Here is a 41,425-nt window from a genome sequence, read left to right as displayed (position 1 = left end):
CTCGCCGGCCCGCGCCCGCCGCTCCGCCCGTCCCACGCCCGCGAGGCGCAGCGGCAGCTCGACGTTGCGTGACGCGGTCAGCCACGGCATCAGCGCGGCCTCCTGGAACATGACCGCGGGCCGCGAGGTGTTCAGCTCGATCTCGCCGGCCGTCGCGTCCTCGAGGCTGGCGACCAGGTTCAGCACGGTCGTCTTGCCGCACCCGGACGCGCCGAGCAGGCACACGAACTCGCCGGGCGCGACGTCGAGGTCCACCCCGTCGAGCGCGGCGACCGCGCGCCTGCCCTGCCCGAACGTCTTGCCAACACCGGAAAGGCGCACGGCATACTCGGTCCGCACCCCAACCTCGAGCGTCACGGTCATCTCGCGCCTCCCCTGGCTACTTCTTGTCCAGCCCACCGGCGTCGACGACCGGCTTGCCGGCTTCCTTGAGCACCGCGTTGAGCTGCGTCAGGTCCGCGAACCCGGCCACGTCCGGTGCGGTCTGGGCGATGCCCGCCGTGACCTGGTCCTTGGCCAGCTGCTTGAACTGACCGGCGACCGGGTCGAAGGTGAGCGTGATGTTCGACCACGCCCGCTTGATCACGTCGGGCTTGAGCGTCTTGCCGGTCAGCTTCTCCAGCTGCCTGTTGACCGCGGCCTGCGCGTCGGACTCGTCGTCGTCGGCGTAGTCGATCGACGCGACCAGGCCCTTCAGGAACGCCTTCACGGTCTGCGGGTGCTGCTCGAGGAACTCCGTGCGCACGATCAGGACCGTGGTCGGGAACTTGCCGTCCGACCACAGCTCCTTCTCGTCCACGAAGACCTTCGCGCCGGCCTCCAGCACGAGCCGCGACGACCACGGTTCCGGCAGCCAGGCCGCCTGGACCTGGCCGCCCTTGAAGGCGTCCAGCGTCTGGGCGTTCTCCATGTTGGTGACCTGGACCTTGCCCGTCAGCTTCTTGTCCGCCAACCACTTCTTGAGCGCCACGTCCTGGGTGTTGCCGAGCTGCGGGGTGACGACCGTCTTGCCGACCAGGTCCTCGGGCTTGGTGATGTCCGGGGTGGTCACGAACTGCGCGCCGGCCGAGGTGACGCCGGAGATCAGCCGCACCGCCGCGCCCTTCGACTTGGCGTAGGCGTTGATGGCCGGGCCGGACCCGATGAAGGCGACGTCCAGGGAGCCGCCGAGCAGCGCCGACACCTCGTCGGGGCCCGCGTTGAACTGCTGGAGGGTGAGCTTGGTGTCGCCCAGCTCCTTCTCGAACAGGCCCTTGTCGGTGCCGATCAGCGCGGGCGCGTGCGTGACGTTCGGGAAGTAGCCCAGCCGCAGCTCCGTGGCAGGGCTGGTGTTCTCCGCCGCCGTCGTGCCGGTGCTGGTCTCGCCTTCGTCGGCTCTCGAGCACGCCGTCGTGAGCAGGGATAACGCGGCGATCGTGGCGAGGATGGCGCGGGTACGCACAGGGGTCTCCTAGTCCTTGTCCAGCAACGGAAGCGGCGCCCCGACCAACCCTGCCGCCAGGGTCGTGCCGTCGGCCGGGTCGATCACCAGGAACGCGCCGGTCCGGCCGTGGCTCGTGTAGCGGTCGACGGGGAGTGGCTCCGCCATGCGCAGCGACACCTGCCCGATCTCGTTGAGTACCAGTGTTTCCGGGCTTTCGTGCGTGGACAGCTTCTGCTCGTCGAAGCGCGTGCGCAACTCGGTGACCACAGCCTGGACGGTCTTGGCCCCGGACTTGACAAGCACCCTCGCGTTGGCCCGCAACGGTTTGTCCGCGAGCCACGCGAGCGTCGCGGACAGCTCGTCGGTCAGCTCCGGCGGATGCGCGGCACTCGCGATCACGTCACCACGGGAGATGTCGATGTCGTCGGCCAGCAGCAGCGTGACCGAGCGACCCGCGACCGCCTCCGGCAGCTCACCGTCCGGCGTGTCGATCTTCGTGACCGTGGTCCGCGAGCCGCCCGGCAGCACGATTACCTCGTCCCCGGGCCGGATCGTGCCGGCGTTGACCTGGCCTGCGTAGCCGCGGTAGTCCGGGTGTGTCTCGGTGCGCGGGCGGATCACGTACTGCACGGGGAAACGGAACGGCGCCTCGTGCGGATCCGGTTCCACCGGCACGTTTTCCAGGTGTTCGAGCAGTGTCGGTCCCGCGTACCACGGTGTGTTGGCCGAGTGCTCCACCACGTTGTCGCCGACCAGTGCCGACACCGGGATCGCGATGACCACGCCGAGCGGGTAGCCGAGCGTGGTCGCGTGGTGGGCGAACTCCTTGGCGATCACCTCGAACGTGCCCTCGTCGTAGCTCACGAGGTCGATCTTGTTGACCGCCAGCACGAGGCGTGGCACCCCCAGCAGCGCGAGGACCGCCGCGTGCCGTTTCGTCTGCTCCAGCACGCCCTTGCGGGCGTCCACCAGCAGGATCGCCAGCTCCGCCGTTGACGCGCCGGTCACCGTGTTGCGGGTGTACTGCACGTGCCCGGGGGTGTCGGCGAGCACGAACGACCGCCTGCCGGTGGCGAAGTAGCGGTAGGCGACGTCGATGGTGATGCCCTGCTCGCGTTCCGACCGCAGCCCGTCGACGAGTAGTGAGAGGTCCGGTGTGGACAGTCCCTTGTCGACACTCGCGCGATGCACGGCGTCGAGCTGGTCGGCCAGCACGGACTTGGTGTCGTACAGCAGCCGGCCGACGAGCGTGGACTTGCCGTCGTCCACACTTCCCGCGGTCGCGAGCCTGAGGAGATCGCTCATGACGCTCCCTCGCCCCGCCCGCCCGACGATCTTCCCATGGCAACGAACGAACCGTCTTTCTTGCTCCCTGGGCCTCGCACGAAAGTCCCGTTCGTGCGGGAAATTCCGCAAGCTCCGCTCATCAGAAGTAGCCCTCCCGCTTGCGATCCTCCATGGCCGCCTCGGAGAGGCGGTCGTCGGCGCGGGTCGCGCCGCGCTCGGTGAGCCGGCTCGCGGCCACCTCGGCGATCACCTCGTCGAGGGTCGTCGCGGTCGACTCGACGGCGCCGGTGCACGAGCCGTCGCCGACGGTCCGGTAGCGGATCGTCCTGCGGGTCAACGTCTCCCCGTCACGCGGGCCGCCCCACGGACCCTCGGCGAGCCACATGCCGTCGCGCAGGTAGACCTCCCGCTCGTGCGCGTAGTAGATCGACGGCAGCTCGATGCCCTCGCGGCCGATGTAGCGCCACACGTCCAGCTCGGTCCAGTTGGACAGCGGGAACACCCGCACGTGCTCGCCCGGCCGGTGTCGCCCGTTGTACAGGTTCCACAGCTCCGGCCGCTGCCGGCGGGGCTCCCACTGGCCGAACGCGTTGCGCAGGCTGAAGATCCGCTCCTTGGCGCGGGCCCGCTCCTCGTCCCGGCGCCCACCGCCGAACACCGCGTCGAACCTGTTCTCCGTGATGGTGTCCAAAAGCGGCACGGTCTGCAGCGGGTTGCGGGTGCCGTCCGGACGCTCGGTCAGCCGGCCGTCGTCGATCCAGTCCTGCACCTTCGCGACCACCAGCCGCAGGCCGTGGCGCTCGACGACCCGGTCGCGGAACTCGATGACCTCGTCGAAGTTGTGCCCGGTGTCCACATGCAGCAACGGGAACGGCACCGGCGCCGGCCAGAACGCCTTGACCGCCAGGTGCAGCAGCAGGGTCGAGTCCTTGCCGCCGGAGAACAGGATCACCGGCCGGTCGAACTCGCCTGCCACCTCGCGCATGATGTGGACCGCCTCGGACTCGAGGCGCCCCAGGGAGTCGAGTGCCTCGACGGCCGCGGTCATCCGTGCAGCCCGCACTCGGTCTTGGCCGAGCCGGCCCAGCGGCCGCTGCGGGCGTCCTGGCCCGGCAACGGCTTCGCGGTGCACGGCGCGCAGCCGATCGACAGGTAACCCTCGCCGACGAGCGGGTTCTCGAGGATGCCGCCCGCGTCGATGTACTCGCGGAACTCCTCGTCCGTCCACGGCGCGATCGGGTTGACCTTCACGAGGCCGTTGCGCTCGTCCCACTGCACGATCGGGGTGCTCGCACGGGTCGGCGCGTCCACCCGGCGCACGCCGGTCACCCAGGCGTCGTAGTTCGCGAGTGCCCTGCGCAGCGGCACCACCTTGCGCAGGAAGCAGCACTGGGTCGGGTCGGTCCTGTTCAGCAGCCCGAACTCCGCCTCCTGGTCGGCGACGGACTGCGCGGCCTCGGTGTTGACGATCCGGATCGACGGGTAGGTCACCTCGACCGCGTCCCGGGTGCCGACGGTCTCCGCGAAGTGGTAGCCGGTCTCGAGGAACAGCACGTCCACGTCCGGCTTCGCCCGCACGGCAAGGTCGATCAGGACGGCGTCCTGCATGTTGGAGGCGACGATGAACCGGTCGCCGAACGTCCTCGCCGTCCACTCCAGAGCCTCCGCCGCGGTCGCGCCGGCCAACTCCTCCGCCGCCTCCTCCGCGAGACGCCTGAGGTCCTTCGTCGCGGTGGTCACTTGGTCACCTCTTCCAGTGCTGTCGACCCTGCGAGGTTCAAACCGACGAACTTGACGGTGAACACGCGCCGGCAGCCGGTACACAGCCACGCGGCATGCGGTTCCTCCTGCGGGCGAAGGTCCTCGTCGCCGCAGTACGGGCAGTAGAACGGAGCCGCGCGCTCGGTCACGACCGCGCCTCCCCTTCTCCTCGCAGGCTCCGAGAAGGCGGCCGCTGCTCGTGGCGCCCATGGTTCGCTCCGCAAGCTCCGCTCACTTCAGGTCGTCCTCCTGCGCGCGGGCCACCCACTGCGGGAACCGCTCGTCCGGCTCGCGGTCCGCGATGTAGTTGCGCACCACGCGTTCCACGTAGTCCGGCAGCTCCTCGGCGGTCACCTTGTGGCCACGCAGCTTCCGGCCGAACCCGGCGTCCAGGCCGAGCCCGCCGCCGAGGTGGACCTGGAAGCCCTCGACCTGGTTGCCGTCCGCATCGGTCACGATCTGGCCCTTCAGCCCGATGTCCGCGGTCTGGATGCGGGCACAGGAGTTGGGGCAGCCGTTGATGTGCACGCTGATCGGCGTCGTCACGTCCGCGGTGATGTCCTTGAGCCGGTCCTCCAGCGCCGACACCAGGTTCGCCGCGCGGGCCTTGGTCTCGACGATCGCGAGCTTGCAGAACTCGATGCCGGTGCAGGCCATCACCCCGCGCCGCCACGGCGACGGGTCGGTCTGCAGGCCCAGCCCGGCGAGCGCGGTCCGCAGACCGTCCACTTCGGACTTCGGCACGTCGAGCACGATCAGCTTCTGCAGCGGCGTGAACCGGACCCGGCGCGAGCCGGCGGCCTCCGCCGCGTCGGCCACCGCGACGAGCGTCGAGCCCGACACGCGCCCGGCGATGGGCGCGGCGCCGACGTAGACGTTGCCGTCCCGCTGCTCGTGCACGCCGACGTGGTCGCGTGGCTGCTCGGGCACCTTCGGCGCGGGGCCGTCGACGAGCCTGCGTTCGAGGTACTCGGTCTCCAGGACCTCGCGGAACTTCTCCGCGCCCCAGTCCTTGACGAGGAACTTCAGGCGGGCGCGGTGACGCAGTCGGCGGTAGCCGTAGTCGCGGAAGATGCTGATCACGCCGGCCCACACGTCCGGCACCTCGTCGAGCGGCACCCACGCGCCGAGCCGCACGCCGATCATCGGGTTGGTGGACAGGCCACCGCCGACCCACAGGTCGAAGCCGGGGCCGTGCTCGGGGTGCTCGACACCGACGAACGCGATGTCGTGGACCTCGTGGGCGACGTCCGGCAGACCGGAGATCGCGGTCTTGAACTTGCGGGGGAGGTTCGAGAACTCCTTGGCGCCGATGTACCGGTTCTTGATCTCCTCGATGGCGGGCCTGCCGTCGATGACCTCGTCGGTCGCGATGCCCGCGACGGGAGAGCCGAGGATCACGCGCGGGCTGTCGCCGCACGCCTCCATGGTGGTGAGCCCGACGCCCTCCAGCTTCTCCCACACGGCGGGCATGTCCTCGATCCGGATCCAGTGGTACTGGATGTTCTGCCGGTCGGTGATGTCGGCCGTGTCCCGTGCGTACTGTTCGGAGACCTCGCCGATGACCCGCAGCTGCTCCGTGGTGACGGCCCCGCCGTCGACGCGGACGCGGAGCATGAAGTACTTGTCGTCCAGCTCCTCGGGTTCGAGGGTGGCGGTGCGGCCGCCGTCGATCCCGGGCTTGCGCTGGGTGTACAGGCCGTACCAGCGGAAACGGCCACGCAGGTCGCCGGGGTCGATACCGTCGAAACCGGTGTGGGCGTAGATGTTCTCGATGCGGTCGCGGACGTTGAGCGGGTTGTCGTCCCTCTTGCTCCGCTCGTTCGGGTTGAGCGGCTCGCGGTACCCGAGCGCCCACTGGCCCTCACCGCGGCGACGCGCCGGCGCTCGCTTGGGCGTGGTGGGAGTTGACACCCGTCAGTCCTCCGGACATCCAGGGCGCTCGCGCACGCCGGAACCCTCGGGAACATGGGGGTCGAGCCGACGCACCCAGGCGCCGACTTGCAATACGGCGGCGACGGGTTACGTGACCCGACGGCACATCGCGCTGGAGACACGAACGAAATCCACGTGGCGACGGGCCACGAGCAGGATCTCGATCGCACTCAACACGCTTTTCAGCGTGCCACGTGCCCACGTTGTGGTCCAATGCGATCCGTATCGTGAGACACAGTGACCGGGTTCATACCCCGGTGTCGCCCAAGGTACGCCGGATGGCGGAGGCGCCCTGCTCCATGAGTAGCGCTACGTCGCCGGCCCGCTCGTCCGGCAACAGGTCGACGTGCCAGACGAACCGGCAGCCTTGCTTTTCCGGGATGACCTGTGCTGTGCCCTGATAGTGGGTGAAACCGTCCACGATCGCGTAGGTGAGGCGGCGGTGCGCGTCGTCGGCGCCGATGAGCAGCTCGCGCACGGTTACGCCATTGGCGAAGGTAATCACCCGTTCGTGGCCGTCTGACTCGCAGGCGGTCACGAGGCCCGTGACCAGCCGTTCGTGGAGGGCGCCGAAGTCCCGCAGGGCGTCCCAGGCGGCGTCGGGGTCGGTGTCCAGCTCGATGTCCTGTCGCAGCGTTGCCATGCCGGAAGCCTGCCGCCTGCGGGGTCCGCGGTCTTGAACTTCCTTGCGCTGTCGGTGCCCGCTTGTAGCGTCCGGCGCGTGGAGTTCATGGCACTCGCGACGCGGGCCGACCTGGGTGTGTGGTCGGCGCACTGCCCGGGCGGGCACGCTGGCTGGTCGGCGCAGGAGGCGCGGGATGACTACCGGCTGGTGCTGGTCCGGCGGGGCCGGTTCCGGCGGCGGGTGGCCGGTGCGGTGGTCGACCTGGACCCGACGGTCGCCTACCTCGGCACGCCGGGTGAGGAGGAGAGCTTCGAGCACCCGACGGGCGGGGACCTGTGCACGTCGGTGTCACTGTCGGCCACGCTGGGTGAACGGCTCGCCGGGCCCGCCCGGCCGCTGATCCACGTCGACGCGCGGGTGGACCTCGCACACCGGCGCCTGCTGACGTCGACGGCCGACGTCGAGTACGGGCTGGTCGAGGCGTTGCTCGGACTGCTGGCCTTCGTCCCGGCGCGATCGCACCCGGCCGACCGGATGTTGGCGGCCCGAGCGCGCGAGGCGCTGGTGAACGATGATCCGTCGGCGATCGGCCTGCAGTCGCTCGCCGCGGCGCTCGGAGTGTCGCCGTACCGGCTGAGCAGGGCGTTCACCCGCGAGGTCGGCGTGTCAGTGACCCGCTACCGCAACCGGTTGCGGGTCAGCAGGGCACTGGACCGGCTCGAGGCGGGCGAGCGTGGACTGGCCACGCTCGCCGCGGACCTCGGGTTCGCCGACCAGGCCCACCTGTGCCGGACCGTGCGTGCGCACGTCGGACACTCGCCGACCGCGCTGCGCCGGTTGCTCAGCGGTTGACGTCGCGGACGGCGCCCTGCGAAGCGTCCGTCGCCATGCGGGCGTAGGCACGCAGTGCCGCCGTGACCGGGCGTTGACGGTCCTTCGGCTGCCACGGCCGTTCCGCCGACTCCATCTTCGCCCGCCGGTCCGCCAGGACCTCGTCGGAGACCTGTAGTTCCAGCCGCCGTTCGTGGACGTCGATGAGGATCCGGTCGCCGTCCTCGACCAGGCCGATCAGGCCGCCGCCGGCCGCCTCCGGGGAGATGTGGCCGATCGACAGGCCGGACGTGCCGCCCGAGAAGCGGCCGTCGGTGATCAGCGCGCACTTCTTGCCCAGGCCGGCGCCCTTCAGGAACGCGGTCGGGTGCAGCATCTCCTGCATCCCCGGCCCGCCCGCCGGCCCCTCGTAGCGCACGACCAGCACGTCACCCGGCTGGATCTCCCGCTTCAGGATCACCGACACCGCTTCTTCCTGGCTCTCGACCACGCGGGCCGGGCCCTCGAAGTGGAACAGCTCCTCCTCGATGCCCGCCGCCTTGATCACCGCGCCGTGTTCGGCCAGGTTGCCGCGCAGCACGGCCAGGCCGCCCTCGACGGTGTACGCGTGCTCGACGTCGTGGATGCAGCCGTCCGCGGCGTCGGTGTCCAGTGTGGACCAGCGGTTCGACGTCGAGAACGCCTTCGTGGTCCGGACACCACCCGGGGCGGCGTGGAACAGTTCCACGGCCTCCTCGGACGGCGACGACGCCCGGATGTCCCATTCGGACAGCCACTCCGACAGCGACGGCGAGTGGATCGTGTGCACGCCCTCGTTGAGCTTCCCGCCGCGCCAGAGTTCACCCAGGATTGCCGGGATGCCACCCGCCCGGTGCACGTCCTCCATGTGGTAGCTGGAGTTCGGTGACACCTTTGCCAGGCACGGCACCCGGCGGGAGATGTCGTCGATGTCCGTAAGGGTGAAGTCGACCTCACCCTCCCGCGCGGCCGCGAGGATGTGCAGCACGGTGTTGGTGGACCCGCCCATCGCCATGTCCAGGGCCATCGCGTTGACGAACGCGTCCCGCGTGGCGATCGACCGCGGCAGCACGGACGAGTCGTCGTTGCCGTAGTAGCGGCGCGCCAGCTCCATGACCGTGGTCCCGGCACGGGAGAACAGGTCCCGGCGAGCGGCGTGCGTCGCGAGCGTCGAGCCGTTGCCCGGCAGCGCGAGGCCGAGCGCCTCGGTCAGGCAGTTCATGGAGTTGGCGGTGAACATCCCGGAGCACGACCCGCAGGTCGGGCAGGCGGACTGCTCGACGGCGGTGAGCCCGAGCTCGTCCACGTTGTCGTTGGCCGACGCGGAGATGGCGGTGATCAGGTCCGACGACGTGTGCGCGACCCCGTCCACGACCACGGCCTTGCCGGCCTCCATCGGCCCGCCCGACACGAACACGGTCGGGATGTTCAGGCGCATGGCCGCGTTGAGCATGCCCGGCGTGATCTTGTCGCAGTTGGAGATGCACACGAGCGCGTCGGCGGCGTGCGCGTTGACCATGTACTCGACGCTGTCCGCGATGATCTCCCGCGAGGGGAGCGAGTACAGCATCCCGCCGTGCCCCATGGCGATCCCGTCGTCGACGGCGATCGTGTGGAACTCCCGCGCGATGCCCCCGGCGGCGGCGACCGCCTCGGCCACGATGTCGCCGAGGTCGCGCAGGTGCACGTGTCCGGGCACGAACTGCGTGTAGGAGTTCGCGATGGCCACGATCGGCTTGCCGAAGTCACCGTCGGTCATGCCGGTGGCGCGCCACAGGGCACGCGCGCCGGCCGCGTTGCGGCCATGGGTGGTGATGCGGGAACGGAGCTCAGGCACGGCTCCTCCAGGTTCTACTCGGCGTCTTCTTCCCGGGGCTCCTCGGCGGGAGCGGACGGGACGGGGACCGGTTCTGCGTCTTCTACGTCCTCGGTCGGGTCCGCCAGCCGGCCGCCGCTGATCAGCGACAGGGCCGGGAGGTGGCGGGTGCGCACGTTCGGCAGGGGGAGTTCCTTCCCGTCCTCGACCACGGCGCGTACCCAGGACCGCTCGGACACCCGGAACGCACGCAGGTCCGACCACGGCACGACGTGCCGGCCGAACAGGGTCCGGGCCACCAGCCGCTCGCGGTCGGCGGTCGTCCGCACGCGCAGCACCCACGCGATGGCCGCGACCGGCACAACGTAGATGACGGCCAGGCCGGGTGCCGCCCACGCGAACGGCGTCGCCGTGATGGCGAACAGCAGTGCCCCCAACACGGCGGTCGCCGGGATGCGGAACACCAGGCGGGACACCTCCGGAACGGTCACGTCCCCTATCGTGCCACGGCGCGAGGCACGCGGAGCGACCGGCGGCTCTCTCATCAGGTGAGATCACAATCCCGCAGAGTTGACGCCCCAGGTCGCCAGCACTACCGTCTCCAACGTGCCCCAGCAGACCGGTCTCGTACTTCCCCAGCGCGTTCGACGCTGAGGAAGTCAGCTGCGTCGAACGCGCGACCCTCGTACGACCACAGCGGTCGGCGGGGGTTTTTTCGTGTTCGAGGACGTCTGAGAGCCTGGTAGAGAAACCCCGACAAGAGGCAGAAGCCGATGACCAGTGCGACACAGCGGCCGACCCCGGCCGCCGCAACGCCAGGGCCGCGCCCAGCGGCCCCTCGACCCAAACCGACTCCGCCGACCGGCACCCCGGTCCGGGTGACCGGCGCGCAGTCGCTCGTCCGATCCCTCGAGGCGGTAGGCGTCGAGGTGGTGTTCGGTATTCCGGGCGGCACGATCCTGCCTGCGTACGACCCCCTGCTGGACTCCACGAAGGTCCGGCACATCCTCGTCCGCCACGAGCAGGGCGCGGGCCACGCGGCCACCGGGTACGCCCAGGCCACCGGCAAGGTCGGGGTCTGCATGGCCACCTCGGGCCCCGGGGCGACGAACCTCGTCACGCCGCTCGCCGACGCCAACATGGACTCCGTGCCGATCGTCGCGATCACCGGCCAGCAGTCCAGGGCGCTGATCGGCACCGACGCGTTCCAGGAAGCCGACATCTGCGGCATCACGCTGCCCGTCACCAAGCACAACTTCCTCATCAAGGACCCCGCGGAGATCCCGAGGGCCATCGCCGAGGCGTTCCACATCGCGAGCACCGGCCGACCCGGCCCCGTGCTCGTCGACATCCCCAAGGACGTGCTGCAGGAGACCACCTCCTTCTCGTGGCCGCCCGAGATGCGGCTGCCCGGCTACAAGCCGACGACCCGGCCGCACGGCAAGCAGGTGCGCGAGGCCGCGAAGCTGATCGCGCACGCCAAGCGGCCGGTGTTCTACGTCGGCGGTGGAGTGCTCAAGGCACAGGCGTCCGCCGACCTGCGTGAGCTGGCCGAGCTGACCGGCATCCCCGTGGTCACCACGCTGATGGCCAAGGGCGCCTTCCCGGACTCGCACCGCCAGCACCTCGGCATGCCCGGCATGCACGGCTCGGTCGCCGCGGTGGCCGCGATGCAGCGGGCCGACCTGCTGATCGCGCTCGGCGCCCGGTTCGACGACCGCGTCACGGGCCAGCTCTCGACGTTCGCGCCGGACGCCCAGATCGTGCACGCGGACATCGATCCGGCGGAGATCTCCAAGAACCGCCGCGCGGACGTGCCGATCGTGGGTGACTGCAAGGAGATCATCGCCGAGCTGGTCATCGCGGTGCGTGCCGAGCTGGCGGACGGCAGGCAGGCCGACCTCACCAGGTGGTGGCAGCAGCTCGACGAGTGGCGGGAGAAGTTCCCGCTCGGCTACGACGAACCGACCGACGGCTCGCTCTCCCCGCAGTTCGTCATCGAGCGGATCGGCCAGATCGCGGGCCCGGACGCCGTCTACACCGCGGGTGTCGGCCAGCACCAGATGTGGGCCGCGCAGTTCATCAAGTACGAGAACCCGGCCACCTGGCTCAACTCCGGCGGGCTCGGCACCATGGGCTACGCGGTGCCCGCGGCCATGGGCGCGAAGTTCGGCCAGCCGGACAAGGTGGTCTGGGCCATCGACGGCGACGGCTGCTTCCAGATGACCAACCAGGAGCTCGCGACCTGCGCGATCGAGGGTGCCCCCATCAAGGTGGCCGTGATCAACAACGGCAACCTGGGCATGGTGCGGCAGTGGCAGAACCTCTTCTACTCGGAGCGGTACTCGCAGACCGACCTCGGCACGCACAAGCACCGCATCCCGGACTTCACCCTCCTGGCCGAGGCGCTGGGGTGCGCGGGGCTACGCTGTGAGTCCAAAGAGGACGTCGACCGGGTGATCCACCGCGCGATGGAGATCAACGACCGGCCCGTGGTGGTCGACTTCGTGGTCGGCAAGGACGCGCAGGTGTGGCCGATGGTCGCGGCGGGCACCGGCAACGACCAGATCATGGCGGCCCGGGGCATCCGGCCGCTGTTCGACGAGGACTGATGACGATGAGCGGAGCCTGCGGAGCGTTTCGGCGCCGCGCAGCGGGTGAGGAGACGGCATGACCACACACACCCTGTCGGTTCTCGTCGAGAACAAGCCAGGTGTACTCGCCCGCGTCGCGGGCCTGTTCTCCCGGCGTGGCTTCAACATCGAGTCGCTCGCGGTGGGCCCGACCGAGCACGCCGACGTCTCCCGCATGACGATCGTCGTCGCGGTGGACGAGCTGCCACTCGAACAGGTGACCAAGCAGCTCAACAAGCTCGTCAACGTCATCAAGATCGTGGAGCTGGACCCGGCCATCTCGGTCCAGCGTGAGCTCCTGCTCGTGAAGGTGCGGGCGGACGCGACCGTGCGCACCCAGGTGCTGGAGACCGTGCAGCTGTTCCGCGCCAAGGTCGTCGACGTGTCGCCGGAGGCGCTGACCGTCGAGGCGACCGGCACCGAGGACAAGCTCGAGGCGCTGCTGCGGATGCTGGAGCCCTACGGGGTGCGGGAGATGGTGCAGTCGGGGCGGGTCGCGATAGGCCGCGGCCCACGCTCCATCACGGCGACCGGCGTCCGCTAGCGTCAGCCGGGAGTTCTTTTCAGGAAGGAAGAAAATTGGCAGTCGAGATCTTCTACGACGACGACGCGGACCTCTCGGTCATCCAGGGCCGCAAGGTGGCGGTGGTCGGGTACGGCAGCCAGGGGCACGCACATGCGCTGTCGCTGCGTGACTCGGGCGTGGAGGTCCGGATCGGGCTGCCCGAGGGCTCCAAGTCGCGGGCCAAGGCCGAGGAGGAGGGCCTGACCGTCCAGTCGGTCGCCGAGGTCTCCGCGTGGGCCGACGTGATCATGATCCTGGCACCGGACACCAAGCAGCGGACCATCTACGCGGAGGAGATCGCGCCCAACCTCGCCGACGGCGACGCGCTGTTCTTCGGGCACGGCTTCAACATCCGCTACGGCCTGATCACCCCACCGGCCAACGTGGACGTCGCGATGGTCGCGCCGAAGGGGCCCGGTCACCTGGTGCGCCGGCAGTTCGTGGACGGCAAGGGTGTGCCGTGCCTCATCGCCGTGGAGCAGGACGCGTCGGGCTCGGCCCAGGCGCTCGCGCTCGCTTACGCGAAGGGCATCGGCGGGTCGCGTGCCGGCGTCATCAAGACCACCTTCAAGGAGGAGACCGAGACCGACCTGTTCGGTGAGCAGGTGGTGCTCTGTGGCGGCACGACCGCGTTGGTGCAGGCCGGTTTCGAGACGCTGGTGAACGCCGGGTACACGCCGGAGGTGGCGTACTTCGAGTGCCTGCACGAGCTGAAGCTGATCGTCGACCTCATGTACGAGGGCGGCATCGCGCGCATGCGGTACTCGATCTCCGACACCGCCGAGTACGGCGACGTGACCCGCGGCCCTCGGGTGATCACCGACTCGGTGCGCGAGGAGATGCGCAAGATCCTGGGCGAGATCCAGGACGGCACCTTCGCGAACGAGTGGGTCGGCGAGGACGAGGCCGGCCGCCCGAACTTCCAGAAGCTGGTCGAGCAGGGCGAGCAGCACCCGATCGAAGAGGTCGGCAAGAAGCTCCGCGGCCTCATGTCCTGGGTCGATCGCCCAATTACCGAAACCGCCTGATTTTACTTCTTTCGGTGGCCCGGTGTCCCTCTTTAGGGGTACCGGGCCATCGGTTACTTTCACTGCTATGAGCAACGAACCGACCACCCGCGCGTCGGCCCCGATCTTCGACGACAAGGCGCACGTCCGGGGCAAGCTCGACCTGACCAACGCGGAGTGGCAGCGCGCGGCGGAGCCGGACGCCGACCCGGACGGCGAGTACGTGGAGATTGCGTTCGTCCCCCACACGGATGACAAGACCTATATCGCCATGCGCAACTCCAAGCACACGGGCCCGGACGACACGGTCCTGGTGTTCACCGAGTCCGAGTGGGATGCCTTCGTGGCCGGCGCCAAGGCCGGCGAGTTCGACGAACCGTGGTAAGAAACGCGTAAATTTCGTGGCGGATCAGGATCCCGTGTTCCGACAATTGGGTCATGGCCCGTCACGAGCAACTCCCGCCGCCACGCCGCGAACGGGTGGGGTTCGAGTTCTGGGTCGTGATCCTCTGGACCGTCTGGTGGGCGGGCCTGACGCTTGTGTTCCTGTTGATGGCCGTGTCCCAGTGGACCGGCCTCGACCCCGCGCGGGACTACGAGGCGGCCCTCGGTGGCGTCATGATCGCCGCCTTCACCGGATGTCTGACGACGGGGGGCGTCATCTGGGTTCGCGGCTCCCGCGCGAGCACCAAGCGGGCGGCGCCGTCCCCGACGTTCCGGCCGCCCGATCTGGCGTCCTTCCCACCCACGCGGATCCGAGTGGAGAAGCGCCACCGGCTGCCTCGGCCGGGGTCGGCCGTGCGTCAACCCATGCGACAGCTGGCCATGGCCGAGTCCGCCCTCGCGGAACTACTGCGACAGCTGACGGCCTCGGCGGTGCTGGTGGGCCTGGTCGACGACGCGTGGCGAACCGCCGCGGACACCGCGGCCCGCCTCCGTGCCGCCGCGGCCAGGATCGAGGCGGTCGAGGTCGCCGCGGAGCAGCTGCGGACCGGCGAGCGAGCGTCCCTGGAGGACGGTGTCCGCGACCTGCTCGCCCGCGTCCAGCAGGGGCTCGACGCCTACCGCGGGCTCGCCGCCGCCGCCGGCCGCACGCTGCTGGCCAGCACCCCGACCCTGACGGGCCGCGAACTGGTCGAGGAGACCGACCGCCTCGCCGGCCTCGCTGAGGCGCTGCGAGACCTGTCGCCCTCCTGACCGTTCCGACCACCGGCCCTCCCCGAGGAGTCGACCGTCGCTCGTCCGGGTCTCTGCTACCCGCGTGAACGGCTGGTGAACTGGAAACCGGCGCACGAACCGGACAGCGGCCCTCGTATTCGGGTGGACACCACTAGCAACGGGCTGTCGCCTCGCTCACCAGGGGAGGAAACGATTCAGCAAACCTCATAGACTGCCCTCGGTTGGTTACAGCGCCGTAACCGTGCCCTCAACAGCCGCGCAATCTTGGAGCTCGCGTGACCCAGCAGTCTCGCCCCGTAGTCCTCATCGCTGAGAAGCTGGCGCCCTCGGTGCTCGACGTGTTCGGAGACGAGGTGGAGGTCCGGCATGTCGACGGCACGGACCGGCCCGCCCTCCTCGAAGCGGTCGCGCACGCGGACGCCCTGCTCGTCCGCTCCGCCACCAAGGTCGACGCCGAGGTACTGGGCGCGACGACCAGGCTGAAGGTCGTCGCCCGTGCCGGTGTCGGGCTCGACAACGTCGAGGTGCCGGCCGCCACGTCCCGTGGTGTGCTCGTCGTCAACGCGCCGACCTCGAACATCGTCTCCGCCGCCGAGCACGCGGTCGCCCTGCTGCTCGCCACGGCGCGCCAGGTCCCGGCCGCGCACTCGACCCTGCAGAACCACGAGTGGAAGCGCAGCAAGTTCTCCGGCGTCGAGATCAACGGCAAGACCGTCGGCGTCGTCGGCCTCGGCAAGATCGGCCAGCTGTTCGCGGCCCGACTCGCCGCGTTCGGCACCGAGCTGATCGCCTACGACCCGTACGCCTCCGCCGCTCGCGCCGCGCAGCTGGGCGTCGAGCTGGTGACGCTGGACGAGCTGCTCGCCCGCGCCGACATCATCTCCGTGCACCTGCCCAAGACCCCCGAGACCAAGGGCCTGATCGGCGCCGACCAGCTCGCGAAGGTCAAGCCCGGCGTGATCATCGTCAACGCCGCCCGCGGTGGCCTGATCGACGAGCAGGCACTGGCCGACGCGGCGAAGGAAGGCCGCATCGGCGGCGCCGGCATCGACGTGTTCTCCTCCGAGCCGACCACCGACAGCCCGCTGTTCGGCATCCCGAACGTGGTCGTCACGCCGCACCTCGGCGCCTCCACGTCCGAGGCGCAGGACCGCGCCGGCACGGACGTGGCCCGTTCGGTGCTTCTGGCGCTGCGTGGCGAGTTCGTGCCCGACGCCGTGAACGTCGCGTCCGGCGGCGTGGTCGGCGAGGAGGTGCGGCCGTACCTGCCGCTCACCCAGAAGCTGGGCCTCGTCCTGTCGGCGCTCTCGGCCAGCACGCCGACGTCGGTGGCGATCGAGGTGCGTGGCGAGCTGTCCAACGAGGACACCTCGGTGCTGGCGCTCGCGGCGCTGCGTGGCGTGTTCTCCGGCGTGGTGGAGGACCAGGTCACGTTCGTCAACGCGACGCAGATCGCCGAGGCGCGCGGGGTCACCGTCTCGCAGTCCAAGGAGGCGGAGAGCCCCAACCATCGCAGCCTGGTGACGTTGCGTGGGGTCTATCCGAACGGCGACGTGCTGACGGTCAGCGGCACCGTCACCGGCATCGCGGAGGTCGAGAAGGTCGTCGAGGTGCACGGCCGGTCGTTCGACCTGCGGGCCGAGGGCGTCAACCTGCTGCTGGAGTACGAGGACCGGCCCGGTGTCATGGGTGTGGTCGGCACGCTGCTCGGCAAGGTGGGCATCAACATCGAGGCCGCGCAGATCAGCCAGATGAGTGAAGGCGAAGACGCGGTGATGATCCTACGTGTCGACCGCCCCGTCGACCCCTCTGTGCTGGAGTCCATCGGTGCGTCGGTGCGCGCCACGATCATCCGGACGGTGGACTTCGGTTAGGCCGACACCACCTAGTCGGGTGGCCAGCGCGGGAGATCCGACGTCTTCCCGGTAGCCTTCACGAGCTACTAGAACAGCCCGAGACTCCGGGAGGTGTGCATGCGGCTCGCGGTGATCCCAGGAGATGGGATCGGGCCGGAAGTGATCGCCGAGGCACTCAAGGTGCTGAACGAGGTGGTGCCGGGTGTCGAGGTCACGAAGTATGACCTTGGCGCGACCCGGTGGCACGCGACCGGCGAGCTGCTGCCGGAGTCGGTGCTCGGCGAGCTCAGGCAGCACGACGCGATCCTGCTCGGCGCGGTCGGTGACCCGTCCGTACCGAGCGGCATCCTCGAGCGCGGTCTGTTGCTGCGCCTGAGGTTCGAGCTGGACCACCACGTCAACCTGCGCCCCGCGCGGCTGTACCCGGGGGTGGCGAGCCCGCTGGCCAACCCGGGTGAGGTCGACATGGTCGTGATCCGGGAGGGGACCGAGGGCCTGTACGCCGGCAACGGCGGCCTGCTCCGCAAGGACACCCCGCACGAGATCGCGACCGAGGTCAGCGTCAACACGGCGTACGGCGTCGAGCGGGTCGTGCGCGACGCGTTCGCGCGTGCGGTGGCCCGCCCGCGCAAGCACCTGACGCTGGTGCACAAGACGAACGTGCTCACGCACGCCGGTTCGCTGTGGTCACGGGTGGTGGAGGAGGTCTCGCTCCAGCACCCGGACGTGACCGTGGCCTACCAGCACGTCGACGCGGCCACCATCCACATGGTCACCGATCCCGGCCGCTTCGACGTGATCGTCACGGACAACCTGTTCGGCGACATCCTCACCGACCTGGTGGCCGCGGTGACCGGCGGCATCGGTCTCGCGGCGTCCGGCAACATCGACATCACGAGGCGGAACCCGTCGATGTTCGAGCCGGTGCACGGCAGCGCGCCGGACATCGCGGGCCAGGGTGTCGCCGACCCGACGGCGGCGGTCCTGTCGGTCGCGTTGCTGCTGGACCACCTCGGCGAGCACGAGGCGGCCCGCCGCATCGAGGCGTCGGTGGCCTTCGACCTGGCCACCCGGGACCACCCGTCCCCGGGCAACACCTACGCGATCGGCGACCGGCTCGCCGCTCTGGTGTCGTCCAACAACCCGACGACCAACGCCGAGCTGTAGTTTTCCGTCGATGGGCGCCGCGGGCCTCGGCCCGCGGCGCCCATCGCGTTTCTCAGGCGCTCACGAACTTGAACTGCTGGTTCGTCTGCGTGCTGCCGAGGCAGTCCCACAGCTGGAGCGGGGCGCCTTCCGCGGGGACGTCGTTCTTGACGTCTAGGCACCTGGTCAGGCTGTGTGCCGCGCGCGCCTGGTAGTACGGCCCGGTCACGAACTGCAGCGCGAACTTCTGGTTGTTCTGGCCGTTGCACGTGAACAGGCCGACCGGTGTGCCGTTCGCGGTGCCCGCCCCCGCCACGTCGAGACACAGGCCCGAGATCGACCTGATGTTGCTGAGGCCCTGTGTGGACTCGGTCACCTGCCACAGCTGGCCGTCCGCGGCCGGGTCGGCGCACGCGCGCAACGTGACGGCGCCGGGTTGGGAGTTGTCGAGGCATTTGGTCGGGCTGTACCGCGGGCGAAGCTGGAAAAGGAGCGTCTGGACGCCCGGGACCGCATCGCTCGCCACGTCGTTCTCGGCCGCCGACGCGACCCCCGTGAACATGGTGCCGACCAGGGTAAACGCCGTGAACAACGTCAACAGGCCAGCCATGGAGAATCTACGAGTACGTTTCATTTGAACCGATCTTTCCCCTGCGTGAATGGACCGGATAACCCCTTGTTTCCGGTGCCATGAATGCCACCATGTCTCACTCCGCGGCGACATACGTACTTCTGCGTACTCGTGTCCGTGACGAACCGTCGCGCGGGCGTTCCACCGCCGGTGTCCCAACAGGTGGAACCGGGGGCCCAGAAGTTGGTAGCCGGCCGGGTGGGTGTGGCAGTATGCCGGCGTGACCAACTGTGGCGTGATCATTATCGCCGAGCGCGTCGGGTAGCTGAGCTACATCACCCGGCGCGCTGACCTCTCGCATCCTGCGGGAGGTTTTTTTTGTTGCCTCACAACGGAATTTGGATCGGTCCGCAAGGTCCGCCAGCAGAAAGGCACCGTCGTGACCCGCACGACCCCGGCCGGCACACCGCTCGGCGACTCGTTCCACGTGTTCGATACGACGCTGCGGGACGGCGCCCAGCGTGAGGGCATCACCTACTCGGTCGCCGACAAGCTCGCCGTGGCGCGGCTGCTCGACGAGGTCGGTGTCGGGTTCGTCGAGGGCGGCTGGCCGGGCGCGCTGCCCAAGGACACGGAGTTCTTCGCGAAGGCACGCGAGCTGGACTTCAGGCACGCGGTGCTCGTCGCGTTCGGCTCGACCCGCCGGGCCGGCACGACGGCCGATCAGGACCCGCAGGTCCGCGCCCTTCTCGACTCCGAGGCGCCGGTCGTCACGCTCGTCGCCAAGTCCGACCGCCGGCACATCGAGCGCGCACTGCGCACCGACGTCGCCGAGGCGGCGCTCATGGTCCGCGACACCGTTTCCTTCCTGCACAGGGAAGGCCGCCGCGTCTTCCTCGACGCCGAGCACTTCTTCGACGGCTACGCCCACGACCCCGACACCGCGCTGAAGGTACTGACGGCCGCGGTCGAGGCGGGTGCCGACATCGCCGTCCTCTGTGACACGAACGGGGGACAGCTGCCGCTCCAACTCGCCGACACCGTCGGCGAGGTCATCGCCCGCACCGGGTTCCGCGTCGGCATCCACTGCCAGGACGACACCGGTTGCGCGGTCGCCAACAGCGTCGCCGCCGTCCAGGCCGGCGCCACACACGTCCAGTGCACCGCCAACGGTTACGGCGAGCGCGCCGGCAACGCGGACCTCTTCGCGGTCGTCGGCAACCTCGTCACGAAGCTCGGCATGCCGGTGATCCCGGCGGACGCCGTGCCGGAGTTGTCGCGGGTCTCGCACGCCCTTGCCGAGATCGCCAACATCGCACCCGACACCCACCAGGCCTACGTCGGGTCGTCGGCCTTCGCTCACAAGGCGGGGCTGCACGCGAGCGCGATCAAGGTGGATCCGTTGTTGTACAACCACATCGATCCCACCGTCGTCGGCAATGACATGCGGGTGCTGGTCACCGAGATGGCCGGCCGGGCCAGCCTCGAGCTCAAAGGACGCGAGCTCGGGGTCGACCTGGCCGGCCAGCCGGAGGTCGTGACCTCCGCGGTGCGCAAGGTGAAGGAGCTGGAGTCGCGCGGCTGGTCCTTCGAGGCGGCGGACGCGTCACTGGAGCTGCTGCTGCGGCACGAGCTGTCCGAAATGGACGAGCCACCGTTCCGGCTGGAGTCCTACCGGGTGATCATCGACCACAGCGTCGACGGCGCGGTGGTGGCCGAGGCGACGGTCAAGCTGCACGTCGGCGGCGAGCGCGTGCTCGCCACCGCGGAGGGCAACGGCCCGGTCCATGCCCTGGATGCCGCGCTGCGCAAGGCTTTGCTGCCGCACCTGCCGTGGCTCTCGGCGGTACAGCTGACCGACTACAAGGTCCGCATCCTCGTCGACCACCCCGGCACCGACGCCGTGACCAGGGTCCTGGTCGAGTCGAGCGACGGCGAACGCGAGTGGACCACGGTCGGCGTGCACGGCAACATCGTGGAGGCGAGCTGGCTGGCGCTGTGCGACGCGCTGGTGCACAAGGCCATGCGTGCTCGCGTGGCCGTCTGACTCGCCGGAAGGAGCAGGCCGGGCCGGCAAGCAGGCGTAAGTCCTGGTCCGGCTAGGCTGCGGTACGTGCGTATTGCTCGAATAGCCCACCCCGGCGGCGTCGCGTTCGTGACGGTCGAGGGCGAGGGTGCGGACCTGGTCGCCCGCGAGGTGGCCGACCACCCGTTCGGCACCCCCACGTTCACCGGCAACACATGGCCGATGGCCGACGTGCGGGTGCTGGCGCCGATCCTGCCGTCGAAAGTCATCTGTATCGGCAAGAACTACGCGGACCACGCCCGGGAGATGGGCGGCGAGCCGCCGGCCGACCCCGTGATGTTCCTGAAGCCGTCGACGTCGGTGATCGGCCAGAACGCCGCGATCAAGCTGCCGAGGGACTCGGAAAGGGTGGACTTCGAGGGCGAGCTGGTGGCGGTGATCGGCCGTCCGTGCCGCGACGTGTCCGCGGCGCAGGCGGCGAGCGTCATCCTCGGCTACACGATCGCCAACGACGTGACGGCGCGAGACCAGCAGAAGGCGGACGGCCAGTGGACCCGGGGCAAGGGCCACGACACGTTCTGCCCGCTGGGCCCATGGATCGAGACGGCGGTGGACCCGTCCGACCTGGCCATCACCACCACCCTGGACGGCGAGAAGAAGCAGGACTCGCGAACGTCACTGCTGCTCCACGACGTGCCAGCGCTGATCGAATGGGTCTCGAAGGTGATGACCCTGCTCCCCGGCGACGTCATCCTGACCGGCACGCCCGCCGGCGTGGGCCCGATCACCGCGGGCCAGAAGGTGGAGATCACCATCGAGGGCATAGGCACCCTGAGCAACCCGGTGGAACTGCGCTGAGCCTCTCCGGCTCGGACCCGACCAACTGATCATTCCGGGTGGCTGTCGCTCGCGTTCTTCAGGTCGGCTATCGACTGGTCGACCAGGGCGCGCATGGCGGCCTCGGCGGCCAGCGGGTCGCGAGCGGTCACCGCGTCCAGGACCGCCCGGTGGCTCGGCACCGGGTCGGACGGGTTCGCGTGGTGGACGAACTTGTCCCGCTCCTCCAGGCCGATCGCGATGATCTGGGCGATCTGCCCCAGGAAGTCGTTGTGTGTCGCCGCCAGCAGGGCTCGGTGGAACATCACGTCCGCGGTCACCGCCGCGTCCACGCCCGCCGCGGTCGCCATCGACTCCAGGGCCGACGTCAGTGCCTCCAGGTCCGACGGCGTCGCACGTTCCGCCGCCAGTCGGGCGGCCGCCGGCTCGACCACCGCCCGGACCTCTGTCAGCTGGTCGAACAGCCCTGGGTCCGAGGACACCGCCGTGTGCCAGCGCATCACGTCCGCGTCCAGCATGTTCCATGACGACCTCCGCTGCACGAACGTGCCGCGCTTCTGCCGGGCGTCGATCATCCCCTTGGCGCTCAGCACCTTCAGTGCCTCGCGCAGCGCGGTCAGGCTGACGTCCAGCTCGGCGCGCAGGGTCGGCAGGTCGAGGGTCGCCCCCTCGGGGTACTCGTTCGACAGGATGCGGCTGGCCAGGATCTCAACGGTCTGGCCATGGATCCCGCGCGGCCGGTGCTGGGGCAACGCCTCTCCTTAAGTCATAAATTACTAATACATCTTGACAGTCGACCCACTCGGGCCGCAACCTTGTCCGCATGTCCCGACGGAGTGATATGAGCAGGCGGCGGTTCCTCCGGAACGCCGGTCTGGCCGGCCTGAGCGCCGGCCCATTCCTCAGCGCGTGCGCGACCTCGGCCTCCTCCGGCCCGGTCACGCAGACGGGCGGCGCGGTCACCGTGCAGTCCAACCTCTCCGCCCCGGCGGCCAAGGCGGCGATCGAGGCGCTGGTCAAGGGTTTCAACGACCGCGGCGGCGCCACGGCGTCGGTCAACACCGTGGCCTCCGAGACGTTCCGGACCCAACTGCCAAGCTATCTCACCTCGGCGAACCCGCCCGACACGTTCACCTGGTACCCCGGCTCGCTGCTCTCCGGCTATGCGGAGAAGGGCCTGCTCCTCGACGTCGGCGACGTCTGGCGGACCATGGGCGACTACAGCGACGCCTTCCGCACCCTCTCCAGCGACGGCAAGGGCAGGCAGATCTTCGTGCCGACCACCTACTACTGGTGGGGCATTTTCTACCGTAAGTCCAAATTCGCCGAGTGGGGTGTCACCCCGCCGAAGGACTGGAGCTCGTTCCTGTCACTCTGCGAAACCCTCAAGGGCAAGGGTGTCACGCCGATCGGGCTCGGGGCGGGTGGCAACACGCCGTGGATCGCGTCCGGCTGGTTCGACTACCTGAACGTCCGCGTCAACGGCGCGACCTTCCACCGTGACCTGCTCGCCGGCAAGAAGCGGTTCGACGACCCGAAGGTCAGGTCGGTCTTCGCGAAGTGGAAGGAGGCGTTGCCGTACTTCGACCCCAGCGGCACGGCGGTCGCCTTCCAGGACGCCACGACGTCCCTGGTCCAGGGCCGCACCGGCATGCTGCTGATCGGCGCGTTCCTCGCCGACTCCGCGCCCAAGGACGTGCTCGACGACCTCGACTTCTTCCAGTTCCCGATCATCGACCCGGCCGTGCCCGTCGCGGAGGAGGGGCCGACGGACGGCTTCTTCGCCAGCTCACGCACGGCGCACCGCGCCGAGGTGGTCGAGTTCTTCAAGTACGTCGCGACGGCGAACGCGCAGGACCTCTACATCAGGAACTCGACGGGCACGGTGCTGCCGACGAACCCGAACGCACACGACTCGGGCACCGCGCTGGTCAAGAAGGGCCGGAAACTGTTGCAGGACGCGAAGGAGCTGACCCAGTTCTTCAACCGCGACTCGAGCGACGCCCTCCAGCCGACCGCCGACGCGGCACTCGTCCGCTTCATCCAGAAGCCGAACGAGCTCGACTCGATCCTGACGGACTGGCAGTCGGCGGCGGAGAAGATCTGGAACGCCTGACGCGGACAGCATCTTTTCTTGAGCAACGCCAACACAGATGGTTGCGTAGGCAGCCTCCGATCCTCAGAACCGATGTTCAACGGGCGCGCGAAGGCCCGGCTCGGGGTTCTCCCCGGTCCGCCCTGGCGGGTTGGCAACTCGGGAAGTCACGGAACTTCACGACTTGCGCAAAGAACCCGCGGGCTGGCCGCGGGGTTTGCAGGCAAGCCGAAGAGCTGCCTTGAACGTGACGTCGCGCGGGCAGCCCCCACCCTGTCCCGGGGGCACCCCGCCACGCCAGTCTACCGGGTGGTGCTGACGAAAGCCCTGGTCAGCGGTGCCTGTGGACAACTTTCACCCGATGAGTCCGAGCGAAAGGGACTTTCGTTGGAGGCGTCATGGCGATACTGACCGCCAGCCGTACGACCGCGCCGCCGCGGCCGGTCGCGCGGCGCAGGCCGCGGCGACGGGTGCCGCCCGTTCTACTCGCCTTTCTCCTCGTGCCGCTGGCCGTCGAGGGGTTCTGGGTGTTCTGGCCGGCCCTGCAGGGGTTCTGGCTCTCGCTCACCAACTGGGACGGCGTCTCCGCCCCCGCCTTCGTCGGCCTCGGGAACTTCGGGGAGCTGGCCGGTGACCCGATCTTCCGGGGCGCCGCGCTCAACACCCTCATCTGGCTCGTCCTCTTCGGCGGGCTCTCCGCGGTCGGCGGGCTCGGCCTCGCCCTTCTGCTGCAACAGGAACGCCGCGGCGTCGGGTTCTACCGCGCGGCGCTGTTCACCCCGGTCGTCTTCTCGCTCGTCGCCACCTCCCTCATCTGGCAGGCGCTCTACCAACCCGACGGCCTGCTCAACCAGATCCTCCCGGTCAGCTGGCGGCACGCCTGGCTCGCCGATCCCGACACCGCGCTCTACGCCGTGCTCGTCCCGGCGCTCTGGCGGCAGGTCGGCTACGTGATGGTGCTCTACCTCGCCGGTCTCAAGGGCATCGACCCGACCCTCTTCGAGGCCGCGAAGATCGACGGCGCCGGTCGCTGGCAGCAGTTCCGGTTCGTCACCTGGCCACAGCTCCGCAGCGTCAACTCCGTCGTCCTGTCGGTGATCATCATCGACTCGCTGCGGTCGTTCGACGTCGTATGGGCCATGACCAAGGGTGGGCCCTACCACAGCTCCGAGCTGCTCAGCACCTACATGTACGCCACCGCTTTCCAGTCGCTGCGGCTCGGGTACGCGTCCGCGCTCGCCGTGGTGATCTTCGTGCTCGCGTTCGGGGTCATCGTCGCCTACCTCGTGCGTGCCTTCAGGGAGGACGACCAGTGAGGCACAAGGCTTTCCACCTCGTCGCCGGGACGCTCTCGGTGCTGTGGCTGCTGCCGATCGCCCTCGTGCTGCTCACCAGCATCCGCACGTTCGATGACATCGCCGGCAACGGGCTGGGCGCACTACCGCACTCGTTCAGCCTCGGCGCCTTCGACGAGGCCTGGAACGCGGGCGGCCAGGCGCAGGCCATGCTCAACAGCCTGCTCGTGACCGTGCCGACCGTGCTCCTCTCGCTGGCGCTGGCCGCCGCGTCCGCGTTCGCGTTGAGCCGCTTCCACATTCCAGGGCGGCGGGCGATCATCCTGCTGATGCTGGCCGGGAACCTGCTCCCTCCACAGATCCTGCTCGTGCCGGTCTCGAAACTCTGTGAGCTGCTCGGCATCTACGACACGCTGCCCGCACTCGTCGTCGTGCAGGTCGGGTTCGGCCTCGGCTTCTACACGTTCGTGCTGCAGGGCTTCATGCGCGCGATCCCCGGCGAGATCCAGCAGGCGGCCACGATCGACGGCGCCGGCGTGGTGACGATCTTCTGGCGGATCATCCTGCCGATGACCCGCCCCGCGCTCGCCGCACTGGCCGCGCTCTGCTTCACCTGGGTGTTCAACGACCTGCTGTGGGCGATCACCGTGCTGCGGACGGGAACCGTGATGCCCGTGACGCCGGCCCTGCTCGGCCTGCAGGGACAGTACGTGTCGACATGGAACGTCGTCGCGGCCGGGTCGGTGATCGCGGCCATCCCGACCGTGGCGGTGTTCCTGCGGTTCCAGCGGCACTTCATCTCGGGCCTGGCGATCGGGGCGGTCAAGTGAGCCGCTGGACGCTGCGGATGGCCACCACCACCTACACGGTCGCGCTCGGTCCACAGTGGCCGGAGCTCGTCGCCTGGGGTCCGACCGGGGTCGAGGAAGGTCCGTCGCCGCTGGCCAACCACGGTCGCGTGCACTTCGTCACCGAGGCCGACGCCGCGCCGGTCGAGTACGCGCCGCGCGGTCAACGACCGTTCGCCGGCGCGGATCTGGTGATGGACCAGGGCTCCTGGTGGCGGTTCGACGGCGGCACCCCCGAGACCGGACTGAACTATGTGGACGATCTGCTCGGCCTGCGGACCGTGCTCCACTACCAGGCCGTACCCGGCACGGACGTGTTGCTCCGGTGGGTGGAGGTGACGAACGACGGCACCACTCCGCTGCGGCTCGAACGCATCGGCTCCGCCGGCTTCTGTGTGCCGACGAGAGGGGCACGCCTGACGTTCCTCTCCGGACAGTGGGCACGGGAGTTCCAGCGGCAGACCATCACGCTGCCGGCGGGACGGTTCGCCATCGGCGGCAACTACGGCGTGCCCGGCCACGACTACGCGCCCTGGCTGGCGATCCAGGACACCGAAGGGGAGCAGGCGTGGGGTGTGTCGCTGGCCTGGCCGGGTTCCTGGGAGATCGACGCGCAGGTCGACCCGACAGGTCTGACCCGGGTCAGGGCCGGGCGTCTGGGTCCGGTCGGCCTGCGGCCGGGCGAGACGGTCACCACCCCACAGGCGGCGCTCGCCTACAGCGCGGCGGGACTCGACGGTCTGGCGCGGGTGTGGCACGCCAACGAACGGCGGCTCAGTCGCCCGCGCACCCGGCCCGTCCTCTACAACTCCTGGGAGGCCACGGGGTTCGCCGTCGACGCGGACCGGCAGCTCGAACTGGCACGGATCGCCGCGGACGTGGGGGCCGAGCTGTTCGTGGTCGACGACGGCTGGTTCGTCGGCCGCGACGACGACACCGGCGGGCTCGGCGACTGGACTCCCGACGAGCACGCCTTTCCCAACGGCTTCACGGCGTTCGTCGACGAGGTCCGCGCGCTGGGACTCGACTTCGGCCTGTGGGTGGAACCCGAGGCGGTCAGCCCGAAGTCGCGGCTGTACACCGAACATCCCGACTGGGTGTACCGCGTGGACGGACGGCCCCTGACTCTCATCCGCAACCAGCTACTGCTGGACCTCGGTCGCGAGGAGGTCCGCGAGTTCGTCTGGGCGACGCTCGACAGGCTCCTGACCGAGTACCCGATCAGCTACCTCAAGTGGGACATGAACCGGCCGGCCACCCCACGCGGGCCCGAGCTGGATGGCGGTCACGTACGGAGCTACCTGGAGATCCTCGACCGGCTGCGGGAAGTCCACCCGCAGGTGTCGGTCGAGGCGTGTGCGGGTGGCGGCGGCCGGACCGACCTCGCGACCATCGCACGCTCGGACGTCCTGTGGCCGAGTGACAACACCGCCGCGCTCGACCGGCTGTCCATCCAGGACGGATTCCTGCTCGCGCACGCACCGCACCTGATGAGCTCCTGGGTGACCGACGCGCCGGGCGTGTTCGACCCGCGGCCACGATCGCTGCGGTTCCGGTTCGTCATGGCCATGGCCGGTGTGCTCGGCATCGGCGCCGACATCGCGAGGTGGACCGGCGGACAGCGGGCGGAGGCTCGTGAGCTCGTGGCCCTGTACAAGGAGATCCGTGAGATCGTGCACACCGGTGAGGTGTATCGCCTGATGGACGGCGTGCAGTACGTGACGCCAGGAACGACCGTCGTGCTGGCATGGAACACGGGTGCGCTGAACGGCGCGCCCGAGGTGCCGGGCCGGCCGGCGCGCCTGCCGCTCGCGGCGCTACGGCCAGGATCCTATGTGGACAGAGGGTCGGGTGTGCGGTACTCGGCGGCGCACCTGACCCACGTCGGCCTACCCACGTCGTGGACGCGCTCCCACGACGCGGACGTCGTGGTACTCGACCATGTCGCTACCTGAACAGCACGTAGGTGGGCGTGCCGGTCGCGTACCGCACCTGCTCGCCACCGCCGCGCGGGAACGCCACGATCGCGTCGTCCCATTCCGCCGCGACGTAGACCGTGTCGTCCTCGATGGCGAAATGCCGGGGGAAGCGCCCGCAGGGATGATCGGCAAGGGCAACCGGCTCGTCGCCCGAGATGTCGAACTCCGTCACGCAGTCAGGGTTCCGGTTCGACACGTACAACCGGTCGCCGAGCAGTTCCAGGTGCGCCACCCAGTTCGGCCCCTTCGGCCCCTCGACGTACGGGGTCTTCGTCGGGGAGACGGTCTTCACCACGGTGAACGTGCCCACCGGGTCTTCGCGGACCACCAGCAGCGTGCCGCCGACCTCGCCCACGACGTACGCGAGGTCGGTGCCGGGCCGGCGGACCAGCTGGCGCGGACCGGTGCCCGGCGGCATCGCGGACACCGCGAGCGGCGTGAGCTTTCCGTTGTCCGCCAGGGTGTAGCTGCGGATCTCGTCGGTGCCGAGGTCCACCGCGCTCACGGTCCGGCCACGGACGACCGCCATGTGCACGTGTGCGGCCTCCTGGCGTTGCGTGTGCGGGCCGGTGCCCTCGTGCCGCACGAGGTCGGTCTGCCCGGTGATGGTCCCGTCCCCGGCGACGCCGAACACCGACAGGGTGCCGCTTCCGTAGTTGCTGCACAACAGGAACCGCGCGTCCTCGGTGAGGGCGAGGTGACACGGGCTCGCGCCGCCGGACGGGACCGTGCCCAGCACCTCCAGCTCCGCGGACACGGTGGTGATCGCGCCGTCGGCCGACTCGTTGGTCGCGTACACGACCGGCGCGGTCGGGTGCGCGGTGAGCCACGACGGCGAGGCCAGCTCCAGCGAGCGGTCCGGTGTCAACCCGCCTTCCGGAGTACGACGAAACGTGCTGATCCCGACCCCGTTGCCACCGGTGGCGGACGAGTAGCTACCGACCCAGACATCCATACCGATCACCATAACCCACCGACGAAAGGCAGCCGGAATGTCAAGACCACTGTTGACCGCGGCGGTAGTCGCGTTGTCGCTGGTAGTCGCGCCCGTCACGGCGTCAGCTGAGCAAATTGGTCTGGACCAAGGCGCGCCGGCCTACTACGACAGCGGCGTCGCGCCCACGCCCTACATGGGCTGGAACACCTACTTCGGCGTCGGCGCGGCGTCCGAGGAGAACGTCACCTCGGTCGCGAACTTCCTGGTCAGTAGCGGTCTTGCCAAGGCAGGCTACGACATCGTGTGGATCGACGGCGGCTGGAACGCGAGCCCACCGCGCGACGGTGCCGGCAGGCTCGTGCCCGACCCGGCCCGCTTTCCCTCGGGTTTCACAAAACTTGTGAATGATCTGCATCGCAAAGGTTTGCGCGCCGGTATCTACACGGACGCGGGCGCCTGGGACGGGGTGAACTGCGCGGCCGGCAGCGGCGGCGGCTACTACGAGGCCGACGCCAGGCGGTTCGCCGCCTGGAAGTTCGACGCCATCAAGATCGACTTCCTGTGCGGCATCGCGCAGAACCTGGATCCGGCTGTCGCGTTCGGACAGTTCAGCGCCGCGGTCGCGAAGGCCGGGCGGCCGATGATCCTCAACCTCTGCAACCCGGTCACCGACGAATGGGGCGTCCCACACGGGCCGAACCAGGTCGCCGGCATCGCCTACACCTACGGCCCGCGGATCGGCGACTCCTGGCGCACCAGCACCGACGTCGCCTTCGGCACGCCGTACGAGGGCATCTGGGTCGACATGCTGCGCAACATGGACCGCAACGCCGCGCACCCCGAGGCGCAGGGACCGGGCCACTACAACGATCCCGACTACCTCATCCCCATGCGGAAGACCGAGCAGGGCACCTACGAGCTGACCGAGGAGGAGTCGACCACCCAGCTCGTCATGTGGGCGGAGATGGCCTCGCCGCTGATCATCGGCTCCGACCCGCGCACGCTGCCACGGTCGATGATCGACACCCTGCGGAACCCGGAGATCGTCGCGGTCGACCAGGATCCCCTTGCCGTTCAGGGGGTGCGGGTCGCGGGCACCGGCGACACCGACGTGTACAGCAAGGTCCTGTCCCGCGACGGCGAGCGTGCCGTGGTGCTGCTCAACCGGGGCTCGGCCCCTGCCGCGATGACCGTGAGCTTCGCCGATGCCGGTCTCCAGGGGGCCGTCGGCGTCCGCGACCTCCGCGCCCGTCAGGACCGCGGCACGGCCACCGGCTCGTACACGACCACGGTTCCCGCGCACGGCACCGCGTTCCTCAGGCTGCGTGGCCGGACACTCGTGCCCGGCACGGACCTCGGTGGCGACACGTCGGCAAGCCCGGCGCTCGTCCGGTTCGACGACGGCAACGCGGCGGTGTTCGCCAGGGGAGCCGACGGCAGACTACGCCAGAAGTCCGAGGTGGACGGACGGTGGCATGGCTGGACCACGCTCGGCGGTCCGACCCACGGCAGGATCCTCGGCCAGCCGGTCGCCTTCGCGAGCACGGGACGGATCGACCTGTTCGTCCGCGGCACCGACAACGCCGCCTATCACCGAACCTTCGTCGACCACCGGTGGGGCGACTGGCAACGGCTCGGCGGCACGCTGACGGACTCGCCGTCCGTGGCGTTCACCGGGCCGACCGACTGGACCCTCTTCGCCCGCGGCGCCGACGGTCGCGTGTGGACCCGTGACCGCGCCAGCGGCTGGACCTCGATCGGCGCCCCCAACGACACACCGACCTACGGCAGGCCCGGCGCGGCGACCGTCAGCGCCGGCACGGTCGTCGCGGTGCGCATGCCCGACGACAGCGTCTGGTACCGCCGGAAGTCCGGCGGCGCCTGGTCGGACTGGGTCAGCCTCGGCGGCGTGGTCAGCGGCAGTCCCACGCTCGTGGCGAGCGCGGACCGGGTCTACCTGTTCGCCCGCGCCAGCGACTACACCTTGTGGCAGCTCAACTTCGTCGACGGCGCCTGGGGCGGCTGGTTCAAGCGGAACGAGTACCCCAGCAACAGCCTCGTCGGCGCGGTCGGGGCGGCCGCGGGCGCGAACGGCTCTGCCTGGATCGCGGTGCGTGGTCCCGACGACGCCGTCCACCAGGCGGTCCTGTGACGTGCGCGGTGGTGACGGGCGCGGCGGCCGGAATCGGCGCCGCGACCGTCCACCGGCTCGTCGCCGGTGGCTGTGAGGTGGTCGCGGTCGACCTCGCGCCCATCCGCGCGGCCGACCACGTCCACCCGGTGACCGGTGACGTGTCCGACGAGGACACCTGGCGGTCCGTTGTGGACGTGGCGCCCGCGCCCGTCACCGCGCTCGTCAGCAATGCGTTCGCGCGGACGGTCGCACCACTGCACGAGCAGGACCGCGCCACGTGGGACCGGCAGCTGGCGGTGAACCTCACGGCCGCCTACCTCGGCGTCCGGGCCTGCCTGCCGTCACTCGCCGCTGTCGTGCTCGTGTCGTCGGTGCACGCGAGGTTCGGCCTGCCCGGGCATGCCGCGTACGCGGCGACCAAGGGTGCGCTCGTCTCGCTGGGCCGGCAGCTCGCCGTGGAGTACGCGCCCGCGGTACGCGTCAACACGGTGCTGCCCGGCCCGGTGCTGACCGCCGCGTGGGACGGGATCGGTGAGGCCGACCGGGAACGCAGTGCCCACGCCACCCCCGCCGGCCGGCTCGGGGACCCCGCCGAGGTGGCCGAGGTCATCGCGTTCCTGCTGTCCCCGGCGGCGTCGTTCGTCACCGGCGCGGAACTGCTCGTCGACGGCGGCTGGTCGGCGGCGAAGGAATCCTCATGAAGATCACCGAGATCGAGACGTTTCTCGTGCCGCCCCGGTGGCTGTTCCTCAAGGTCTCGACCGACGAGGGCGTCACCGGATGGGGCGAGCCGGTCGTCGAGGGCCGGGCGGCGACCGTGCGTGCGGCCGTGCACGAGCTGGCGGACCTCGTGACGGGCAAGGACCCGCTGCGCATCGAGGACCACTGGCAGGTGTTGCGACGCGCCGGGTTCTACCGCGGCGGGCCGGTGCTCTCCAGTGCGCTGTCCGGGTTCGACCACGCGCTGTGGGACATCGCGGGGAAGGTGCGGCGGGCGCCGGTGCACGAGCTGCTCGGCGGCCCGGTGCGTGACCGGGTGCGGATGTACTCGTGGGTGGGCGGTGACCGCCCGGCCGGCGTGTACGAGGCGGTGGCGGCACAGGTCGAGGCAGGCTTCACCGCGGTCAAGATGAACGTCTCCGGTCCCATGCAGGCGATCGCGTCCCCCGCGGAGGCGAGCGCCGCCCTCGACCGGGCCAGGGAGGCCCGCTTGGCGCTCGGGCCGGACCGGGACCTGGCGATCGACTTCCACGGCCGCGTGTCGCCGGCGATGGCACGCAGGCTGGTGCGGATGCTCGAGGAGGTGCAGCCGATGTTCGTCGAGGAGCCGATCCCGCCGGAGCTGAAGGGCCCCGCGCTGGAGTCGGTGGTGTCGGCGTCGACACTGCCGATCGCGTTGGGGGAGCGGCTGTACTCGCGGTGGGACTTCAAGCCGGTGCTGGACGCGGGGGTCGCTGTGGTGCAACCGGATCCCGCGCACGCCGGCGGGATCTCGGAGCTGCGCCGGATCGCGGCGCTCGCGGAGGTCTACGGCGCGTCGCTGGCGCCGCACTGTCCACTGGGGCCGATCGCGCTGGCGGCGAGCCTGCAGGTCGCCTTCGCGACGCCGAACTTCCTCATCCAGGAACGGAGTGTGGGCATGCACTACCACGGGGGCGTCGAGATGGGCCGGTATCTCCTCGACACCAGGCCGTTCACGTGTGTCGAGGGGTACGTCGCGCGCCCGACCGGGTTCGGACTCGGCATCGAGGTCGACGAGGCGGCCGTGCGTGCCGCGGCCGAGGAGGGGCACACGTGGCGGCCGCCGGTGTGGCGGCACGAGGACGGCGGCCTGGCGGAGTGGTGAGCGCGCTCTGGCTGGACAACGGCCTGGTGCGACTGGGTTTCGTGCCGGCGGCCGGCGGCCGGCTGCTGTCGTTCCGGTTCGCCGGCACGGAGCTGCTGTGGCGTGACACGACGCTCGTCTCCGATGATCTCGATGGTGTGTTCGTCCCCAACGACGGCAGGATGGGCGACTGGGTCAACTACGGCGGCGACAAGACGTGGCCTGCGCCGCAGGGTTGGCACGGGCCCGGGCAGTGGGCCGGCCCGCCGGATCCGGTGCTGGACTCCGGACCGTACACAGTGGACTCGACGGCCGGGTCGGTGACCATGACGTCCGCGCCCGATCCCCGTACCGGACTGCGCCTGGCGCGGCGGTTCACGTTGACGGGCAGCGGATACACGCTCGACCTGACCGCCACCAACGTGAGTGGGCGCCCGGTGCGGTGGGCGCTGTGGAACGTCACGCAGTTCCCCGGCGGTGGCGAGGTGTTCGTGGCGCTGCGGGACCACCCGACGCCGGTCGTGGCACTGATCGCGGGCACCGGCTACCCGCGGTACGAGCTGGTCGACGGCGGCGCGCGGGTGCCGGCCCAGGACGTGGTCGGCAAGCTGGGCTTTCCCGGCGCGGCCGGGTCGCTGTCGTACGAGCGTGCCGGGCACCGGGTCACGTACACGTTTCCGGTGGTCGACGCCGAGTACCCCGACCGAGGCTCACCCGTCGAGGTGTGGCTGGAGCACCCGCTGCCCGCGCCGCTGGCCGCGCTCGACGATCTCGACCCGCCGGCACACATCGTCGAGTGCGAGGTGCTCGGTCCCCTGACCGACCTCGCCCCGGGCGACCGCACCTCGCTGACGGTCGGGGTCGCGGCCGGGCATGCCGAACTCGGCGGCACGGGCGCACGGCTTCGCCGGCGAGCGGGCCGACCTGGTTCCCGCGGAGTCCGTCGCGGGAACCGTGACCCACCTGCGGTTGCGGGGTCGCCTAGAACGGGATGTTCGCCGTCAGGCAGAACGGGTGGCCCGCCGGGTCGAAGAAGATGCGCCACTCCTCCGGCCGAGGCTGGTGGTCGGCCTTGCGCGCGCCGAGCCGCAGCGCCTCGGCCTCCGCCTCGTCCAGGTCCCGGACGGCCAGGTCGAAGTGCATGTGTTTCGGCGTCACGCCGCCCGGCCAGGTGGGCGGCGTGTAGTCCGGCACGCGGATCGTGCCGATCCAGACCGCGCCGGTCTGGACGACCGTGACGTCGTCGGTGACGGCGATGGTCGTGCCATCGAGCAGGTCGGCCCAGAACCGGGCGAGCGCCGCCGGGTCGGCGCAGTCCAGGGACATCATCGCGAGGCGTGCGACAGCCATGTCACGCCGTCCTTCTGGGCAGCGGCAGCGGGAGCGCCGGCAGGCCGTCGATGCTGGTGCCGTTGTGGGGCTTGTGGGCGCAGTACTCCGCGAACTCCTCCTCGGACTTGCGGCCGAAGTGCTGCGCGTGCTGTGTCCGTTCCTCCCGGTAGTCCATGAACGGCACGGCGAACCCGCAGCTGTCGCTGACCATCAGCGCCTCGACCAGGATGATCGCCCGCGCGCCGGGACCGTCCGCGGCGCCGAAGTGGCCGATCAATGCCGGCCAGCGCGGGTCGTCGCGGAAGACCGGCATGCCGCGGCCGTGCACCCGCAGCACCTTGGGCGGGCCGGTGAACGCGCACCACATCAGCGTGATGCGGCCGTTCTCCCGCAGGTGCGCCATGGTCTCGGCGTGGCTGCCGCCGAAGTCCAGGTACGCCAACGTGTGTTCGCCGAAGACGACGAGCGTGCCCTCCCGGCCCTTCGGCGACAGGTTGACGTGCCCGTCCTCGGCCAGCGGCGCGGACGCGACGAAGAACACCTTCTGCTCCTCGATGAACGCCCGCAGCCGCGGCGTGATCCCCTCGTAGACCTTCCCCATGCGGCTGAATCTACCTGGTCAACTCCCCGGACAGCGTCCACAGCCGAGCCGACGGCCCGCTCGTCCGCCTGGTCACTTCGGACGGTAGCCGGCCCGCCGCAGCGCGTCGGCCATCGCGCCGCCGCCACCGGACTCCTGCCGCTGGCCGCCGCGCCGCTGCTGGCCACCACGCTGGTTGCCGCCGCCGCGTTGACCGCCCCCGCCGCCCCCGCCACCACCCCGGCCGCCGCGGTCCCGCTGCTGGCCGCCGCCGCCCGGCTTCGTCTCCTCGTCCAGCCGCAGCGTCAGGGAGATCCGCTTGCGCGGGATGTCGACCTCGAGCACCTTCGCGCGCACGATGTCGCCGGACTTGACGACCTCGCGCGGGTCCTTCACGAAGTTGTGCGACAGCTGGGACACGTGCGCGAGCCCGTCGCAGTGCACGCCGATGTCGATGAACGCGCCGAACGCGGCCACGTTCGTCACCACGCCCTCGAGCACCATGCCGACCTTGAGGTCGTTCAGCGTGTGCACGGCGTCGTTGAACGTCGCGGTCTTGAACTCCGGACGCGGGTCGCGGCCCGGCTTCTCCAGCTCGGACAGGATGTCGGTGACCGTCGGCACGCCGAACGTGTCGTCGACGAAGTCGTTGGGCCGCAACGACTTCAGCGTCTTGGTGTTGCCGATCAGCGACGCAAGCTCCAGGCCGGTCGCCGTGACGATCCGCCGCACCACCGGGTACGCCTCGGGGTGCACGGACGACGAGTCGAGCGGGTCGTCGCCGTTCGGGATGCGCAGGAAGCCCGCACACTGCTCGAACGCCTTCGGGCCCAGCTTCGGCACGTTCTTCAGCGCGGTGCGGGACCGGAAGGGCCCGTTGGCGTCCCGGTGCGAGACGATGCTGGCCGCCAGCGACGAGCCGATGCCGGACACCCGCGTCAGCAGCGGCACCGAGGCCGTGTTGAGGTCGACGCCGACGCCGTTCACACAGTCCTCGACCACCGCGTCCAGCGAGCGCGACAGCTTTGTCTCGGAGATGTCGTGCTGGTACTGCCCTACGCCGATGGACTTCGGGTCGATCTTGACCAGCTCGGCCAGCGGGTCCTGCAGGCGCCGCGCGATCGACACGGCGCCACGCAACGAGACGTCGAGTGACGGCAGCTCCTGCGACGCGTACGCCGACGCCGAGTACACCGAGGCGCCGGCCTCGGACACCATCACCTTGGTGAGCTTGAGCTCCGGGCTCTTCGCCAGCAGCTCGGCGGCGAGCTTGTCGGTCTCGCGGGAGGCGGTGCCGTTGCCGATCGCGATCAGGTCCACGTTGTGCGCCTTGGCCAGCGCGTGCAGCTTGACCAGCGACTCGTCCCAGCGCTTCGCCGGCGCGTGCGGGTAGATCGTGTCGGTGGCGACGACCTTGCCGGTGGCGTCGACGATCGCGACCTTCACACCCGTGCGCAGGCCGGGGTCGAGGCCCATGGTGGCGCGGGTGCCGGCGGGCGCGGCGAGCAGCAGGTCACGCAGGTTGGCGGCGAACACCCGCACGGCCTCGTCCTCGGCCGCCTGCCGCAGCCGGGACCGCAGGTCCACGCCGAGGTGCACGAGGATCCGCGTCCGCCACGCCCACCGCACGGTGTCGGCGAGGAACTTGTCGGCCGGGCGACCCCTGTCGTCGATGCCGAAGTTCGCGGCGATGCGGACCTCGTAGTCCGACGGGCCGGGCGGCTGCTCCTCATCCGGGTGCGGGTCCAGCACCAGCTCCAGCATCTCCTCCTTCTCGCCGCGGAACATCGCGAGGATGCGGTGGGAGGGGAGCTTGGTGAACGGCTCGGAGAAGTCGAAGTAGTCGGCGAACTTGGCGCCGGCCTCCTCCTTGCCGGACCGGACCTTGGCGACGAGGCGGCCGTGGTCCCACATGCGCTCGCGCAGCGTGCCGATGAGGTCGGCGTCCTCACCGAACCGCTCGACGAGTATGTCCCGCGCGCCGGTGAGCGCGGCCTGCACGTCGGCGACGCCCTTCTCGGCGTCGACGAACACCGCGGCGGCGGCCTGCGGGTCGGTCTCGGGGTTGGCGAGCAGGCCGTCGGCCAGTGGTTCGAGACCGGCCTCGCGGGCGATCTGGGCCTTGGTGCGGCGCTTGGGCTTGTAGGGCAGGTAGATGTCCTCGAGGCGCGCCTTGGAGTCGGCCCCCATGATCTGCTTGCTGAGCTCGTCGGTCAGCTTGCCCTGGCTGTTGATCGACTCCAGGACCGCGGCCCGGCGCTCCTCCAGCTCGCGCAGGTAGCGCAGGCGCTCGTCGAGCGTGCGGAGCTGGGCGTCGTCCAGCGACCCGGTGACCTCCTTGCGGTACCGGGCGATGAACGGGACGGTCGAGCCGCCGTCGAGCAGCTCCACCGCCGAGCGGACCTGCCGCTCGGCGACAGAGAGCTCCTCGGCGATGCGCAGGAAGACTGACGGGGGAGTGGCCGTGACTGTCACGGGTAGGCATTCTGCCCGCTTCCCCCGACAGGCGGTCGGGGCGGTTTGGGTTTTCGTCCGCTACCGCCGGGTAACCGTGACCTCTTCGGCAGAGGAGGGCGATCAGGATGAGCCGGTCGGTCCAGGTCAGCGAGCAGCAGGCACGCCAGGTCGCCGAGGAGGCCCGCGAGAGCGGGTGGGTGAAGCCCTCCTTCTGCAAGGAGCTGTTCCTCGGCCGGTTCCGGCTCGACCTCATTCACCCGCATCCGGCGCCGGAACCCGTGGCGGAGGCGAAGGCCGAGCGGTTCCTCGCCTCGTTGCGGGAGTACTGCGCGACCCTCGACGGCGCGGTGGTCGAGCGGGAGGACCGCATCCCGGACGACTGGGTCAAGGGCTTCGCCGAGCTCGGCTGTTTCGGCATCAAGATCGACGAGGAGTACGGCGGGCTCGGGCTCTCCCAGACCGCCTACGGCAAGGCCCTGATGCTGGTCGGTTCGGTGCACCCCAGCATCGGCGCGCTACTGTCCGCCCATCAGTCCATCGGGGTGCCGGAGCCGCTCAAGCTCGCCGGCACCGACGAGCAGAAGCGGCGTTTCCTGCCCCGCTGCGCGAAGGGCGCCGTCACCGCCTTCCTCCTCACCGAGCCCGACGTCGGTTCCGACCCGGCGCGGCTCGCGTCCACGGCGGTCCCGGACGGTGACGACTACGTGCTGGACGGGGTGAAACTCTGGACCACGAACGGTGTCGTCGCCGAGCTGGTCGTGGTGATGGCCCGAGTACCGAGGTCCGAGGGCCACCGGGGCGGGATCTCCGCCTTCGTCGTCGAGACGGACTCGCCGGGGATCACGGTGGAGCGGCGCAACTCCTTCATGGGACTGCGTGGTCTCGAGAACGGCGTGACCCGGTTCCACCAGGTGCGGGTGCCGAAGACCAACCTGGTCGGTCGTGAGGGCGACGGGCTGCGGATCGCGCTCACGACACTGAACGCCGGCCGGCTCGCGATCCCGGCCACGTGTGCCGCGGGCGCCAAGTGGGCGGTCAAGATCGCCCGCGAATGGTCGGCCGAACGGGTGCAGTGGGGTCGCCCGGTCGGGCAGCACGACGCGGTCGCCGGCAAGCTCGCGTTCATGGCGGCCACCACCTACGCCCTGGAGGCCGTGCTCGACCTGTCCGCGCGGATGAGCGACGAGGGCGTCAAGGACATCCGCATCGAGGCCGCGCTGGCGAAGCTGTGGGCGAGCGAGATGGCGTGCGTGATCGCCGACGAGCTGGTCCAGATCCGGGGCGGCCGCGGCTACGAGACGGCCGCCTCGCTGGCCGCGCGGGGCGAGCGGGCGGTCGGCGTCGAGCAGCTCGTCCGCGACCTGCGGATCAACCGGATCTTCGAGGGCTCCAGCGAGATCATGCGGCTGCTGGTGGCACGGGAGGCCGTGGACACGCACCTGTCGGTGGCCGGCGACCTCGCCGACCCCGAGGCGAAGCTGCCGGGCAAGGCCAGGGCGGCGGCGAAGGCCAGCGGCTTCTACGCGGGCTGGCTGCCGAAGCTGGTCGCCGGGAAGGGACAGCTACCCAAGGCGTACAACGACTTCGGCCGGCTCGCGACGCACCTGCGGTTCGTCGAGCGGTCGGCACGCAAGCTGGCACGCGAGACGTTCTACGGCATGGCCCGGTGGCAGGCGGGGTTGGAGAAGCGGCAGCGGTTCCTGGGACGGATCGTCGACCTCGGCGCGGAGCTGTTCGCGATGTCGGCGGTCTGCGTGCGGGCCCACCGCGACGGCGACGCGGCGCTGGACCTCGCGGACGCGTTCTGCCGGCAGGCCCGGCTGCGGATCGAGGCGCTGTTCGGGTCACTGTGGACCAACACCGACTCGGTCGACCACAAGGTCGCCGCCGACGTGCTGGAGGGCAGGCACATCTGGGTCGAGGAGGGCGTGCTGGACCAGAGCGACGGCACCGGGCCCTGGATCGCGGAGTGGGCGCCGGGTGCGTCGGCGGAGGAGTCGGTCGCCCGTCGCTACCAGTAGCGACGTTACGTGGTGATTACGCCGAAAGGGTAATGAGACCCAGGACACAGTCACTTGCAGTTAGTTGCGTCGGTGCGATGATTGTACCGTGCAACTAACCCCCGTCTCCTCCGTGGAGTCCGTCACCGACAAGGTGATGGACTTTCTGTCGCGGCTGAAGAAGAGCGGGGAAGCGCACATATTGGGTGTCGCCCGGGGACTCGACCTGTCATTCTCCCAGATGCGTGCCCTGTTCGTCCTCGCGGACAGCCAGCGGGAACTGGCCGTTCACGAGCTGGCCACACTGCTCGGGCTGTCGATGGCGACCGCCGGGCGAGCGGTGCAGGGCCTGGCGAGGGCGGACATGGTGACGCGCAGGGAGGATCACCAGGATCGCAGGGTGAAGCGGGTTCGCCTGTCCGAGCACGGTCGGCAGTTCGTCGACGGGCTCCTGCAGGCGCACCGCGACGCCGTACGCGACTGTCTCGAGTCGCTGAGCGACCACGAGCGGGACCAGCTCGCACTGGCACTGGCGCCGATTCTCGCTCGGGGGGACCTGCCGCCCACCACCGCAACCGGCTGTTGAAGAACGAGGGGAAAGTCGTGACTGAAGTGCTTCCGCCGACGGCGGGCGGCTCGGGTTCGGGCAAACTCGACCGCAGAATCCTCGCCATCGGCTCCGTGGTCGTGCTCGGCGCGATCATGGCGATGCTCGACATCACCGTGGTCAACGTCGCCATCAACCACCTGATCGGCGAGTTCAACACCAATCTCGAAACCATCCAGTGGGTGGCCACCGGCTACACGCTGGCGCTGGCGATCGTCATCCCGCTGTCCGGCTGGGCGGCCGACCGGTTCGGCACCAAGCGGATCTACCTGACCGCGGTGTTCCTGTTCATGCTCGGCTCCGCGGCCGCGGGTTCGGCCTGGTCGGTGGAGTCGCTGATCACCTTCCGCGTGCTGCAGGGTCTCGGTGGCGGCATGCTGATGCCGATCGGCATGACGATCCTGACCAAGGCCGCCGGACCCGAGCGGGTCGGCCGGGTCATGTCCGTGATCGGCGTGCCGATGCTGCTCGGCCCGATCGTCGGCCCGATCCTGGGCGGCTGGCTCGTCGACGACGTCTCGTGGCGCTGGATCTTCTTCCTGAACGTCCCGATCGGCCTCGTGACGCTGTACCTCGGCTCCCGGATCCTCGACCGGGACGAGCCGAAGCCGACCGAGAAGCTGGACGTCGTGGGGCTGCTCCTGCTCTCGCCGGGCCTCGCCGCGCTGATCTACGGTCTCGCCAAGATGGCGTCGCCGTCCGAGGGCGTCGACAGCCCGCAGGCCTACCTTCCAGCGGGTGCCGGGGCGGTGCTGGTGGTGCTGTTCATCTGGCACGCGCTGCGCACCCCGAACGCGCTGATCGACCTGAAACTGTTCAAGGACAGGGGCTTCTCGGTCGCGGCGGTGACCATGGTGCTGTTCGTGGTCGCGTTCTTCGGCTCGATGCTGCTGTTCCCGCTGTACTTCCAGCAGGTGCGCGGCGAGGGTGCGCTGGCGGCGGGTCTGTTGCTGGCCCCGCAGGGCATCGGCGCGATGCTCATGATGCCGGTCGCGGGCCTGGTCGTGGACCGGATCGGCGCCGCGCGCATCGCGCAGACCGGCATCGTCGTGATCGTCGCTTGCATGGTCCTGTTCACCCAGCTCGAGTACGACACGTCGTACTTCCTGATTGGCGCGGACCTGTTCGTGATGGGTCTCGGCATGGGCATGACGATGATGCCGATCATGTCCGCGGCGCTGAAGACGCTGCGGCAGGAGCAGGTGGCTCGCGCGTCGACGTCGCTGAACATCATCCAGCAGGTGGCGGCGTCCATCGGTACCGCGCTGCTCTCGGTGGTCCTGTACAACGCGACCACCGACAAACTGGCGCCGCTGGTCGCACAGGCGACGGCGCAGGGTGGCAAGGCCCCGGCGATGGACTCCGTCAAGGACCTGCCGGAGCCGATCCGCACACAGGTGTCGACGCTGCTGTCGGACGCGTTCTCGTCGACGTTCGTCTGGTCGCTGATCCTGCTGGCCATCGCGTTCCTGCCGGCGCTGCTCCTGCCGCGCGGCAAGGTCACCGCGACGATGGTCGAGGGCGGTGCCGCTCCGACGGCCTCGTCCGGCACGGCCGGCCAGTCCGACACCGACCTGGCCGACGCCGACCTGGCCGACTCGGCCGAGGAGGCGCCTGAGCCGGCCGCCGACCGCCGCTAGCCGCACCGCCACGAAAGGCGCGTACCAGACGCTCAGCGTCCGGAACGCGCCTTTCGTGCCAGCTCAGCCCAGGCGCAGGGTGGCGACCCCGCCCTTCTCGCCGGCAGCCCAGCACGCGCCGTCGCGAGCACAGTCGACCGTGTCGAGGCTGCCGTCGTAGAACTGGCGCCAGTGGCGGCC

38 protein-coding genes and 1 pseudogene are annotated in these 41,425 nt (G+C 70.0%); 21 read left to right on the top strand and 18 right to left on the bottom strand.

Annotated elements, in window-relative coordinates; all coding sequences use genetic code 11:
• The 9 genes from VET29_RS18365 to VET29_RS18330 form a co-directional block, all read right to left on the bottom strand.
• Window positions 1-363, bottom strand: a 363-nt coding sequence (locus tag VET29_RS18365; protein WP_324921821.1) for an ATP-binding cassette domain-containing protein, incomplete at its 3' end; no start/stop codon positions are given.
• Window positions 364-379: 16 nt separating this feature from the next.
• The gene (locus VET29_RS18360; RefSeq protein ID WP_324921819.1) at window positions 380-1,441 is read right to left on the bottom strand and encodes an ABC transporter substrate-binding protein; all 1,062 of its coding nucleotides are present in this window, start codon (window positions 1,439-1,441) and stop codon (window positions 380-382) included.
• Window positions 1,442-1,450: 9 nt separating this feature from the next.
• Window positions 1,451-2,728, bottom strand: a complete 1,278-nt coding sequence (locus VET29_RS18355) for a sulfate adenylyltransferase subunit 1 (protein ID WP_324921817.1) — start codon at window positions 2,726-2,728, stop codon at window positions 1,451-1,453.
• Between the two features lie 121 nt (window positions 2,729-2,849).
• The gene (gene cysD, locus VET29_RS18350; protein ID WP_324921815.1) at window positions 2,850-3,758 is read right to left on the bottom strand and encodes a sulfate adenylyltransferase subunit CysD; all 909 of its coding nucleotides are present in this window, start codon (window positions 3,756-3,758) and stop codon (window positions 2,850-2,852) included.
• Window positions 3,755-4,450, bottom strand: coding sequence for a phosphoadenylyl-sulfate reductase (locus VET29_RS18345; RefSeq protein WP_324921813.1), 696 nt, complete (start codon window positions 4,448-4,450; stop codon window positions 3,755-3,757). The genes cysD and VET29_RS18345 overlap by 4 nt, the downstream gene beginning before the upstream one ends.
• Complete coding sequence (locus VET29_RS18340; RefSeq protein WP_324921812.1) at window positions 4,447-4,620, bottom strand: Insertion element protein; 174 nt, start codon at window positions 4,618-4,620, stop codon at window positions 4,447-4,449. The genes VET29_RS18345 and VET29_RS18340 overlap by 4 nt, the downstream gene beginning before the upstream one ends.
• Before the next feature lie 82 nt (window positions 4,621-4,702).
• Window positions 4,703-6,385 carry a nitrite/sulfite reductase gene (locus VET29_RS18335; protein WP_324921810.1) on the bottom strand — a complete coding sequence of 561 codons (1,683 nt, stop codon included), beginning with the start codon at window positions 6,383-6,385 and terminating at the stop codon, window positions 4,703-4,705.
• A gap of 108 nt (window positions 6,386-6,493) precedes the next feature.
• Window positions 6,494-6,583 (bottom strand): putative leader peptide, encoded by a 90-nt coding sequence (locus VET29_RS44085; RefSeq protein ID WP_407777819.1) that lies wholly within the window; start codon window positions 6,581-6,583, stop codon window positions 6,494-6,496.
• A 70-nt stretch (window positions 6,584-6,653) separates the two neighbouring features.
• Window positions 6,654-7,049, bottom strand: coding sequence for an SRPBCC family protein (locus tag VET29_RS18330; RefSeq protein WP_324921807.1), 396 nt, complete (start codon window positions 7,047-7,049; stop codon window positions 6,654-6,656).
• An 87-nt stretch (window positions 7,050-7,136) separates the two neighbouring features.
• Here VET29_RS18330 and VET29_RS18325 point away from each other — a divergent pair, with 87 nt between their 5' ends.
• Window positions 7,137-7,883: an AraC family transcriptional regulator gene (locus VET29_RS18325; RefSeq protein WP_324921823.1), complete on the top strand. Its 747-nt coding sequence runs from the start codon at window positions 7,137-7,139 to the stop codon at window positions 7,881-7,883.
• Here the strand turns inward: VET29_RS18325 and ilvD are convergent.
• Together ilvD and VET29_RS18315 are read right to left on the bottom strand one after the other, a co-directional pair.
• On the bottom strand, window positions 7,873-9,717 hold the full coding sequence (gene ilvD / locus VET29_RS18320) for a dihydroxy-acid dehydratase (RefSeq protein ID WP_324921805.1): 1,845 nt from the start codon (window positions 9,715-9,717) through the stop codon (window positions 7,873-7,875). The genes VET29_RS18325 and ilvD overlap by 11 nt on opposite strands.
• A 14-nt stretch (window positions 9,718-9,731) precedes the next feature.
• Window positions 9,732-10,187, bottom strand: coding sequence for a PH domain-containing protein (locus VET29_RS18315; RefSeq protein WP_324921803.1), 456 nt, complete (start codon window positions 10,185-10,187; stop codon window positions 9,732-9,734).
• A gap of 282 nt (window positions 10,188-10,469) precedes the next feature.
• Between VET29_RS18315 and VET29_RS18310 the strand changes: the two genes are divergently transcribed.
• The 7 genes from VET29_RS18310 to VET29_RS18280 all read left to right on the top strand — a co-directional run bounded on the left by VET29_RS18310 (window position 10,470) and on the right by VET29_RS18280 (window position 18,103).
• Window positions 10,470-12,308 carry an acetolactate synthase large subunit gene (locus VET29_RS18310; RefSeq protein ID WP_324921801.1) on the top strand — a complete coding sequence of 613 codons (1,839 nt, stop codon included), beginning with the start codon at window positions 10,470-10,472 and terminating at the stop codon, window positions 12,306-12,308.
• 58 nt (window positions 12,309-12,366) lie between these two features.
• Window positions 12,367-12,873, top strand: a complete 507-nt coding sequence (gene ilvN, locus VET29_RS18305; RefSeq protein WP_324921799.1) for an acetolactate synthase small subunit — start codon at window positions 12,367-12,369, stop codon at window positions 12,871-12,873.
• Window positions 12,874-12,908: 35 nt separating this feature from the next.
• Window positions 12,909-13,922: a ketol-acid reductoisomerase gene (gene ilvC / locus VET29_RS18300; RefSeq protein ID WP_324921796.1), complete on the top strand. Its 1,014-nt coding sequence runs from the start codon at window positions 12,909-12,911 to the stop codon at window positions 13,920-13,922.
• Window positions 13,923-13,989: 67 nt separating this feature from the next.
• Window positions 13,990-14,286, top strand: coding sequence for a DUF397 domain-containing protein (locus tag VET29_RS18295; protein WP_324921794.1), 297 nt, complete (start codon window positions 13,990-13,992; stop codon window positions 14,284-14,286).
• Window positions 14,287-14,339: 53 nt separating this feature from the next.
• On the top strand, window positions 14,340-15,098 hold the full coding sequence (gene pspM / locus VET29_RS18290; protein ID WP_324921792.1) for a phage shock envelope stress response protein PspM: 759 nt from the start codon (window positions 14,340-14,342) through the stop codon (window positions 15,096-15,098).
• 257 nt (window positions 15,099-15,355) lie between these two features.
• A complete protein-coding gene (gene serA, locus VET29_RS18285; RefSeq protein ID WP_324921790.1) occupies window positions 15,356-16,954 on the top strand; it encodes a phosphoglycerate dehydrogenase in 1,599 nt (532 codons plus the stop codon).
• A gap of 99 nt (window positions 16,955-17,053) precedes the next feature.
• Complete coding sequence (locus tag VET29_RS18280; RefSeq protein WP_324921788.1) at window positions 17,054-18,103, top strand: 3-isopropylmalate dehydrogenase; 1,050 nt, start codon at window positions 17,054-17,056, stop codon at window positions 18,101-18,103.
• A 52-nt stretch (window positions 18,104-18,155) separates the two neighbouring features.
• Here the strand turns inward: VET29_RS18280 and VET29_RS18275 are convergent, their stop codons facing one another.
• The gene (locus VET29_RS18275; protein ID WP_324921786.1) at window positions 18,156-18,692 is read right to left on the bottom strand and encodes an RICIN domain-containing protein; all 537 of its coding nucleotides are present in this window, start codon (window positions 18,690-18,692) and stop codon (window positions 18,156-18,158) included.
• A 400-nt stretch (window positions 18,693-19,092) separates the two neighbouring features.
• Here VET29_RS18275 and cimA point away from each other — a divergent pair, with 400 nt between their 5' ends.
• On the top strand, window positions 19,093-20,700 hold the full coding sequence (cimA, locus tag VET29_RS18270; RefSeq protein ID WP_324921784.1) for a citramalate synthase: 1,608 nt from the start codon (window positions 19,093-19,095) through the stop codon (window positions 20,698-20,700).
• A gap of 66 nt (window positions 20,701-20,766) precedes the next feature.
• Window positions 20,767-21,537 (top strand): fumarylacetoacetate hydrolase family protein, encoded by a 771-nt coding sequence (locus VET29_RS18265; protein WP_324921782.1) that lies wholly within the window; start codon window positions 20,767-20,769, stop codon window positions 21,535-21,537.
• 29 nt (window positions 21,538-21,566) lie between these two features.
• Here the strand turns inward: VET29_RS18265 and VET29_RS18260 are convergent, their stop codons facing one another.
• The gene (locus VET29_RS18260) at window positions 21,567-22,268 is read right to left on the bottom strand and encodes a FadR/GntR family transcriptional regulator (RefSeq protein ID WP_324921780.1); all 702 of its coding nucleotides are present in this window, start codon (window positions 22,266-22,268) and stop codon (window positions 21,567-21,569) included.
• Window positions 22,269-22,357: 89 nt separating this feature from the next.
• Here VET29_RS18260 and VET29_RS18255 point away from each other — a divergent pair, with 89 nt between their 5' ends.
• The 4 genes from VET29_RS18255 to VET29_RS18240 all read left to right on the top strand — a co-directional run bounded on the left by VET29_RS18255 (window position 22,358) and on the right by VET29_RS18240 (window position 27,709).
• Window positions 22,358-23,632, top strand: a complete 1,275-nt coding sequence (locus VET29_RS18255; protein ID WP_324921778.1) for an ABC transporter substrate-binding protein — start codon at window positions 22,358-22,360, stop codon at window positions 23,630-23,632.
• A gap of 377 nt (window positions 23,633-24,009) precedes the next feature.
• Window positions 24,010-24,927 (top strand): sugar ABC transporter permease, encoded by a 918-nt coding sequence (locus tag VET29_RS18250; RefSeq protein WP_324921776.1) that lies wholly within the window; start codon window positions 24,010-24,012, stop codon window positions 24,925-24,927.
• A complete protein-coding gene (locus tag VET29_RS18245) occupies window positions 24,924-25,736 on the top strand; it encodes a carbohydrate ABC transporter permease (RefSeq protein WP_324921774.1) in 813 nt (270 codons plus the stop codon). The genes VET29_RS18250 and VET29_RS18245 overlap by 4 nt, the downstream gene beginning before the upstream one ends.
• Window positions 25,733-27,709 (top strand): alpha-galactosidase, encoded by a 1,977-nt coding sequence (locus VET29_RS18240; RefSeq protein ID WP_324921772.1) that lies wholly within the window; start codon window positions 25,733-25,735, stop codon window positions 27,707-27,709. Before VET29_RS18245 ends, VET29_RS18240 begins: the two co-directional genes overlap by 4 nt.
• Here VET29_RS18240 and VET29_RS18235 read toward each other — a convergent pair.
• Complete coding sequence (locus VET29_RS18235) at window positions 27,702-28,688, bottom strand: lactonase family protein (protein WP_324921770.1); 987 nt, start codon at window positions 28,686-28,688, stop codon at window positions 27,702-27,704. The genes VET29_RS18240 and VET29_RS18235 overlap by 8 nt on opposite strands.
• 37 nt (window positions 28,689-28,725) lie before the next feature.
• Between VET29_RS18235 and VET29_RS18230 the strand changes: the two genes are divergently transcribed.
• From VET29_RS18230 to VET29_RS44080, 4 genes and pseudogenes are all read left to right on the top strand, one after another.
• Entirely contained in the window at window positions 28,726-30,822 is a 2,097-nt protein-coding gene (locus VET29_RS18230) for a hypothetical protein (RefSeq protein WP_324921768.1), read from the top strand.
• Window positions 30,819-31,505 carry an SDR family oxidoreductase gene (locus VET29_RS18225; protein WP_324921766.1) on the top strand — a complete coding sequence of 229 codons (687 nt, stop codon included), beginning with the start codon at window positions 30,819-30,821 and terminating at the stop codon, window positions 31,503-31,505. The genes VET29_RS18230 and VET29_RS18225 overlap by 4 nt, the downstream gene beginning before the upstream one ends.
• Window positions 31,502-32,650 (top strand): galactonate dehydratase, encoded by a 1,149-nt coding sequence (gene dgoD, locus VET29_RS18220; RefSeq protein WP_324921764.1) that lies wholly within the window; start codon window positions 31,502-31,504, stop codon window positions 32,648-32,650. Before VET29_RS18225 ends, dgoD begins: the two co-directional genes overlap by 4 nt.
• A pseudogene (locus VET29_RS44080) lies at window positions 32,599-33,189 on the top strand (DUF4380 domain-containing protein); the annotation flags it as partial. The gene dgoD and the pseudogene VET29_RS44080, both read left to right, overlap by 52 nt.
• 150 nt (window positions 33,190-33,339) lie before the next feature.
• Here the strand turns inward: VET29_RS44080 and VET29_RS18215 are convergent.
• The 4 genes from VET29_RS18215 to VET29_RS18200 form a co-directional block, all read right to left on the bottom strand.
• On the bottom strand, window positions 33,340-33,504 hold the full coding sequence (locus tag VET29_RS18215; protein WP_324921762.1) for a hypothetical protein: 165 nt from the start codon (window positions 33,502-33,504) through the stop codon (window positions 33,340-33,342).
• A gap of 106 nt (window positions 33,505-33,610) precedes the next feature.
• The gene (locus VET29_RS18210) at window positions 33,611-33,979 is read right to left on the bottom strand and encodes a VOC family protein (protein WP_324921760.1); all 369 of its coding nucleotides are present in this window, start codon (window positions 33,977-33,979) and stop codon (window positions 33,611-33,613) included.
• 1 nt (window position 33,980) lies between these two features.
• Window positions 33,981-34,562, bottom strand: coding sequence for a pyridoxamine 5'-phosphate oxidase family protein (locus VET29_RS18205; RefSeq protein WP_324921758.1), 582 nt, complete (start codon window positions 34,560-34,562; stop codon window positions 33,981-33,983).
• A gap of 72 nt (window positions 34,563-34,634) precedes the next feature.
• Window positions 34,635-37,016 (bottom strand): Tex family protein, encoded by a 2,382-nt coding sequence (locus VET29_RS18200; RefSeq protein WP_324921756.1) that lies wholly within the window; start codon window positions 37,014-37,016, stop codon window positions 34,635-34,637.
• Window positions 37,017-37,123: 107 nt separating this feature from the next.
• Here VET29_RS18200 and VET29_RS18195 point away from each other — a divergent pair, with 107 nt between their 5' ends.
• The 3 genes from VET29_RS18195 (at window position 37,124) to VET29_RS18185 (ending at window position 41,245) form a co-directional block, all read left to right on the top strand.
• A complete protein-coding gene (locus VET29_RS18195) occupies window positions 37,124-39,019 on the top strand; it encodes an acyl-CoA dehydrogenase family protein (RefSeq protein WP_324921754.1) in 1,896 nt (631 codons plus the stop codon).
• An 88-nt stretch (window positions 39,020-39,107) separates the two neighbouring features.
• Entirely contained in the window at window positions 39,108-39,584 is a 477-nt protein-coding gene (locus VET29_RS18190) for a MarR family winged helix-turn-helix transcriptional regulator (protein ID WP_324921752.1), read from the top strand.
• Window positions 39,585-39,601: 17 nt separating this feature from the next.
• Window positions 39,602-41,245: a DHA2 family efflux MFS transporter permease subunit gene (locus VET29_RS18185; protein WP_324921750.1), complete on the top strand. Its 1,644-nt coding sequence runs from the start codon at window positions 39,602-39,604 to the stop codon at window positions 41,243-41,245.
• Window positions 41,246-41,425: the final 180 nt, after the last annotated feature.

The sequence above is a fragment of the Actinophytocola sp. genome (assembly GCF_035634895.1).
In the GTDB taxonomy this organism is placed as follows: domain Bacteria; phylum Actinomycetota; class Actinomycetes; order Mycobacteriales; family Pseudonocardiaceae; genus Actinophytocola.
This window is presented reverse-complemented; position numbering and strand designations above follow the sequence as displayed.

What these genes read in the sequence shown, in the direction of transcription:
- VET29_RS18355 (WP_324921817.1), bottom strand. Translation starts at nt 2,728, where the DNA reads ATGAGCGATCTCCTCAGGCTCGCGACCGCGGGAAGTGTGGACGACGGC.
- cysD (WP_324921815.1), bottom strand. Translation starts at nt 3,758, where the DNA reads ATGACCGCGGCCGTCGAGGCACTCGACTCCCTGGGGCGCCTCGAGTCC.
- VET29_RS18330 (WP_324921807.1), bottom strand. Translation starts at nt 7,049, where the DNA reads ATGGCAACGCTGCGACAGGACATCGAGCTGGACACCGACCCCGACGCC.
- VET29_RS18325 (WP_324921823.1), top strand. Translation starts at nt 7,137, where the DNA reads ATGGCACTCGCGACGCGGGCCGACCTGGGTGTGTGGTCGGCGCACTGC.
- VET29_RS18310 (WP_324921801.1), top strand. Translation starts at nt 10,470, where the DNA reads ATGACCAGTGCGACACAGCGGCCGACCCCGGCCGCCGCAACGCCAGGG.
- ilvN (WP_324921799.1), top strand. Translation starts at nt 12,367, where the DNA reads ATGACCACACACACCCTGTCGGTTCTCGTCGAGAACAAGCCAGGTGTA.
- VET29_RS18295 (WP_324921794.1), top strand. Translation starts at nt 13,990, where the DNA reads ATGAGCAACGAACCGACCACCCGCGCGTCGGCCCCGATCTTCGACGAC.
- pspM (WP_324921792.1), top strand. Translation starts at nt 14,340, where the DNA reads ATGGCCCGTCACGAGCAACTCCCGCCGCCACGCCGCGAACGGGTGGGG.
- VET29_RS18280 (WP_324921788.1), top strand. Translation starts at nt 17,054, where the DNA reads ATGCGGCTCGCGGTGATCCCAGGAGATGGGATCGGGCCGGAAGTGATC.
- VET29_RS18275 (WP_324921786.1), bottom strand. Translation starts at nt 18,692, where the DNA reads ATGGCTGGCCTGTTGACGTTGTTCACGGCGTTTACCCTGGTCGGCACC.
- VET29_RS18255 (WP_324921778.1), top strand. Translation starts at nt 22,358, where the DNA reads ATGAGCAGGCGGCGGTTCCTCCGGAACGCCGGTCTGGCCGGCCTGAGC.
- VET29_RS18250 (WP_324921776.1), top strand. Translation starts at nt 24,010, where the DNA reads ATGGCGATACTGACCGCCAGCCGTACGACCGCGCCGCCGCGGCCGGTC.
- VET29_RS18235 (WP_324921770.1), bottom strand. Translation starts at nt 28,688, where the DNA reads ATGGATGTCTGGGTCGGTAGCTACTCGTCCGCCACCGGTGGCAACGGG.
- VET29_RS18230 (WP_324921768.1), top strand. Translation starts at nt 28,726, where the DNA reads ATGTCAAGACCACTGTTGACCGCGGCGGTAGTCGCGTTGTCGCTGGTA.
- dgoD (WP_324921764.1), top strand. Translation starts at nt 31,502, where the DNA reads ATGAAGATCACCGAGATCGAGACGTTTCTCGTGCCGCCCCGGTGGCTG.
- VET29_RS18215 (WP_324921762.1), bottom strand. Translation starts at nt 33,504, where the DNA reads ATGCCCGGCCGCGACCCCGACCGTCAGCGAGGTGCGGTCGCCCGGGGC.
- VET29_RS18210 (WP_324921760.1), bottom strand. Translation starts at nt 33,979, where the DNA reads ATGGCTGTCGCACGCCTCGCGATGATGTCCCTGGACTGCGCCGACCCG.
- VET29_RS18205 (WP_324921758.1), bottom strand. Translation starts at nt 34,562, where the DNA reads ATGGGGAAGGTCTACGAGGGGATCACGCCGCGGCTGCGGGCGTTCATC.
- VET29_RS18195 (WP_324921754.1), top strand. Translation starts at nt 37,124, where the DNA reads ATGAGCCGGTCGGTCCAGGTCAGCGAGCAGCAGGCACGCCAGGTCGCC.